The sequence below is a fragment of the Ruegeria sp. AF5 genome (assembly GCF_056541905.1).
In genome coordinates this window covers 1-57,671 of the sequence record NZ_JBQFYZ010000018.1, presented here as the reverse complement: position 1 = coordinate 57,671, position 57,671 = coordinate 1, and the positions used below count along the sequence as shown (strand labels likewise).

Below are 57,671 nucleotides of genomic sequence, written 5' to 3'. Positions count from 1 at the left end.
TTGGGACTGCCGACGAGATTGCCGAACTGGCGCTCTACCTTGCGAGTGACAGCAGCGCATTTACCACAGGTCAGCCCTTTGCCATTGATGGCGGATGGGCGATTTAATCTGAAAGGGATCACAATATGAAACTACTGCGGTTTGGCGCCTTGGGTGCAGAAAAGCCTGGGCTACTGCACGACGATGGCACAATTCGCGACCTGTCAGGCGTCATCGACGATATTTCGGGCGACGTTCTCAGCGACGAAGGTTTGGCGCGACTGCGCGCGCTGGATCCACAGGATTTGCCGATGGTTGAAGGCAACACCCGTTTAGGGGCGTGTGTCGGCCAAGTGGGCAAGTTCATTTGCATCGGCCTGAACTATGCCGACCACGCGGCAGAAAGCGGTATGGAGTTGCCGCAGGAACCTGTGATCTTTTTCAAGGCGACATCGGCCATTGTCGGGCCGAACGACACGGTGGAAATCCCGCGCGGGTCCGTCAAGACCGACTGGGAGGTCGAATTGGGCGTGGTGATCGGCAAGGAAGCGAAATACATCTCCGAGGCCGAAGCGATGGATCACGTCGCAGGCTATTGTGTGGTCAATGACCTGTCGGAACGTGATTTTCAGCTTCACCGCTCGGGGCAGTGGGTCAAGGGCAAGTCGGCAGACACATTCGGCCCCATCGGTCCATGGCTGGTGACGCGGGAAGAGGTTGCAGACCCTCAGAATCTGCCGATGTATCTTGAGGTCAACGGCCACCGTTATCAGGACGGCTCGACCCGGACGATGCACTTCGGGGTGGCAACTGTGATCTCACACCTGTCGCAATTCATGTCCCTGCAACCGGGCGATGTGATCTCGACCGGAACTCCACCGGGTGTGGGCATGGGGCAAAACCCGCAAGTCTATCTGAAACCCGGCGACACGATGGAATTGGGCATCGAAGGCCTGGGTGTTCAAAAACAGAATGTGATCGCGGGATAATCGGGCACTATCAGATGTCTGCCCGAACACAATATCAGGCGAGGTTTCCCTCGCCTGACGATTTTTGACTTAGGCTACCAGATCGAACCGGTCGTTGGTCATGACCTTTGTCCAGGCCGCCACGAAGTCCCGCACGAACTTCTGGGCATTATCGTCCTGGGCATAGACCTCGGCGTAGCCACGCAGGATCGAGTTCGAGCCGAAGACCAGATCCGCGCTGGTAGCGGTGAACCTGACCTCGCCCGAGGCGCGATCACGCAGCTCATATGTGCCGCCGTCAACCGGGTGCCAGCTGAGCGACATATCCGTCAGGTTGACGAAGAAGTCGGTGGTCAACTGACCCACGCGATCCGTGAAGACCCCATGCGCCGAGCCGCCATGATTGGCGCCCAGCACACGCAGGCCACCCACCAGAACCGTCATTTCGGCTGCGGTCAGACCCAGCAGTTGCGCGCGGTCCAGCATCATCGCCTCGGGTGATACCGCGTATTCCTTCAGCTGCCAGTTTCTGAACCCGTCCGCCAGCGGCTCCAGCACCGAGAAGCTGTCGGCATCGGTCTGCTCATCCGTTGCGTCGCCGCGACCAGCCGAGAACGGAACCGTCACGTCAAAGCCTGCGGCTTTGATCGACTGTTCCAGACCAACGTTACCCGCCAGAACGATCACGTCGGCGATCGAGGCCCCGGTTTCCGCTGCAATCGGCTCCAGCACGCCCAGCACTTTTGCCAGACGTTCGGGCTCGTTCCCTGCCCAGTCTTTCTGCGGTGCCAGACGGATACGCGCACCATTTGCTCCGCCGCGTTTGTCCGAGCCACGGAAGGTACGGGCACTGTCCCACGCGGTGGTGATCATCTCGACCGCGGTCAGACCACTGTCGGCGATCTTTGCTTTGACGGCATCGACGTCATACCCGGTCGAACCGACAGGGATCGGGTCCTGCCAGATCAGCTCTTCTGACGGGACGTCTGGGCCATAGTAGTTGACACGTGGCCCCATATCGCGGTGGGTCAGCTTGAACCACGCGCGGGCAAAAGTGTCAGCAAAGTAATCCGGGTCAGCCATGAACTTCTGACAGATCGCGTTGTAAATAGGATCGATCTTCATTGCCATGTCCGCATCGGTCATGACCGGCATACGCCGAACCGAAGGGTCGGTCGGGTCGACCGGCTTTTCCTCTTCCGGCATGTCGATGGGCTGCCACTGTTGTGCACCCGCGGGCGATTTACCCAATTCCCACTCATAGCCGAACAGGTAATCGAAAAAGCCCATATCGAATTTGGTCGGGTTTTTCGTCCACGCACCCTCGATACCAGACGTGAACGCGTTGGTTGCCTTGCCGTTTTGATCGGGGTTGTCCCATCCCAGACCCTGAGCGGAAACCGGGCAGGCTTCGGGTTCGGCGCCGATATGATCACCCGCCATCGCGCCATGCGCTTTGCCGACCGTGTGACCACCACAGGTCAACGCGGCGGTCTCTTCGTCATTCATCGCCATGCGGGCAAAGGTTTCACGGATGTGCAGCGCAGTTCTTGCTGGATCCGGGTTGCCGTTCACACCTTCTGGGTTCACATAGATCAGGCCCATATGCACCGCACCCAGCGGGTTTTCCAGCGTTCCGGGAGTTTCCAGATCGCCATAGCGGTTCTCGGACGGGGCCAGCCACTGGTTTTCCGACCCCCAATAGACGTCTTTTTCCGGGCCCCAGATATCTTCGCGGCCAAAGCCAAAGCCAAAGGTCTTCAGACCCATGGATTCGTAGGCAACCGTTCCCGACAAAACAATCAGGTCTGCCCAGGACAGCGCGTTGCCGTATTTCTTTTTCACCGGCCAGAGCAGACGGCGCGCTTTATCAAGGCTGGCATTGTCCGGCCAAGAGTTCAGCGGTGCAAAACGGATGTTGCCCGAACCTGCGCCGCCGCGACCATCCCCCAGGCGGTACGACCCGGCAGAGTGCCACGCCAGTCGGATCATCAGGCCGCCATAGTGGCCCCAATCGGCTGGCCACCAGTCCTGACTGTCGGTCAGCAACGCTTCGACGTCAGCACGAACAGCATTGAAATCCAGCCCTTTGACCGCTTCGCGGTGGTTGTAATCCGCGTCCATCGGGTTGGTGCGGGTGTCGTGCTGGCTCAGAATGTCCAGGTTCAGCGCATCCGGCCACCATTTGGTGACAGAGTTGCCTGTGCCCGTGTTCCCGCCATGCAAGACTGGGCAGCCGCCGGATTGATGATTGTGGGGATTGCCGTCCATTGTAAATCTCCTGAGTATTTACTGAGGGGTTCAGATGTCTTGACTCGTATCCCACAGTTTCGATAATTGGAAATTTGTAATTACTATCATTGTGATTAGTTTTTTCTATGAAGTCACTCACGCTTAAACACCTGCGCTACTTTGAAGCGCTTGCCACCTACCGCCATTTTGGCAAAGCCGCGGCGGCCAGCGCGATTTCGCAACCCGCGCTTTCCATACAAATCAAAGAGCTGGAGGCCATCATGGGTGGCCCCTTGGTCGAACGCGCAGCGCGCGAGACGCGCCTGACCGCGCTTGGCGAAGATGTCCTAAAACATGGCCGCGAAATCCTGACGCGGGTCGAAGATTTGGGGAATCTTGTGCAATCTTCCGCTGGTCCCTTGTCGGGTCGCATCAGAATCGGGGTCATCCCCACGGTCGCGCCTTACTTGCTGCCATCAATCATCAAGGCACTGTCGCAACGATTCCCACAGCTGACGATCGAGCCCAAAGAGACCATCACCCAAACCCTGATCGGCGAAATTTTGGACTCAAGACTGGATTTTGCCGTTGTCGCTTTGCCAGTATCGGAGCCCAGCCTTCGGGAATTTTCGTTGTTTAACGAAGACTTTCTGCTGGTTCGCCCGGCGCGGGACGCCGGGTTGCCAATGCCAAGTTCGTCACAGCTCAGAACGATGCGGCTGTTGTTGCTGGAAGAAGGGCATTGTTTCAGAGATCAGGCGCTTTCCTTCTGTTCGATCCGCAATATCGAACCGCAGCACATTATGGAGGGCAGTTCTCTGTCCACACTGGTACAGATGGTCGGGGCGGGCATCGGTGTGACGCTGATACCGGAAATGGCCGTGGGGCTGGAAACCCGGTCTGCCGACGTGTCCATCGCCCGCTTTCAGGACACCCCACCAACCCGAACCATCGGCCTGATCTGGCGAAAGACCAACCCGCTGGGCGAAAACCTTCTGAAAATCGGTGCAATTATTCGCAAAACCGCAGAAGAAAACGCGGGAGGCATGGGGCAAATGAAACCGGAACCAAACGCCTGATCATAACCCGCATTAATGCTATGCGCGGCAATTACCCGGAAAACACATCATAAGCCTTCAGCGCTTTGGCGCTGTAAGCATAAGACGGCCCGCCGCCCATATAGGTCGCCATCGCCAATGCCTCGCACATCTCGTCTCGGGTTGCACCCAGCCGGACAAGGGAACGCACGTGAAACCCTATGCAGCTGTCGCAGCGGGTCGCAATGGCGATGCCAAGGGCCATGAATTCCTTGGTTTTCTCACTTAGTGCGCCATTGGTCTTGGCGGCCTTGCCCATGATGCCAAAGCCGCGCACGGTTTCGGGCACTTCCTGCGAAAAAGTTCCGATATTGGCCTCGGTCTCGGCCATGAAAGCTTTCCAGTCCATATCAATTCTCCTTATCCGCGCTCGTCCGCGCCCATGCGACGCTCCAGCCAGCGCACACCCGCACTGATGATCAGAACCAGGATCAGGTATTCAAAGATCAACAGGGTATAGATTTCCAACGGGCGGTATTCCGTAACCACCAGCTCATTCGCGCGGCGGGTCAGTTCCTGCATCCCGATGACGCTGGCGAATGCACTCATCTTTACGATGTAGATGAACTGGTTTGCCAAGGGCGGCAGAATGCGCCGGATTGCCTGCGGCAGGATCACGTAGCGCATGGTCTGCACATAGTTCAGCCCGATGGTCTGCGCCGCTTCGCTTTGACCGCGCGCAATGGATTGAATGCCTGCACGGTAAATTTCCGCAGTGAAGGCGCTGTCGGAAATCGCCAGGGTGATGATTGCACCCCAAAAGGGATCGATCGGGACATTCATGCCCATCGACTTGAACACGATGGGCAAGCCATAAAAGACCCAGAACAGCATCGGCAGCAGGGGAATTGCGCGAATAAATTCAACGTAAACACGGTTGACCAGCCGCCAGCCACGTTTTTCGGACAATCCCGGCAGGGCCACCAGCAATCCGATGATGATCGACAGCACGGCGGCGATCAGTGAAATCTGAATCGTTGCACCCATCCCCGAGATCAGGAATTTCACATTGATCCACCCCGATGCTGTAGTCGGGTCGATCACATACCAGCCCCAGGTCTGGGAGGAAGAACAGCCTGCCAGCAGCAAAGGTACGATTAGTAGAAGTTTTTTCATCTGCCCCTCTCAGTGCTGCAGTATCTGAGACAGGAATTTGCGACAGCGGTCAGACTGAGGGTTGGTAAAGAAATGCTCCGGCTTGCCTTCTTCGACAATCTCACCGGCATCCATGAAGATCATCTTGTCGGCAACTTTGCGGGCAAATCCCATCTCGTGGGTCACAACCACCATGGTCATGCCCTCATTTGCCAGTTCAACCATAACTTCCAACACTTCTGAGATCATCTCGGGGTCCAGAGCCGACGTGGGTTCATCGAACAACAGCGCGCGCGGTTCCATGCACAAGGATCGTGCAATCGCTACGCGTTGTTGCTGGCCACCAGACAACTGCATTGGCTTTTTGTCCGCCTGATCGGGGATATGTACACGATCCAGATAATGGCGCGCTTTTTCCTCTGCGTCCTTCCGGCTCAGGCCGCGCGCTTTGATCGGACCCAAAGTCAGGTTTTCCAAAACGGTCAAATGCGGAAACAGATTGAATTGCTGGAACACCATTCCGACATCGGACCGTATGGTTGCCGTAGACTTGACGTCATCCGACAGCTCAACCCCATCTACCCGAATGATACCTTTCTGGTGTTTTTCCAACCGGTTGATACACCGAACGACCGTGGATTTGCCTGACCCCGAAGGCCCGCAAATCACCACCTTTTCGCCGCTGCTGACCGTCAGGTTGATGCCCTTGAGAACGTGAAATGTGTCATACCACTTATTCACGCCCACAAGCTCGATTGCGGCGCCTGCCATAAGCTGAACTGCCCCCGTTTTTGCCCCATAGTAATATTTTCTTGAGGTTATCTTTCCCTTTGGACTGAAATCAATGAGGATTGCAATCACAAGGTCGTAACGCCACCAACGGGAGATACCTATGAGCGTTTTTTGGAAAGCCGCGGCGGTTGCCGTGTTGGGGCTTGTATTGTCCGGTTCCGCACAGGCGCAATCTGCGCTGAACGAGGTGCTGGATTCCGGCGTTCTCAAGGTTGGGACCACAGGTGACTGGAACCCGATGACACTGCGCGACCCGGCAACCAACAGCTACAAAGGATACGACATCGACATCATGAATGCATTGGCCGCCGATCTTGGAGTTGAGGTCGAATTTGTCCCCACCGACTGGAAAACACTGGTGAATGGTGTGGTCGCGGGCAAGTACCACTTGACCGGGTCGGCATCGATTTCGCCACCGCGCATGAAAGTTGCGGGTTTTTCGGACAGCTATATTTCGGTCGAACTTTTTCCCTACACCACCAAGGACAAGGCTAACAAATTCGACGGGTATGACTCGATCAACCAGACCGGTGTGAAAGTCGCGACAACTTTGGGCACCACATTCGAAAAACGGGTCCGCGAATGGTTCCCAAACGCCGAGATCAAGGTGGTAGAGGCCCCGGCCCGCGGGTATCAGGAAGTAATCGCCGGTCGTGCTGATGTATTCATAACGTCGAACATCGAGGGCTCGACCCTTGAGGAGAAGTTTCCTGTTATCCGCGTGAAAAACGCCGGTCCCCGGTCACCTTCGCCGATTGCGATGATCCTGCCACAAGGCGATCAGATCTGGATCAACTATGTGAACAACTGGATCGAAGTGAAAAAAGCGGAAGGCTTCTTTGAAGCAAACCGCGAGAAATGGGGGCTCTGACGCCTTCAAGGACGTGCGGACTTCCTGACGCCCGGTCCTATGGCCCGGGCGTTTTCGTCTGCCATCTGGTTCTTCAGAAAAGAGGATGCAGACACGCGACCTGATGGGTTTCGTCATCCAATTCAGGCAATGTTTGCCTGCACTGGTCCGTCGCAAGCCAGCATCGTTGCGCAAAAGCGCACCCTTTCGGGATATTCATCGGTGACGGCAATTCGCCTTCCAGCTTGATCCGCTCTTTCCGGGCATCCGGGTCGGCACGGGGCGTCGTGGACAGCAACGCCTTGGAGTACGGATGTCGGGGTGCCGCGAACAGCTGCTCTTTCGGGCCTTTTTCAACCGCGCGCCCCAAATACATGACAATCACGTCATCGGCGAAATGCCGGACAACCGACAAGTCATGTGAAATGAACAGGTAGGCCAGGTTCAGCCGTTCCTGAAGATCGACCAGCAGGTTCAGGATCTGCGATTGAATCGAAACATCCAGCGCCGAGACAGGTTCATCCAGAACCAGCACCTTGGGATCCAGCATAAGCGCCCGCGCAATGGCGATCCGCTGGCGCTGCCCACCCGAGAACATATGCGGATAGCGGTCATAATGTTCCGGGCGCAGGCCCACCATCTCGATCATCTTGCGAGCGTGCTTTTCGCGATCGGCGGCTGTCATCTGTGGCCGGTTGATAATCAGCGGTTCCTGCAGGATCTGCCCGATGCGCTGACGCGGATTCAACGAGCTATAGGGGTCTTGAAAAACGATCTGCACCGTCTCTCGCATCTTGCTCCATTGCGAAGGGGTAATGTCGACCCCGTTGATCGTCAGGCTGCCCGAGGTTGGTTCTTCGATCATTGTGATCAGTCTGGCCAGCGTAGACTTGCCACAGCCTGACTCTCCGACAATGGCCAGTGTTTTTCCCGGTTGCAGGTCGAAATCCACCCCCGACAGTGCCTTTACGGTTGCGGGCTTGGACAGCAACCCGCCTTTGACCGTGTAAAACCGGGTCAGGGCGTTGGCCTGAACGATAGGTGTGGTCATACCAGCTCTCCGGCGGCAATCTTTTCAACATGGTGACAGCGCGCCTTGCCAAATGCCTCGGCATGAGGGGTCGGCGGGGTCTGGGCGCAGGTCGCATCGGCAAAGCGGCACCGTGGACTGAATAGGCAACCTTTTGGCCTGTCGAATTGCCCCGGAACAACACCTGGAATCGTCGGCAGAATCTTGGACGTCGCCCGTTCCGGCAAAGCACTTAACAGAGCCGTGGTATAGGGATGACGCGGGGTTCGGAACAAATCTCTGACAGGCTGTTCTTCAACCTTTTGCCCGGCATATTGCACCTGAACCCGCTCGGCGGTTTCCGCAACGACGCCCATGTCATGGGTGATCAGAACAAGGCCCATGTCATGCTCATCACGCAACCGGATCAGCAGATCCAGAATCTGCGCCTGAATGGTCACGTCCAGTGCCGTGGTCGGTTCATCCGCGATCAGCAGCTTGGGCTTGCAGGCAATGGCCATCGCGATCACAACCCGTTGGTTCATACCCCCTGACATCTGATGCGGAAAAGTATTCAGGCGGCTTTCAGGCGCGGGAATGCCAACCTGATCGAACAATTCGACCGCACGCTCGTGACGCTCTTTTCGGTTCAGGCCAAGGTGGATGCGCAATGCCTCTTTGATCTGGAACCCGACAGTAAAACAGGGGTTCAGCGAAGACATCGGCTCCTGAAAGATCATCGCCATGTCCTTGCCTATGATCTTGCGCCGTTCACGGGCCGAGATACCGGACAGGTCGCGGCCTTCAAAGCTCATCTCATCGGCGGTGATCGTGGCGGTCCAGGGCAGCAAGCCCATCAGTGCCAGCATCGACACAGACTTGCCCGAACCGCTTTCGCCAACGATGGCCAGCAATTCGCCTTTGTCGACCGACAGATCGACACCGTCCACGGCGCGGAAACTGCCCGAAGATGTGGCGAACTCGACAGTCAGATTACGGATCTGCAAAAGGCTCATGCGATCAGCTCCGCTTCAGTTTCGGGTCCAGCGCGTCGCGCAACCCGTCGCCCATCAGGTTGATGGCAAGTACGGTGACCAGGATTGCGAGACCGGGGAAGGTGACAACCCACCATGCGCGCAGGATGAACTCGCGCGCTTCAGCCAGCATGGTGCCCCATTCCGGCGTGGGAGGCTGCGCGCCCATGCCCAGAAACCCAAGGGCCGCCGCGTCCAGAATAGCAGTCGAAAAAGACAGGGCCGCCTGCACGATGATCGGAGCCAGGCAATTGGGCAATACCGTGATGAACATCAGCCGCGACTTGCCCGCACCGGCCACACGGGCCGAGGTCACATAGTCTTTCTGCCGTTCCGCCAGAACCGACGCGCGGGTCAGGCGCACGTAATGCGGTTGAAACACGATGGCGATAGCGATCATCGCATTGGTCAGTGATGGGCCCAGAATGGCGACCAGAACAAGGGCAAGCAGCAGAGACGGGAAAGCCAGGACGATGTCCATCACCCGCATAATCAACGTATCAACCCATTTGGGCGCAAAACCCGACAGAAGGCCGACCATTACGCCGCCCGTTACGGCAACACAGACCACAACGATCCCCACAAAGAAGGAATAGCGTGAACCCATGATCAGCCGCGACAGCATATCCCTGCCCAAAGGATCGGTGCCCAACGGGAAGGCCCAGCTTCCGCCTTCCTGCCAGGCAGGGGGTTGCAGGATATGGTCGCGGAACTGTTCGGTCGGATCATAGGGGGCCAACAAAGGGGCAAAGGCCGCACAGAACACAAAGGCGGCAAAAACCCACAACCCGATCACGGCACCGCGGTTTTCGCTGAAATAGTACCAGAACTCTCGCAGTGCGCTGGGACGATTTTCGGCCATTGGCTGGTTCGACGAAAGCTCGGTCATCATCGTCTCCGGATTTTGGGGTTGATGATGCCGTACAAAACATCGACCAGCAGGTTCACCAGCATCACGATCACCGCGATCATCAGCAAACCCCCTTGCACCACCGGGTAATCCCTGCGGAAAATACTATCGACCATCCACTTGCCGATGCCCGGCCAGCTGAAGATGGTTTCAGTAAGAATTGCCCCCGCCAGCAACGTACCAACCGACAACCCGATCACCGTGACAACCGGTATCAGCGCGTTACGTAGCGCATGCAGCCCGTTTACCCGGGTCGGCGACAACCCTTTTGCACGTGCAGTGCGGATGTAATCCTCGCCCAGAACCTCCAGCATCGCCGACCGGGTCTGACGCGCGATCACTGCCAGCGGAATAGTACCCAGCACAATCGTCGGAAGGATCAGATGACGAACGGCCGACCCGAATGCGCCTTCCTGCCCGGACAAAAGACTGTCGATCAGCATAAAGCCAGTGACACTTGGGAAGTAATAAAGCAGGTCGATCCGACCGGACACCGGTGTCCAGCCAAGATTGCCCGAAAACACGATGATCAGCAGCAGCGCCCACCAGAAGATGGGCATCGAATACCCGACCAATGCCGAAGACATCAGTGCCCTGTCAAAAAACTTCCCCCGGTTCACCGCCGCAATCACACCGGCAGGCAGACCCAATGCGATGGCGAAGATCATGGCGCAGAGCGAAAGTTCCATTGTCGCGGGGAACAGCGAAAAGAACTCCTCCCAGACCGGTTTTTTTGTGACAAAGCTTTCGCCGAGATCGCCCTGCAAAACTCCGGCAAGGTATTCCCAGTATTGCTGCAACACCGGTTTGTCGAAACCCAGCTTTTCCACCATTTCCTGGTAGCGTTCTTCAGTCATGCCGCGCTCGCCGGCCATGACGATGATCGGATCACCCGGCAGCACCCGGATAAACATGAATGAAATCAACGTCACGCCCAGAAAGGTCGGGACGAACAGGCCAATGCGGGTGAGTAAGTAACCAAACATCAGCGACCTATGATTGTAAGCTCTTTGGGGAAATGGGTCAGCGACCGGCAGCCATCCTCAGTGACAAGCACATCATCTTCGATGCGAACGCCAAAACTTTCGAGCGCATACAGACCTGGTTCATTCGTCCAGACCATACCCGGCAGAATTTTCTGGTGGTTTCCGCGCATGATATAAGGTGCCTCATGCACATCCCGACCCAACCCGTGACCCGTTTTGGTGCGAATACGATCCGCAAATGGCGAGGCCTCGAGCACGCTTATGACCGCATCGTCGATGTCATGGGCCGTTACACCCGGGCGGCAGGCTTCGAACCCGGCTTTGTTGGCGCGCAGAACGGTGTCGTAGACTTCCCTGCCCTCGTCCGACACGTCCTGAACAAAGAAGGTTCGCGTAATGTCGGCGGCGAAACCATCTATGCGGGCACCGAAATCGAACAGTAACGCGTCGCCTGCCCTGATCTGGTAGTCGCTGCGCGCTTTCCCATGCGGTCGTGCCGAATTGTCGCCAGCCGCCACGATGGGCGAAAAAGCCAGTGACTCGGCCCCTTCTGCAAACAGCGCCTGTATCAGGGCCTGCTCGACCTGTTTTTCAGTCTGACCGACACGCACATCTGCAATCACACGACCCAGAGCACGTTCCGAGATATCGATGGCCGCCTGCATCGCAGCAATGTCTTCATCGGTCTTGATTATGCGCAGGCCCGAGATTTCGCGTTCACCGTCGACGATCCGTAAGCCCGGCAAAGCACGGGTAAACGCCGCAGAGACGAAAACCCGCATCACCTGACCTTCCACCGCAAGCGAGCGGATCGGCATTTGTGCGGCCCATGCGGTAAACGCATCGTCATAACCGGTCTGATCGCGCCAATCGAAAACAGCGCCCTCGAATCCGACAAGATCCCATGAGGCCAGTTCCAGATTGGGCACAATCGCTGCAGCCTGTCCCTCAGCCGGGACAACAACCACGAAGGGCCGTTCGTGGCTCATGAATGCTTTTCCCAAAGCGCGGGTGAAATTCGGGCCAGGTACAAGAGCAACAGCGTCGACTGACATGTCCCGTGCCAGTTGACGATATTCGGACAGATCCGGCATTCAGGCCGACCTCCTCAATAAGAAAGCCGGAGCCGCCAAACAGGCGGCTCCGGTGAGTGAGTGGTGGCTTACTCGACGCTCACACCATAGAAGATGTGGCCGCCCAGCGGGTGCACTTTGTAGCCTTGCACCTTGTTGCTCATCGGCATGAATACAACCGAGTGAGCAATGGTTGCCCATGGGGCCTGCTCTTTGAACACGACCTGCGCTTCTTCATACAGCTTGGTCCGCTCAGCCTGATCGGTGCTTTGCTTGGCTTTCAGGATCAGATCCTCGAACGGCTGGTGGCACCATTGCGCACGGTTTGATGCCTCGACCCCGTCGCAGCCCAGCAGAACGGCCAGGAAGTTGTCCGGATCGCCGTTATCACCGGTCCAGCCCAGCAAAACAGCACCATCGCGGTTCAGTTCTTTCGAGCGTGACAGGTATTCGCCCCATTCGTACGAGACGATTTCGACGCCCACACCAACCTTGGCAAAATCAGCCTGGATCAGCTCGGCCATGCGGCGGGCATTGGGGTTGTAGGGGCGCTGAACCGGCATCGCCCAGATCTTCATCGACAGGTCTGTGACACCTTCGGCATCAAGCATAGCCTTGGCCGCTTCGGGATCGTATGGATCGTCCGCGATGGCGTCGTTATAACCCCACATGGTTGGCGGGATCGGGTTCTTGGCAGCCTGGCCCGAGCCCTGGAAAACCACGTCGATGATCGCCTGCTTGTCGATCGCCATGTTCAACGCTTTGCGAACCTTGGGGTTGTCGAACGGCGCCATCGTGGTGTTGTAAGCCAGATACCCGACGTTCAGCCCTTCCTGCTCCATCATGTTGATGTCTGCATCATCCTTCATCGCCTGAATGTCAGCCGGGTTCGGGTAAGGCATCACATGGCACTCGCCAGCTTTCAGCTTCTGATAGCGAACAGACGCGTCCGGCGTAATGGCAAAGATCAGGTTTTCGACCTGCGCCGGTTCTTTCCAATAATCGCCATTAGCCGCATAGCGGATCACCGCGTCTTTCTGGTAGGCCACGAACGAGAAAGGCCCGGTCCCGATGGGCGCGGTATTCAGTTTTTCAGGCGTGCCGGCAGCCAGCATAGCATCGCCGTATTCGGCTGACATGATCGATGCAAAGTCCATCGCCATATTCGCAACAAAGGGCGCCTCTGGCTTGGACAGGGTGAATTTCACCGTGTAGTCATCAATCTTTTCGATAGAAGAGACCAGATCCGGCATCCCCATGCCCTGGAAGTATTCCCACGTGCCGCCAGACACTTGGTTATAGGGGTGGTTCTCGTCCTTTTGGCGCATGAACGAGAAGATTACGTCATCGGCATTGAAGTCGCGGGTCGGGGTGAATTCGTCATTCGAATGGAATTTGACACCCTGGCGCAGCTTGAACGTGTATTCCAGGCCATCATCACTGGCCTCGACACTTTCAGCCAAGCCGGGGATCACATTGGTCGTACCGGTTTCGAATTCCAGCAACCGGTTATAAATAGGATGCGATGAGGCATCAAAGGTTGTTCCTGCGGTAAACAGAGCAGGGTCAAACCCCTCGGGCGAACCTTCGGAACAATACACAAGGGTATTCGCCTGTGCCACGGCACCCGACAGGGCGATTGCCGTGGTTGCGGCCAGAAGATTGAGTTTCATGATTTTCTCCCAGAAATGGACTTTGCAAGACAATCGCAGGGCTCTTTGTCGTCAGAGCGTTCAGTGACAATACGGGTCGTTGCGATATCCCTGACAAATGTATCCAAAATACAAAACCTGTTGTCAACCGGCTCTGTCACTGACTTTCGTGAAAGATGCCCGTTGCCAGGAAGTGTCTTGAAATCGAAAGCGCCCTGCCCCAGGAAAATCGCGAAGGGCGACACTTACATTCCACAAGGTCCGGCAGTATGGCCGCAGATATCGACTGTCGTTGCCCCAAAGTCATTCAGGTAAGAATGGATATCTATCTCTGACTGGTAGCGGATGAAGTATCCTTGCGCATATCGCGAATGCAATCGTAACCCAGCCAAAGTAACACGGTCAGTGCGACCAGAAATACGTAGGGAAGCAGCGAGATTTGCATAACCAACACACCGTAAAACATGACGGCGTACGCAGCGATTTGGACAATCACCAACAAACCCCAAGCAACCATTTCCCAAAGATTGCGCGCTTTCCCTTGACCGATGGACTTGCGCAAGTTCTGGCACTCTGCCTCGTTCACCACAGGGGACGCGGCACCCGTTGAATTGAGAATGCCGTTGGTGTCGAGCGCGCTGGATCGACATGCATCGAAACAAGGGGACGCCTCTCGACAGGTGGGCGCAGTGTGTAACATTGGTTGAGTCCTTGGACATCTGGGGTTTGGCAGCGAGCCTTCACTGTGCCTCAGGACACCTACTCCACGCACCATGCCACCTACGAGATCAGGCGCCACCGTTGCCGTATTGCAATCATATCCAGCGGAGAAACGCCGATCCTCGCTCTGGCGCAGCATAAAACCGCACAAGCAGCCGAGAGACCCGTGATCAGATGATGTCCGAGGAGCTTTTCGCGACCCTCGGGGGTTCATGGTTTTTGGCGCGGTTTTCGGAATCGTGCCGTCCGCCGAACTGGGACCCTTGCGTGCGTCCAACGCTCTATTCTACGGTGTCCTTCGATGCTGAGTGCGAATACCCTGTGCCCATACCGTGATCGTATCATCAAACAACCAATTGGCTTCTAACAGGAGTCGCGGTTCAGGTATCACTCACAAGTTCATCTGTGTACAAATTGGTAAGATTGCGCTCAATTACATGTCATATCCAGCCGCCGAGGATGCCATGCCGATTGAACACGCCCCTTTCAGCCAAGCGGAATATGACCGCAGGATCGCCAAAACCCGAAGCGCTATGGAAAAAGCGGGGTTAGAACTGCTGTTTGTCACCGACCCGTCGAACCAGGCTTGGCTGACTGGCTATGATGGTTGGTCCTTTTATGTGCATCAGGGCGTATTGCTCGGCATGGAAGGAGAGCCGATTTGGTGGGGACGCCAGATGGATGCATTGGGTGGGTTGCGCACATGCTGGATGTCCAAGGACAACATTCGCGGCTATGCAGACCACTACGTTCAATCAACCATACGCCATCCCATGCAGGATCTGGCTGGCCACATTCGCGCGCTTGGGCTGGACGCGACCCGTATCGGCGTTGAGATGGAGAACTATTACTATTCCGCAAAGGCACACGAGGTTTTGGGCAAGGAATTGCCCGAAGCAACGCTGGTGGATGCGACGGCACTGGTTAACTGGCAGCGCCTGATCAAGTCGGAAGAAGAGGTTGTTTTTATTCGCAAGGCGGCCCGGATTTCAGAAAAAGTTATCCAAACGGCCATTGATCGCGCCGCAGTGGGCGTGCGCAAGAACAACCTTGTCGCAGATATCTTTCACGCCGGGATTACCGGGGTTGAGGATGATTGGGGGGATTACCCGGCCATTGTCCCTTTGACACCCTCAGGGCTGGATGCCACTGCCGCGCACCTGACATGGAATGGCGCGCCGATGAAAGAAGGTGAGGCAACATTTTTCGAACTATCAGGCTGCTATCGGCGGTACCACGCTCCGCTTTGCCGCACGGTATTTCTTGGCACTCCGCCGCCAGAAATGCGGGACGCGGAACGCGCGCAGATCGAAGGGATAGCGGCGGGTCTGGAGGCTGCCCGGGCTGGCAATCGGACAAGCGACATTGCAACCGCTTTTCTTAAGGTTCTTGCCCGTCACGGACTCGAACGGGAGGGGCGCATGGGATACCCTATCGGCCTGAGCTATCCGCCAGATTGGGGCGAACGGACAGCGTCGATCCGCGCCGAAGACGAGACCATTCTGCAACCGGGCATGGTTTTCCATTTCATGCCTGCGCTATGGATGGACAGCTGGGGGCTTGAGACCACGGAAACCATTCTTATCACTGAAAACGGCCCCGCCGAAGCCCTGTGCAATATCGAGCGAAAGCTCTTTGTGAAAGACTAAGCCTTGAGCACCCTCGAAGACGCCAAGACCCTGCTGGGCGAACTGATCAGCTTCCCCACGGTTTCGTCAGACAGCAACCTGGACATGATCAAACACCTCGCGGACCGGTTGAGCGATTGCGGTGCAGAGGTTGAAATATGGCATGATGAAACCGGCACCAAAGCCAATCTTTTTGCCACATTGGGCCCAAAGCGCGACGGTGGTATCGTTCTGTCAGGCCATTCCGATGTAGTGCCTGTCGCCGATCAGGACTGGTCCTCGGACCCGTTCGTGATGGAGGAGCGGGACGGCAAGTGGTTTGGGCGCGGAACCTGCGATATGAAAGGGTTTATAGCGGCGGCAGTCGTCATGGCCCCGTATTACGCAAAGCTGGACCTTCAGCGCCCGGTGCATTTTGCCTTTACCTATGATGAAGAAATCGGCTGTTTTGGCGCGCAGGCTTTGGCCAAGACCCTGCGGGAGAAAGCGATCAAACCCGCTGTGGTCATCATCGGCGAGCCCACCTCGATGCGCATCATCGAAGGCCATAAGGGTTGCTATGAATATACAGCGCATTTTACCGGGTTCGAAGGCCATGGCTCGGCCCCCGAGCGCGGCGTTAACGCAGTCGAATACGCGGTGCAATACGTGTCGAAACTGCTGGCGCTGAAGGCTGATTTGCAAGGGCGAGCACCGGCAAACAGCCCGTTCGACCCGCCATGGACAACAATCAATACCGGTACGTTGGTGGGCGGGGTGGCCCATAATGTGATCCCCGGTAAGGCGCGGGTCGATTGGGAGATGCGACCAGTGCAAAAGGCGGATGCGGATTACGTCAAAGACGAACTGCACCGGTTTTGCGCGCAAACCCTGATCCCGGCAATGCAGACTGTTCATCCCGGTGCCGGTATCAAGACCGAAGTAATCGGTGAGGTCGACGGGCTGGAGCCAATGGACGAGAACGAGGCGCGTGACCTTGTGATGGAACTGACAGGGGCAAATGGCGCCGACGTTGTACCTTTCGGCACCGAGGCCGGGATATTCCAGCAGTTGGGGATGAGCGTCGTTGTCTGCGGCCCCGGATCAATCGATCAGGCGCATAAACCTGATGAATACGTCTCGGTCGACCAGATGGCCCAATGCCTTGATATGCTTGGGCGATTATCTTCGAAGCTGGAATAGATGATGACCTCGGCCCGCGCGGTATCGATATTCTGGTTGGGTGCACCGGTTCTGTTCGTGCTGTTCTGGGCGGGTGGCTACAGCTTTGCCAAGCTGGGGCTGCCCTATGTGGAACCTATGACCATGCTTGCGATCCGTTATGGTCTGGCTGTTCTGTGTCTTCTGCCGCTGCTGGCGGTGTTCCGCCCTGCCCTGCCGCGTGATCCGGCGCACTGGGCCGCGATGGCGGCAAGTGGGTTTCTTATTCAGTGTGTTTACTTCGGTCTGGCCTATCAGGCGATGAAACAGGGGTTGGGTGCCGGCACCACTGCCATCGTGATGGCCTTGCAACCCGCACTTGTCGCCGCCTTCTCTCCGTTGGTCGGAGAAGCGCGTGGACGGCCCGTGATGTGGGTCGGCCTGGCGCTGGGTTTTGCGGGGGTTGCAATCAGCGTCTTTGACAAGACCAGCGCAGTGCCTCTTTCCGCCGGGCTGCTTGCGGTTAGTGCATTGGTCGGCCTGACCGCCGCCACTTTGCTGGAAAAACGTCACGGGCGGCGCAGCGACCCAGTGTTGGGTGGTGCTGTTCAATATGTGATCGGATTTGCCGTGCTGCTTCCCATCGCAATGGCGACTGAAACGATGGAAGTCACCTGGCATCCAAACCTGATCCTTTCCCTTGCGTATCTGGTCATCGCAAATTCCCTGATCTCGATCAGCCTCTATGTCGCACTTGTTCAGCGCGGCGACGCGACCCGCGTGTCCACATTGCTTTACCTTGTCACACCTTTGGCAATTGCACTGGCCTGGATGATCCTGGGCGAGCCGGTCACCTGGCGCATCGCCTTTGGTTTCGTTCTCTGCCTCGCAGGCGTATATATCGTGCGGAAATCCAAAGATTGACGCCTATGGCAGTTTTCGATCGGACAACCGGAAATTCAAAGCCTGCGACCAGTTCTATAATGGAAACCACCTGAACCGAGATCACATCCGTCAGGAAAGCGCATTCAGATAGCGTTTGATCGTCGTCCGGCATCCGTGCTGCCAAATCCGTGGCAACCAGCGTATGAAGGCTTCTGCGAACTGGGCTTCACGACCAGTACTTCCGTACAGGTTTGCTGCCTCAAGCCACTTTTCGGGCTGTTCCCTGGCGGTAAGGGCCGCACTCTGCAAATCGCTCCAGATGGGGTCATTGGGCGCAATCTCTGATCCGTCCTCACGCAGACCGGCGCACATCCGGCACCAGAAAGCTTCAACCAGCCCCAGCCCGGTGACAGACGTACCCGAGGCCAGTGCATCGCGAAGCGACGGGAGCAAGAATCCGGGGTGTCGTGCAGACCCATCAAAGGCCACGCGCCGCGTGGTGTCGTGAATAGCCGTGTTCGAAAACCTGCGTTTGACCAGATCCAGATACTGTTCCGGTGTCATCCCGGGAACTGCAATGGCATGAGGAAGAATTTCTTCGGTCTGTACTTTCAGGAAGAATGCCGAAATTTCCCGGTCGTTCATGCAGTCCGCGATTGTGGGGATGTTCAGAACCTCGCCCACATTCGCCAGAATCTGGTGCCCGCCGTTCAGAATACGCAATTTCAGGGTTTCATATGCGTGTACGTCTTTGGTGATCGTAACGCCGACATTCTCCAACATCGGCCGCCCGGCACAGAAATCGTCTTCAATAACCCATTGGCGGAAATTCTCGTGGGACACCGGAACGCTGTCTTCAATTCCAAGGGCGCGGGTCTGGGTTCGGACATGATCAGTGGTTGCGGGAACAATGCAATCCACCATCGAATTCGGGAACGCCCCGTTCTGATCGATCCAATCCGCAAGATCAGGGTCCGTAAGGCGTGCCAGTTCAACAACGCAATTGCGCAGGATGGTTCCGTTGCCCTGAAGATTGTCACAACTTAATGCCGTAAAGGGCAGATGCCCGGCGGCACGGCGATTGCCAAGTGCTGCCACTATGGCACCAAAGACCGTGCGAGGCTGTTGCGGGTTTTGCACGTCGTGTCGAATGTCATCGTGGTCCACGTCGAAAACACCCGACTTGGCATCCAGAAAATAGCCGCCTTCAGTAACGGTAAGGGACACGATCCGAATGGCGGGATCGGACATTTTCCTGATCAGAGGTGCATTTCGGGGTTCAATGGGCAGATAGTCGATCAACGGGCCGATGACTTCGGCAGAAACACCGGACGGGTCAAGCTCGATCAAAGTTGTCAGACAGTCTTGCCCAATCAGCTTTTCGCGCATGTCCGCGTCATAGGCCCGAACGCCCGCCCCGATGATCGCCCAGTCGAGGGCCAACCCTTTTTGCATCAGCCTGTGTATGTACCATGCCTGATGCGCACGGTGAAAATTCCCAAGCCCAATATGAACAATTCCAGGGGTCAGGTCTTCACGCCGGTATCCGGGTATTTTGACATCCGCAGGAAGCGATCCGAGGCGTTCGAGGCACAGCTCTACCGGTGTTATGTCCGCCAAAGGGGTCATCAGCTCATCCAGTTTCCGCCATCGACATTGTAAGTCTGGGCCACGATGTATTCCGCTTCATCAGACGCCAAAAACACCGCTATCCCGGTTAAATCCTCGGCCCGTCCCATACGGCCGAACGGTACCGCTGATGCAACTTCACGCTTCTTCTGCCCCGGTTTTTTATTTTCGTACTTCGCAAAGAAGGCGTCGACGCCGTCCCAATGCTCTCCATCAACAACACCGGGCGAGATCGCATTCACATTTATCCCGTGAGCGATCAGATTGAGCCCCGCTGACTGCGTCAAAGATATTACGGCAGCCTTGCTGGCGCAGTAAACGGCGACCAAAGGTTCGCCACGCCGACCAGCCTGTGAGGCCAGATTTATGATCCGGCCTTTGACATTGGCGTCGATCATGTGCCGCGCAACGGTCTGCATTGTAAACAAGGTGCCCGAAACATTGATATCAAAAACGCGCTGGTAATCGGAGCGGTCGATTTCGATGATTGGCGCTGCTGAGAAAACGGCAGCATTGTTGATCAGAATGTCAATCTGGCCGAACTGATCCACTGCGCGCGCAACAGCAATGTCGATGCTGTCCTGATCAACAACATTCATTTCGACCGCCATTGCAGCGTCACCGATTTCCGAGGCTGCGGATTGCGCCCGCGCGAAATCTATGTCGGCAATGGCCACACGCGCACCTTCGGCGACGTAAGCTTTTGCGAAGGCCAGCCCGATTCCACGCGCAGCACCAGTGATAAGCGCGGTTTTTCCGTCCAGTCGCTTCATTCGATCCGCAGCCCTTGCGCGTCAAAACGATGAAGCACGTCGGCACGTGGTGACAGGTAGATGCGGTCGCCATGCCTAAATCCAACCTCTCCGTCTGCTCGCACCGTGATTGTTTCCGCCAGACCGGTTTCATGTATGTGGAAAAACGTATCTGATCCAAGATGCTCGGACACGCCCACGACACCGCTCCAGGTTCCTGCGCTCTCGGACACAGCAATATGTTCGGGGCGAATACCGATTGTATGTGCGCCTTGTTTTGCAGCCTCTTCGCCTTCGATAAAGTTCATCCTGGGCGAACCGATGAACCCGGCGACAAAAAGGTTTCGCGGCGTTCGATATAGGTCCAGCGGGCTTCCGACCTGCTCGATCACACCAGCCTGAAGCACGACGATCTTGTCGGCCATCGTCATCGCTTCGACCTGATCATGGGTCACATAGATCATGGTTGTCGCCAACCGCTCGTGCAACTCGCTGATCTCCAAACGCATGCCAACGCGCAGCGCGGCGTCCAGGTTGGACAGCGGTTCATCGAACAGAAACGCTGCGGGTTCGCGGACAATGGCACGCCCGATGGCCACACGCTGGCGCTGGCCACCAGACAGTTGGCCGGGGCGGCGATCCAGATAGTCGGTCAGGTTCAGAACCTGCGCGGCCCCTTCCACACGTTTGTCGATTTCGGCCTGATCCAGTTTCGCCATGCGCAAGGGAAAGGCGATGTTCTTGCGAACGGACATGTGCGGATATAAGGCATAAGACTGGAAAACCATCGCCAGACCGCGTTTTGCAGGTGGTACGTTTGTTGCATCGGCCCCATCAATGTCGATGGAGCCAGAGGTGATGTCCTCCAACCCTGCAATCAGGCGCAGCAAAGTGGACTTTCCGCAACCCGATGGCCCGACGAACACCGTGAACTCTCCGTCTTCGATGGTCAGATCCAATGGCGGGATAACCTGCACGTCGCCAAAGCTTTTGGTCACGGACCTGAGTTGAATACGTCCCATGAGAAGTTTTCCTTATTTCACAGCGCCAAAAGTCAGGCCGCGGACAAGTTGTTTCTGGCTAAACCAGCCAAGGATCAGGATCGGTGCAATGGCCATTGTCGAAGCCGCGCTGAGCTTGGCAAAGAACAGGCCCTCGGGGCTGGAATAGCTGGCGATAAATGCGGTCAGCGGGGCCGCGTCAACGGCTGTCAGGTTGAGGGTCCAGAATGCCTCGTTCCAGGCAAGAATGAAGTTCAGCAAAACAGTCGAAGCGATGCCCGGTACAGCCATGGGTGTCAGGATGTGCAGGATTTCCTCTTTCAGCGTTGCCCCGTCCATCCGCGCGGCTTCAAGGATTTCACCGGGAATTTCGCGAAAGTAGGTGTAGAGCATCCAGACGATGATCGGCAAGTTGATCAGCATCAACACGACAACCAGTCCACCTCGTGTATCAAGCAGCCCCAGACGGATGAACAGCAGGTAGATCGGGTAAAGGACCCCGACTGCGGGCAACATCTTGGTAGAGAGCATCCAAAGCAGAATGTCCTTTGTACGTTTCGAAGGAACAAACGCCATTGCCCATGCTGCCGGTACGGCAATGATCACACCCAACAGGGTTGACCCGCCTGCGATGATGACTGAGTTCCAAAGGAAACGCATGTAGTTCGAGCGTTCCTGCACGACAGCATAGTTCTCGAGCGTCCAGTCGAAGTTCAGGAACAGTGGCGGGCTTGCGATGGCCTGTGCTTCGGTTTTGAAGCTGGTCAGGATGGTCCAGAGGATCGGGAAAAAGATCAGCAGACCGACGGCCCAGGCCAGGGCAGTGTTCAGCGACTTGCGTTGGATTGTAACGGTGCGGGCCATGGTTTTACCTCTTCACGCGTCCAGGTTCTTGCCGACGATGCGCATCAGGAAGACCGCAACGATATTGGCGAGAATGATCGCATAGACACCTCCGGCTGATCCGAGACCGACATTCTGGCTTTCCAAAACGCGCTGGAAGATCAGGTAGGTGAGTGTACGGGTGCCGAACGCGCCACCGGTGGTGACGAAAATCTCGGCAAAGATCGAAAGCAGAAAGATTGTCTGGATCAGAATTACGATTGTGATTGCACGGCTCAGGTGCGGCAGAATGATGTGGTAGAACCGCTTGAGCGGCGGCGCACCGTCCATTTCAGCAGCTTCCAGTTGCTCACTGTCCAGCGACTGAATTGCGGTCAAAAGGATCAGTGTCGCAAATGGCAGCCATTGCCACGACACAATCATGACAATTGAGGTCATTGAAGCTTCGGACAACCACGAGACCGGTTCAGCCCCGAAAAAGCGCCACAGATGGGCCAGCAACCCGTTGACCGGGTCCATGAACATGTTTTTCCAGACCAGAGCTGACACAGTCGGCATAACGAAGAATGGCGCAATGACTAGGATGCGCACCACCCCCTGGCCCCACATCGGTTGATCTAAAAGCATCGCCAGCAGGATGCCCAGAATGACCGTAATCGCCAACACGCCGAGAACAATGACAAGCGTTGCCTGTACCGCAGGCCAGAACGAACTGGACGAAACAAATCGGATATAGTTGTCGAAACCCACCCATCCGAGATCACCGCCCCGCAGGGGAAGATACTTCTTGAAGGAAAAATACAGGGTCATCGTCAGCGGCACGAGCATCCAGCCAAGCAGCAGCACCACTGCGGGTGCCATCATCAGGCGTGCAACTGATCTGGAATGTTGAGTTGCCATTGCGCAAGACCTCTCTGTTCAGGCGTAAGACAGCCTGCGAGAAAAACACGAATTGTGGAAGTGGGAGCAGGGGACAGAAGATCTGCCCCCCGCTGGGAAGGTTGCCTCAGTACCCTGCGGCTTCCATCTCTTCTGCTGTGAAGGCCTGCGCTTTGGCAAGCGCCTCATCCACTGTTTGCTGCCCGGCATAAACGGCCGAGAATTCCTGACTTACCTGTGTGGCAATCCCTGCAAATTCCGGAATGGCCACGAATTGGACACCGGTATAGGGCGTCGGCTGCACACAGCAATTCTGCGGGTCAGCCTTCAGGATCGATTCCAGAGTCATTTTTGCGAATGGGACTGCCTTGTAGTTGTCATTCTCATAAAGCGAGGTCCGCGCGCCCGGAGGCACATTGGCCCACCCTTCGTTTTCAGCCACCAGCTCGATGTAGTCTTTCGAGGTTGCCCATTCGATGAACTGCTTGGCCGCATCTTCCCGCTGAGTTCCCGCCGGGATCGCCAGCGCCCAAGCCCAAAGCCAATTGGCGTGCTTGTCGACGCCTTCCGAATTTGGTGCAAGTGCGAAGCCAACTTTGTCAGCTACGGTTGAGTCTTCCGGATTTGTCACAAAAGACGCGGCAACGGTGGCGTCAATCCACATGCCGCACTTTCCTTGCTGGAACAAAGACAGGTTCTCGTTGAAACCGTTAGTGGCATAGCCAGCCGGGCCGGATTCACTCATCATGTCGACGAAGAACGTCAGCGCCTCTTTCCACTCAGGCTGATCGAACTGGGGCTTCCAGTTTTCATCAAACCAGCGCGCACCGAAGGAATTGCCGGTTACAGTGATAAAGGCACCACCTTCACCCCAGCCCGCCTTACCGCGCAGGCAGATGCCGTTGATGTCGTTGTCGCGATCAGTCATGGCAGCCGCAGCTTCACGGATGAATTGCCATGTTGGTGCTTCTGGCATTTCCAGACCGGCCTTTTCCATCAGGTCGGTGCGGTACATGATCATCGAGCTTTCGCCATAAAAAGGCGCAGCATAAAGCGTGCCATCATGGCTCAACCCGCCTGCCATCGCAGGCAGCAGATCACCAACATCATATTCATCGGACAAACCGTCCAGCGGTACCAGCCAGCCGTTCGCACCCCAGATCGGGGTTTCGTACATGCCGATGGTCATGATGTCGAACTGACCGCCTTTGGTGGTGATGTCGGTCGTGACGCGCTGACGCAAAACGTTTTCTTCCAACGTCACCCATTCGACATCAATGCCTGTCGCATTGGTGAAGTTGTCTGTGTAGCCCTGCATCCGGATCATGTCACCATTGTTGACGGTCGCGATCGTGATGGTTTCCGCTTGGGCTGCTGCCGTAACGACGAAAGTCAACGCAGTCGCCGCACGAAGTGCGTTCTTCAAATACATCCCTGTCCTCCCTGAGCTTGGATGCTGTACAGAGACCCTAGTTTATAAATTGTCGCGGCGTCAATATAAACTTTACGCGCGTTAAATTTAGTTCATGCAGATTCCCTCAAGACAAGCCGTGCCGGAAACAGAGTTTCCGTCCGATCGTCAAATTTTCCCCCGCTTTCAATGAGTTCAAACAAGGTATCCACACTGCGCCCAGCCACGTTGTCATAATCATGCGCAGCTGTTGTCAGCGATGGACAAGTAAATCTTGCAAAGGGGTGGTCGTCATTTGATGCGACGCGGAGTGAGCAATCTTCCTTTCGCCCAACCCGAATCCCCTGCTCATAACAGGCTGCCAGAAATCCGATCGCAAGACGGTCATTGCTGCACAAAACCGAGTTCGTCCTGAGAGCGCCTTTCTCCAACACTCTCAAAGCACCTTGATGCCCAATCTCTTCAAACGCCCAGCCTTCGCCATCAATTTTAATGACATCGGGCTCGAACCCCAGACGTTCCATAACCTCTATATATGCCTTGCGTCGCTTGTTGGCGTTTGGGTTTGCTGGCGTGCGCATTTCAAAGAAAGACGGAGGTTCACCCGTCCGGGTCATGTATTCCACGGTTTGGGACACAAAACTGAAATTGTCCGATCCAATAAATGCGGCGCCCAACCCTTCAAGGTTGCTGTCAAACAGAACAGTAGGCACCTCGGCGCAAAACTTCTCGATGTAAGCGCGGTCCGAGGCACGCCCTAATGGGGCAAACAGCACTCCCGCCGGTTTCAGAGAGCGCAAACTATCGAGAATTTCATTCTCCAGCTTCTGTTCACCATGCGAGCTGAAAAGAGATGGACGATACCCGGCAGCAATACAGCTCTGCTCAAGGTATCTGGCCATCTCGGCAAAAAATGGATCGGCTAGATAGGGAACAACGATGCCGATATTCTTGGTCAGCTTTCGGTTCTGGTTCACCGCATAGATGTTGGGGCGGTAATCGAACTTTTCCAAAGCTTCTTCGATACGCGCCCGCGTAGAGGAACGAACGCTTTCCGGGTCGTGGAAATATTTGGAAACCGTTGGCCGAGAAATCCCGCTGAGGGCCGCAAACTCCTCCATATTTCTTATTTTTGCCATACCTACCCGCTTACGGAATTCTTTTGCTTTGACCTTACATTTTCTTTACGCGCGGCAATAAATCAATAGGCTGCCGTATCCGCGCGAACGGTAAGACGCGTGACGCCAACGCCGAACAGCCGAAAACCTCCTGATCAAGTCGCGGCGTTTTGGACTTGAGCCCAATATATCGACCCCCAGCGCAACCACCTTGGTCGTCAGGTCTGTTCAGGCTCATTTTGCTTCCCGGCAGTACCTTCTGCGACGTCCTTGTAGTCGTCATGAATGCCGTAAGAAGCGAAACCGGATAGCGTTTCAGAAATCTGTTCATCGGTCAGGATTACCGGACCGAGGGCCAAGGAAAGGTAATATTGCCGGGCAATGGTTTCCAGCTCAACCGCGCGCCACATGGCCTTGTCCAGGTCCTCACCCATGGCAATGGACCCATGATTGCCAAGCAAACAGGCGGTTCGGTCTTGCAGCGCTTCGATCGCCAGCTCCGACAGCTCGGGCGTTCCAAAGCGCGCATAGGGTGCGCAGCGAACATTAGTACCACCGAAGGCCGCGACCATGTAATGCGCTGCCGGGATCTCTTTGTGTGCAATCGCCAGCGCCGTGCAATAGGTCGGATGTGCATGGACAACAGCGCCCATATCGGGGCGGGTCTTGAGAATGTCGAAGTGGAACCGCCATTCGGACGAAGGTTTGAGCGGGCCATCCCAACTCCCATAGTCTCCATCAAATGGCATTGAGACGATCATCTCGGGGGTCAGCTTGTCATATGGCGTCGCCGAAGGTGTGATCAGCATCCGGTTCTCGTATCGGGCCGAGATATTGCCGGATGTTCCCTGGCTAAGACCACTGGAATTCAGAAAAAGGCATTTCTCGATAATCGCCTCACGGATTCTGCGTTCCTTGTCATCCATCTTGTGCTCCTGTCCTCGCGCCACCCCGGCAGAATGGACCAGCCTTAGTTATCAGAGGTCGCACCATCAGGCGACAAGCCCAACCTTGCAATTGCATTGTCCACAGCCAACCCGAAAACCTGCGCCTGAGGTGACAGGACCTGGTCTGGCCGACGCATCAGCCCAACGGGTCCGCGCGTTATCGACGTATCAAACGGCAACGCCACAAGGTGGCCATCGCTGGTTTCATTGGCAACCACCCCCGCCGAGATGATCCAGATCGCGTCGGTCTGCCGGGTATACACTCGCCCGAAAGCACCCGAGACAGTTTCCAGACGATCTTCGATTTCACCAATCCCATGCGCGATCATGAGGCGATCCACCAAGGGCCGAATTGCCGATCCTTCAGGCGGATAAAGCACTTGCCACTCGGTAATCCGCCTGAGATCGGGGGCTTTCAGCAGCGGGTGATCCGCGCGCACGACAAAGACGACCTTCTCCTCGTAAAGCTGGGTAAAGGAAATGCCCTGCATAGTTTCAGTGCGACCCAAACGCCCGATAACAAGCTCCAGGTCGCCCAGACGAAGACGCTCCATCAAATGGCCATGTGGGCCGTCGAAAACGCTCAGTCGGGCATTGCCCGCAAGTTCGGAAAACTCGGCGGCAACGGCTGGCATCAAACGGGCCGCAACCGAAGGCAGCACCCCGACCCGAAGGCTGGCCCTGCCCCGCGCCTCGATCTGTTCCACACCAGAAAAACCTTGCTGCAAAGCGGCCAGCGACATTTCGGCGAAATGCAGAAACACTTCACCCTGCCGCGTCAGAGAAACACCGGACCGGTTACGGGACAACAGCACAGTGCCCAGAATATCCTCAAGCTCCTTAAGTGTCTTGGATATCGCCGGTTGCGTGAGAAACAGCTTCTCTGCCGCAACTTTCAGGCTTTTCTCGCGACATATCTCAATAAAACATTGAATATGCCTAACTTTGATGCGGCGATCTATCATTACTTTCCAATTCCGGCAACTAAGTCCAAGCAGAACTCATTTTACATATCGAGATATGGCGTTCAATTATTAGATACGCGAAATCAGGAGAGCCAACATGCGCGTTCAGGTCGCGATCATCGGCGGTGGACCCTCAGGTCTTTTGCTCAGCCAGTTGTTGCACCGCAAGGGCATAGACACCATCGTATTAGAGCGCAAAACCAGGGAATATGTTCTGGGCCGCATTCGCGCTGGTATTCTGGAAACCGGTTTTGTGGAACTGATGCGCGAAGCCGGTGTGGCAGAGCGGATGGACAAGGAATGCTTTGTCCATGACGGCACAGTGATCTCGTATGGCGATATCGAATTCGGCATCAACTTTAAAAAGCTGACAGGCAGTCATGTGGTTGTTTACGGACAAACTGAAGTAACCCGTGACCTGTATGATGCGCGCGAGGCAATGGGCGGTAAGATCGTTTTCAACGCCGATGATGTTCAGATTCACGGGGCTGACAGCGATGCACCCTATGTGACGTATCAAGCGGATGGGACCGGACACCGGATTGATTGCGATTTTGTCGCCGGTTGCGACGGATTTCATGGGGTGTCGCGTCAAACCATCCCGCTGACCGTGCGCCGGGAATATGAAAAGGTCTATCCGTTTGGCTGGCTGGGCGTTTTGTCCGAAACACCCCCGGTCCATAACGAACTGATATATGCCGGATCGGAACGCGGTTTTGCGCTTTGTTCCATGCGCAATGAGAACCTCAGCCGATACTACATTCAATGCTCGCTGTCTGACAGTGCCGATGACTGGACTGATCAAGCCTTCTGGCAGGAGCTGAAACGCAGGATCCCCGCGCAATATGCTGAGACACTGATTACCGGGCCATCGGTCGAAAAATCAATTGCGGCGCTGCGGTCTTTCGTGACCGAACCAATGCGCTGGGGCCGTTTGTTCCTGTGTGGGGATGCCGCGCATATCGTGCCCCCCACAGGGGCCAAGGGGCTTAACACGGCGGCAAGCGACATCCACTATCTGCACAACGCACTGCTGCAATTCTATGAAGACCGCGACAGCGAAGGCATCGACCGCTATTCCGAAAAAGCGCTGGCCCGGATCTGGAAGGCCGAGCGGTTCAGCTGGTCCACGACCAATCTGTTGCACCGTTTTCCGGAACAGAACGGCTTTGACCTGAAAATGCAGAAGGCTGACATTGATTTCCTGTGCGAAAACAAAGAGGCCCAATCGGTGTTTGCACAAAACTACGTCGGGCTGCCCTACTGATGCAGATTGCGGCGCTGGATAACATTCACCTGCATTGGCGTGAGGATGGCGATCCAGATGGCACGCCTGTGGTGTTTGCCAACTCGCTGGGAACTGACCTGCGCCTTTGGGACAAGGTTTTGCCGTTGCTGCCCAAGGGGCTGCGCCTGATCCGGTTCGATCTGCGTGGTCACGGCCTGTCGGAATGCCCTCAGGCGCTTTACAGCATGGCTGGGCTGGCGGATGACGCCGAGGCTTTGCTTGACCATATCGGGGTTCGCGACACGGTGTTTGTCGGCCTGTCTATTGGCGGCATGATCGGTCAGGCGCTGGCTTCGCGCAGACCGGACCAGATCCGCGCCCTTGTTCTGTCTAACACCGCCACGAAAATGGGGACGGCGCAGATGTGGCGTGACCGGATGGGCGCGATCCGGTCATCCGGCATCGAGCCTGTCGCAGACGCAATTCTGGACCGTTGGTTTGCGGCGGGTTTCAGGGCAACCGATAACGTGCTGCTTTGGCGCAACATGCTGGTACGTACCCCTGTTTCTGGGTACCTGGGATGCTGCAACGCGATTGCAGATGCGGATCTTGAACCCATGACCCGGGTGCTGCGATTGCCGGTTCTGGCCATTGCCGGATCAGATGACCGCGCCTGCCCGTCCGAACTGGTCCGGCAGACCTGTGCTATGATCCCGGGTGCGCGCTATGCCGAAATACCCAACACCGGGCACCTGCCATGTGTGGAAGCCCCCGCTACCTATGCTGAACACTTGTCCGCCTTCCTGATGGAGAACCGCAATGAGTGACAAATACGAGTCCGGTATGCGAGTGCGGCGCAGAATTCTGGGCGATGCCCATGTGGATCGCGCCGAAGACGCCAAGTCTGATTTGGACGGTCCATTTCAGACGCTTATCACCGAAGGCGCGTGGGGCACCGTCTGGGCCTCGGACGGGATCAGCGACCGTGAGAGATCCATGCTGACGCTGGCTTTGCTGGCTGCGTTGGGCAATTTCGAAGAAATCCCGATGCACATCCGCGCCACAGCCCGTACCGGCGCCAGCAAGCAGGATGTACTTGAAGCGTTTCAGCACGTCGCAATTTACGCGGGCGTGCCACGCGCCAATCAGGCCCTCAAACTGGCAAAACAGACCTATGATGAAATGGAACAGGACTTAATGGGAAACGCGTAGGAACCCCAGTCAGACAAAAAGGAAGTGTGATCCGACAATGTTGAAACAAGGTGAATTCTACCAGCGTGACCGCGAGTGGCACCCACCTGCGCTGACACCCGACTACAAGACCAGCGTGACCCGTTCACCGCAATATTCACTGATCTCGCTGCAAAATTCGATCAGTGAGGTCACCGGCCCGGTTTTTGGCCACAACGATGTTGACCCTCTGGATAACGACCTGATCTCGAACTATGCGCAACCCGGCGAAAGCCCGATTGGCGAGCGCATCATTCTGCACGGCAGGGTGCTGGATGAAAACGGACGTCCGGTGCCAAACACGCTGGTGGAAATCTGGCAGGCGAATGCGGGTGGGCGCTATCGACACAAGAAAGATACCTATCTGGCACCGATCGATCCCAATTTCGGTGGTTGCGGCCGCACCCTGACAGATGAAAACGGTTATTATTTCTTCCGCACCGTGAAACCCGGTGCCTACCCCTGGCGCAATTGGGTGAACAGCTGGCGTCCCGCCCATATCCACATGTCGATATTCGGAACAGGTTTTGCACAGCGCCTGATCACACAATGCTATTTCGAAGGTGACCCGTTGATCGACAGGTGCCCGATCGTGAAAACTATTCCTGATGCCGATGCGATCAGCCGCCTGATTTCGCGGCTCGATATGAATTCAACGATCCCTCTGGATACCATCGCCTATAAATTTGACGTGGTCTTGCGCGGTCGGCGCTCGACCCTGTTTGAAAACCGTCTGGAGGGGAACTGAAGATGCAACAGCTGAATTATCTGAAGGAAACCCCCTCGCAAACAGCCGGGCCTTACGTCCATATCGGTCTGGCGCCCGGGGCTGCCGGATTTGAAATCTACAGGCAGGAATTGGGCTGGGACATAGCCGGACCAAATGCCGAGGGTGAGCGTATCAGGGTCGAAGGACTGGTCGTGGACGGGGCAGGATCTCCCATCAAGGATGTTCTGCTTGAGGCTTGGCAAGCAAATGCCAAGGGCGTCTATGCCCATCCTGAGGGCGGCGGCGATGTCGAAGACGGCTTTCGCGGCTGGGGACGCGTCATCACCAACTTTGAAACCGGCGAATGGGCGTTCGACACAGTCAAACCCGGTCCGACACCGGGACGAAACGTGGGCCAGCAGGCCCCTCATATCAACCTTTGGATTGTTGCCCGGGGCATCAATGTCGGCCTGAATACGCGTATCTATTTCGAGGACGAGGAAGAGGCCAATAGCAAGGACCCGGTCCTTAATCTCATCGAATGGGAACGCCGCCGCGCAACGCTGCTGGCCAAACGCACCAATCGGGACGGTCAAGTTGTCTATCGCTTCGATATCGAGATACAAGGCGAAGATGAGACCGTCTTTTTTGATATCTGATTACTTGGTGCTGCCTTGCCAAGGCGGCACTTAATTCAGGAAGTCACCATGACCAAACCCTGCATCATTTGCGTGGCCATCGCTGGTTCCCTGCCCACCAAAAAGAACAACCCCGCGGTGCCGATCTCGGTTGCGGAACAGGTCGAAAGCACGCAAGAGGCGTTCGAGGCCGGGGCCAGCATTGTCCACGCCCATGTTCGCAACGATGATCAGACACCCAGCAGCGACCCCGAGAAATTCGCCCTCCTCAAAGAGGGTTTGCAAAAACACTGCCCCGGAATGATTATCCAGTTCTCTACCGGTGGGCGGTCAGGCGCCGGTCAGGCAAGGGGCGGAATGCTGCCCCTGTCACCTGACATGGCTTCGCTGTCTGTTGGGTCGAACAACTTTCCCACCCGGGTTTATGAAAATCCACCCGACCTGGTGGACTGGCTATCAGCCGAGATGCAAAAATACAAAGTTACACCCGAGATCGAGGCGTTTGACCTGTCCCACATCCTGCAAGCGATCAGATTGCACAAGGAAGGCAAGCTGTATGGCAAGCTGTATGTTCAATTTGTCATGGGTGTCAAAAACGCGATGCCGGTCGACAGGGCCGTGTTCGACTTCTACGTAAAATCCATGCAGGATCGCGCACCGGATGCCGAATGGTGTGCCGCCGGGATCGGTCCAAACCAGATTGTGGTAAATGAATGGGCCATTGCTGCGGGCGGACACACGCGGACAGGTTTGGAAGACAATGTCCGGCTGGATCGGAATACACTAGCGCCTTCGAACGCTGCGCTGGTCAATCGCGTGACCGAGCTATGCGCAAAGCACGAACGTCCGGTCGCCACCTGGCAACAGGCCCGCGAGATTTTGGCTCTTTGAGCGCAGGGAGGAATGATGCCATGACGATTGATATCCGCTCGCTTCATTTCAAAGGCCACACATAAGATGGAACAGCTTTCCACTCATCCCTGGCTCAGCGGGCTGTTTGAGGACCCACAGACCTCAGAGTTGCTGGGTGCAGAGGCTCAGCTGAGACACATGCTGGCCGTCGAGGCCGCATATTCAGAGGCTTTGGCGGCGGTCGGCACCGTACCACCAGAGGTGGCGGAAACCGCGGCAAAACTTATCCGACAACACCGTCCCGACATGCAGGCGCTGCGCGACGGGACGGCATTGGATGGCGTGGTGGTGCCCGCGCTGGTGCGGTCGCTCAAAGCGGCATTGCCTGATCATTGCCACGTGGCGCTGCATAAGGGGATGACGTCGCAGGATGTTGTCGACACCGCTCTGGTCATGTCAATCAAGGACATTCTGGAGGTGTTTTCGGCCCGCCTTTCAAACCTGATAGATGCGCTTGTGGCGCTGGAACAGGCATATGGCGAATGCGTGATGATGGGGCGAACCCGAATGCAGGCGGCATTGCAGATTACAGTTGCCACGCGCCTACAAAACTGGCGGTTGCCCTTGGCCGATCACCAGAAACGCCTGACCGAATTGCAGCCCAAATTGCTTGTGCTGCAACTTGGCGGCGCCGTTGGCGACCGCGTTGGGATGCTCGGATCCGGACAGACAATCGCAGATCATATGGCCGACAGGCTTGGCCTGGCCAGCTGCGATGCAAACTGGCATACCCGCCGAGACAATCTTGCAGAATTTGCCTCATGGCTTTCATTGATAACCGGATCGCTGGGGAAGATTGGTCAGGACGTGTCGCTCATGGCCCAGCAAGGGGTGGACGAGGTTTCGCTGACAGGTGGCGGCGGATCATCGGCGATGCCTCACAAGTGCAACCCGGTCCGCGCGGAACTGCTGGTCGCACTTGCTCGTTTCAACGCAACCCAACTGTCGGGCATGCATCAGGCGCTGGTGCACGAGCAGGAACGTTCCGGCGTTGCCTGGACGCTGGAATGGATGATCCTGCCCCAGATGATCCTGGCAACGGGGCAGGCCCTGATCAGCTGTGGTACGTTAATGCATCAGATCGAACGGATAGGCATGGTTGAGTGACTGCACTGGCCTCTGAGCCCGACGTTATTCAGGCGCGACACTGACTTGGCGTCGCAGGTTCTGTCACTTGTTTCCCATCGTGTTTCCTCCGTTTTCCCAATCACAACGACGGGCCACTTCAGTAGCGAAGGATCAGTGACGGTGCGGGCAACCTATAGTCATCGAAGAAACGAGAACAGGCAGCGTGCCTGATCAAGGTGATGGCCGAGGATCGCCCTGACGATCTGTCGCTGGCCTATTTCACAGCCAAGGAAGTCAGCCTACGCTGGACGGAACATATCGGAATTTCGTTGACGCGGATATCAGGACAGTTGCCATTTTGGAGTGCCGGAGTATGTCAGATGTCGCCGACAATATTGATGCGGCCCACGCGTTATACAAGCGACGCAATCCCGTCACTCCACACAGCTTTTTGGTAAACAATAGGAAAAAACGTCCGTTCCCAAAGGCCAATCACTCATCAAAAGCTTGAAACTGATCTGCGGCGATTACTGTCTTTGCCCGACCTATGACGCCTTCAAATTTTGGCGCAGGCTTCCGCTCGGTTATCAGGAAGTCACTCGCCGAAAGAGCCGGAAGACGCAAGGCCGGTTTGGGTTCGGATGCCTGGAACTTGGTCGAGTCCACTGCCATGAAACATCGTTCGCTGATCGCCTTCATTGCGACCGCAATATCGACTTCGCATTGTTCGAACACCAAAAAACCCTGTTTCGGATGCACACGTGACGCCGACAGGATTGAGTACTCCACCGACATATTTGCAATAACGTCAAAGGCCGCGCGGTCGAACGCTGCCCCGTCATGATTTCGAAGCTGTGTGCCCGCCATAAAGACCCTGTTGCCGTTCCCCATGGCCAAAGTTGTTGCGATGAACGCTGAATTCGTCACCACGGTAAGATCTCTGCGCGCCTTGAGGGCTTGGGCCACAAAACCCGACGTAGATCCCGTATCGATAGCAATGGACGCGTTATCTGGCACAAGGTTCAATATTGACTTAGCAATGGCGACTTTCGCTGCGCGGTTGGTTGTCATACGCGCGATGAATGGGGGATCCAGAACCTTTTGGGTGCTGATCAACGCGCCGTGAACCTTGTCGATTTGCCCCGCATCCACCAACGGCTTTACAATTCGACGGATTGTCTGATCGGAAACGTTAAGCCTCTGCGCCAGGTCCATGACCGAGATTCGGCCATGCATGTTAACCGCGTTCAGGATGTCCTTTTCGTATTTTGACATTCAGTCACTCGGATGTTGGACTTTAACAGGATAAATTGTAGTTACCCCCTTAAATCAACAGATTTCAACACTCTTGTTTATTTTTTGTTGATTTATATTGGCCGATACGGTGATCTGGCACCCAATTTGTCGACAGGGGCGAGGCCATGACAACCCATTCTGCAAAACACCTTATTATTGGCGGCGGCATCATCGGATGCTCAATCGCTTATCATCTGGCCCAGGCAGGTGAGACGGATGTCGTCCTTCTGGAAAAGGCATCTCTGACAGAGGGGGCAACATGGCATGCCGCCGGGCTGGTTGGGCAATTGCGATCTTCCCGCAATACAACCCGGATGCTGAAACGTTCGGTCGCGCTCTATGACCGGCTGGCCGACGAGACCGGTATGGAATTCGACTGGAAGAAAGTCGGCAGCTTGCGGCTGGCGGCAACCAACGAACGGTTGCTGGAGGCAAAACGCTTGGCGACGATGGCACGCAGTTTTGACCTGGAGATGGAAATCATCTCACCCGCCGAAGCGAAGGCCCTGTTTCCCTATATCGATGCCGACGGGTTAGAGGGGGCCGCCTATATTCCGTCGGACGGCCACGTTGACCCCGCTGGCCTGTGTCTGGCGATTGCAGCCGGTGCGCGTAACCACGGCGCACAGATCAGGCAGGGGGTGAAGGTTGAGGATTTCGAAATCCGCAATGGTCGCATAACCAAAGTGATGACAACCAACGGCGACTATGAGGCGGAAACCGTTGTGCTGGCCTCGGGCATGTGGAGCCGTGAACTGGCGGCAAAACTGGGCGTCGTGGTGCCAGCCTGCGCTGTCGAGCACCAATATGTCGTAACAGAACCGTTGCCAGAGCCGGAATTGGTCAAGGGCCTGCCCACACTGCGCGACCCCGAGCGTCTGGTCTATTACAAGCCCGATGCTGGCGGGCGTCTGGTCATCGGAGGTTACGAAGACGACACATTGCCATTTGGAGAACGGGGTATTCCCGGAGAGTTTGTGCGCCAGTTGCTGCCTGACAATCTTGACCGTTTCGCGCCGCTGGCTGAACTTGCCGGTGTCGTCACCCCTGTCGTGAACCAGGTCGGAATCCGGCAAATCATCAATGGACCGATCCCCTATTCCGCCGATGGTGATTTTGTCATGGGCTGGGCCCCTGAGATCAAGAACCTGATGCTTTCGACCGGGTTCCTCTACGGCATTGCGGCTGGCGGGGGCGCGGGGGAAATGATCGCCGAATGGATTCTGAACGGGCGCCCAAGCCTGGATCTTTGGCCATTGGACGTGCGGCGGTTCAGCCCACATCATGCGACCAAGGCCTTTATGTATCCCCGAGCCGTCGAACATTATGCACATCACTACAAAATGCGCTATCCGGGCCAGGAGGCCGAGACCGCACGTAATTTGCGCTTGTCTCCACTATATAACCGATTGAATGAACACGGGGCGGTTTATGGATCGAAGAACGGGTGGGAACGGCCTTTGTGGTTTGCCCCAGCTGGGGTCGCCCCAGTGGATCAGCTCGATTTCCTCAATCCCGGTTGGCATGTCTTCGCAGCCGAAGAACACCGCGCTGCCCGCGAAAGTGTCGTTCTGATCGACCAGTCGAGCTTTTCCAAGTTCGAGCTGATCGGCTCTGGCGCGTTGGGTGTGTTGCAACACCTGGCGGTCTCAAACATGGACAAGCCGGATGGCAGCGTAATCTATACCCAACTTTGTAACGACAAAGGCGGCGTCGAGGCGGATGTCACCATCACCCGCCTGGGGCGCGACCATTTCTATATCGTGACCGGCGCTGGATTCGGGGTTCACGATTCCGACTGGATCCGACGTCATCTGCCGGAAGACGGATCAGCACATTTAATCGAGGTTACCTCTTCCCGCGCGGTGATCAACATGTGCGGGCCAAAAGCGCGCGACGTCCTGCAGACGGTAACCGAAGAGGATATCTCAAACGCTGCGTTTCCCTTTGCAACAGCGCGCGACATTACAGTCGGAGCAGCAAGAGTGCGTGCAGTGCGCATAGGCTATACCGGCGAGTTGGGCTGGGAACTGCACATCCCAACCGAATTTGCACTTCATGTCTATGATCAGCTTTGGAAGGCCGGGCACGCCCATGGCATCCGCGATATCGGCTACCGGGCCATTGACTCGCTGCGCCTGGAAAAGGGGTATCTTTACTGGAGCACCGACATCACCCCGGACTATACACCTGTAGAAGCGGGCCTGGGCTCTCGCGTCCACCTGAAATCGAAGGAAAGTTTCCTAGGGCGCGATGTGCTGGAGGACCAGAAATCCAATGGCACGGCACAGATACTCTGTACCTTCGTGACCGAAGAAAAACTGCCGATGACCGGGGGAGAAACCATCCTGCACAATGGCGTAACCGTTTCGCGCGCCAGCAGCGGTGGTTATGGGTACCACGTCGGGAAAACGATCATCTACGGCTATCTTCCGGTGGCGATGACGGACCAGACGGAATTCGAACTCGAACTGTTCGGTGACCGCAAACAAATCTGCCGGGTGGACGGGCCTCTGTTCGACCCGGCCAATGAACGGCTAAAAGCCTGAGGGGGAGGGCAGAAAATGACTGACGGAAACACTGACCGTGTCCTGAGTGAACTTCGCAACCTGAAAGGCTTTGAGGACACCTCAGCACAAAACAGCGAAATCAAGCGGCTGGGTGGGTTGACCAACCTGGTCTACAGAGTGGAAACCTGCGGACACACCATGATCGTTCGCATCCCCGGAGACGGAACCGCGGATTATATCGATCGTGGCGTTGAGATTCACAATGCCAGGGTCGCAGCCGAAGCTGGTATCGGTCCCGCTGTGCTTTGGGCGGATGCAGATACCGGTGTGATGATCAGTGACTGCATTGACGATATCGTCACCATGACACCCGAGCTTTTCGCAACGCGCACCGGAGCGGCTGCGCGTGCCGGCCATGCCCTGCGGCAACTACACGAGTCACCCCGCCCTTTCGAGTTCCGGTTCGAACTCTTTTCGATGATCGATGAATATCTGAAAGTCCTGGCAACAAAGGATATTTCCCTGCCCGAAGGCTATACTGAAATCGTCGCCGAAGCGGCGCCGATCAAACAGCTGCTGCAAGACAAGCCGGGCGCGCTGGTTCCCAGCCATTGCGATCCGCTTTGCGAGAACTTTCTCGACAACGGTGACCGTATGTGGATCGTGGATTTCGAATATTCCGGGATGAATGATGCTCTTTGGGACCTCGGCGATTTATCAGTCGAAGCCGGGCTGACCGAGAAGCAGGAAATCGAGATGCTGACGTCCTATTTTGGCGCGGCACCAACAGCGGCTCAATTCGGGCGAATGGTGATCTACAAGGCGATGTGCGATCTTCTGTGGACACTCTGGGGCTTGATCCAACATGCCGATGATAACCCGGCCGAAGATTTCTGGGCCTATGCTACGGGTCGCTTCGACAGGTGCAAGGCACTGATGTTCAATCCTGCTTTCGCAGCCCATGTTCAGGCAGTTGCGAACGAATAGTGCAGATGGATAAGTTGCAATCTCTTGATGAATGACTGGCATGTGGAAATGAAAAATGGTTCGGACAAATGGGATTCGAACTGGTTTCACGGTAGGCTCTTTGAGGGGCCGCAACGTCCCCAAAACGGCGGTTAAAATGCTGTGCTGTTCTACCTGAGGCACAGTTTCCTGTCGTGATCGAACAGATATCATAGCTGAATGCGGTCCGAGAGTTGATCTGGCGACCTCAACACACGGGTTGCGATTATTCACCGTTGGTCTTCGCACGGGGCACATTTGAAGGAACGCTAAGTGCAGAATTCCTGGCGCTTGGGCGAAACGTATGTCAACACAACAGGTACTCGGGCGTTTCTACGCCCATTCTTGAATGAAGGCGTCAAAATCACTGATTTCCTTCTGTGCGCGCGGTGAAGTAAGTCGACTGCAACAAGGTCCCCTGTCAGATCTGAGTCTGTCATAGCGGCGGGCTGATTTGGCTAGGTTCCTCACACGTGTTCGCCAAGACAACGCCTCTCATTCAGAAACTTGTAGCGACACGAAGGACCGAACCAAATTTGCTTTTCAGGGTCAAAAACGCTTTTAGTAGAAACTTAGCCAATGATAACCGTACCGGTTATGAAGTTCGCCTAGGTAAGCGAATCGCTGTCCCCTTCGGACACTGGTACAGGATTTGCTGAAACAAGGCCTTTGAGAGCTGTCGAGCTCTACCACTAGAGAAGAAATGATGGATCAGAAAAATCACCCGTCTCAACTGGGGAAAGCAATTCGACGCCGCCGGAAAGCGCTTGGCAAAACACTTGTCGAAGTTGCGGATGAAGCTGATTTGACGACAGGGTTCATATCGCAGGTTGAACGCGGCATCAGCGCCCCGTCCCTGTCTTCGCTTATGGCAATTGCTGCATCTTTGAAGACCAGCATTGAACAGCTAGTCAGCGTTCCCGAGGAGTACACCGAATACGTTCGCAAAGATCGACGTCAAACCTATGCTTTGGGAGTCAACGGGCGGTTCTATGAAAAGTTGGGTCCGGGGTTTTCGGGCGCGCTTTTGTATCCTTGTATTGTTCATCGCCCTGCGGGTCACATGTCCGAGAAAATGTGTCACGAAGGCGAGACCTTTTGTTATCTGATTTCGGGTCAGTTGGAATATCATCTGGGTGACGAAGTCCACATCATGTCGAGCGGTGACACGATACATCACGACGCGTCCAAGCCGCATTATTCGATCGTTCTAGGAGATACCGAAGCGGTTGAATTGTGGGTGGATACGACGCCGATCAAAAATACGTCCAAGTAATCGCACCGGCTGAACAGCTCACCGAAAGTTCTCCGAATTCTATCGCGGGGCCGCACTTGAAAGTGCTGCCCCGAACGTTGTGGCGCGCCCTGAAATTCTCAATCAATGCTCCTGTGAGCGCAATACACAATTTACACATTACTAAAAAAAGTTTTAGCAGCAATGAAATTAATGTATAACACCTTCACGCGATGGAGAATCGCTTTGGGAGGAACTCATCAATGAAACGTAATTTGATGGCAGCGACTGCCGTCGTGGCCACTGCAATGGCCCTACCTTTGTTTGCACAAGAGCGTGGTGGCATTCTGAATTTCGCCAGATATGACGGATCAAACCTGATTGACCCTATTTATGCAGATCGAAACCCTGACATCTGGATGGTTGGCAGCCTTTTCGACACGCTTTTGCGCCCCAGTGAAGATGGGAACTCTGTCATCCCAGGACTGGCCGAAGAATACAGTATCTCCGACGATGGACAGTCTGTATCGCTTACCTTGCGCAGCGGCGTCTCGTTTTCGGATGGAACACCTTTGACCGGAGAAGACGTTGTCTTTTCGCTGGATCGCGCCCGCAATCCCGATCTGAGCCCATGGGCTGGGCTTCTCGGATCCATCGACAGTGTAAGCGCGGAAGGAAACGTCATCTCGATCAGCCTGAAAGCGGCTGACCCGACAATCCTCTCTATGCTTGCCACTTTCACAACCGGCATTGTCTCCAAAGCCGTCTTTGAGGCGGCCGAAGGTTCAACAGACCAGGAAAAGTCCGCCGCAATCTTTGCAGCCAAAGGCCCCGGTGTCGGGTCCGGCCCCTTCTATCTGTGTGGATTTGAGCAGGGAACTTCCATGGAGTTCTGTGCCAACAAGAATTATTGGCGCAAAGGATCCGACGGCAAAGCGCTGCCCTACCTGGACGGCGTGCATTTCGAGATCATTCCCGATGACGCAACCCGGATTCTGAAGCTTCAGGCCGGTGAGGTGGATGCCGCCGAGTTCATTCCCTTTTCACGTGTGCCGGAGCTTGAAGCTGACCAAGCGATCAACATGAACCTCTATCCGTCCACACGGATCATATATTCGCCGATCAACACGCGTGAAACCCGTGCTGACGGATCGCCTAACCCGTTGTCAGACGCTCGGGTTCGGCAGGCACTCAACTATGCCACCAACAAAGAGGCACTGATCGGGCTTGTGCTGCAAGGCGCCGGCAAGCCAATGACGTCGCCTTTGATGGCGGCGGCGACCCAACTTTCCGCAAATCTTGATCCGTTGTATGCCTACGACCTTGACAAGGCGAAAGCCCTGATCGCCGAGGCCGGCGTAGCGCCAGGAACCGAAATCACCTTTACGACTTTGGCTGGCTCTGCGGATGACAGCACAATATTTGCGGCTCTTCAGCAAATGTGGGCTCCGTTGGGGATAAACCTGTCAGTCGAACAGGTGGATGGACCGACACGTGGCGCCAAGAACCGCTCGGGTGAGTTTGACATCCACACCTATGGCTGGGTGAACGACGTAAACGACCCCAGCCAGGTCGTGGGCTGGTTGGGTCATACACCTACGGCCAATGCGGTCGGTACTGGTTGGGAAAATGCGGAATTTAACGCTCTGTTTGAAGCTTCGGCAACCGAAATCGACGCCGAAAAAAGAGCGGCCCAGTATGCTGAAATGCAGGAAATATATGCAGATGCTGCTCCCTTGCTTTTCATGTATGAGACGCCTTTTGCGGTGGCCGTTTCGACCAGCGTGGACGGTTACGTTCAGACACCACTGGGAAATAACGTCTTCGATCAGGCGACCGTCAGCCGCTGATCGCTTATATGCCGCCGGCAGTACCTGCCGGCGGTTCTTTTGACGGAGGCCTTGATGGCAACCCTTCAATACACGTTCAAACGCTTGCTGTTGATGATCCCGACATTCATCCTCGTGATGATCATTATCTTTGTTCTGGTTCGTCTCTTGCCGGGGGACCCGGCCATCGCCATCGCAGGAGATCGGGCATCGGATGCGGATCTTGATGCTATCCGCGAACGGTTGGGACTGAACGAGCCGCTTTTGGTACAGTTCTGGCTGTTTCTGACAAATACGCTGCAAGGCGATTTGGGCCGGTCAATCCTGATGCGCGCACCGGTAACTGAAGTCATCATCAACCGACTTCCGACCACGGCTTTTCTGACGATCTATGCTGTCCTCATGTCTTTGTTGATTGCAGGACCACTGGCGTTTGTTGCAGCTCTGAACCGCGGACGGTGGCCCGACGCAGTGATCCGCACGGTTTTCCAGGTGGGGTTGTCGATGCCTGTGTTTTACATCGGTCTGATTCTGCTAACCTTTCTTGCCGCACAGCTCAGGTGGTTTCCAGTCGGCGGCTACGGCGACACCTTTGGCGACAGGCTATATCATCTGTTCCTGCCTGCCGTAGCGGTGGCGTTATATACGTCGGCGATCATCATGCGAAATCTGCGTGCTGCAATCATCGAGGTTCTGGATGCTGAATACGTTCAGTTTGCCCGAGCCAAGGGTTTGCCTGACAGGCTGATTTTGGGACGCCATGTGCTGCGTAACGCGCTGATTTCGACCGTTACACTTTTGGGTCTGTCCATCGGCAACCTCATGAGCGGAACACTGGTTACCGAAACAGTTTTTGCCGTGCCTGGTGTCGGACGCTTGATGCTTGAGGCGATTTTCGCGCGCGACTACCCGCTTATCCAGGGATTGACGTTGACCTTTGCCGTTCTGGTCTCGGTCGTATTCCTGCTTACGGACCTGTTTCAAAGCTCGTTGGACCCGAGGATGCGATTGACATGACCAACACTGCCACTTCTCCTGTTGGGGCGGGTGAGCCGCCAAGGACGCGCATGCCAGCGGCGCTACGAAAACCGGGTTTCATAATAGGCCTTTGCATCATTGGAATGTCGACTTTGCTTGCGATCATGCCAAATGCTTTCGCCCCCTATGATCCCAATTTCATTGATTATAACGCGGTTCGCCAGCCACCAAGCTGGGCCCATCCCTTCGGCACCGACCTGCTGGGGCGCGACAGTCTGAGCCGCGTTATTTCAGCCTATTCGGTAAACATGCAGATGGCTGTCCTTGCCACAGTCTTTGCCCTGATCATTGGCGTCGTGATTGGCGCGCTTGTCGGCTACTACCGCGGAATTGCCGATATGATCTTCGGGCGTGTTGTAGACGCGATCATCACGTTCCCATTTCTGGTTCTTGTTATCGCGGTCGTCGCCGTGCTTGGGCCGGGTTTGGTCAATATGTACATTGCGATAACGGTTGTTGGTTGGGTCTACTATGCCCGGTTAATGCGGGCCGAGGTCATCGCGCAGATGGGAAACGACTATGCTGCTGCTGGCATCGTCATGGGATACTCTGACAGGCGCATTATCTTTCGCCACCTTCTGCCGAACGCGATCACGCCGGTTATCGTTTACTGGATGACGGACATGGCACTGGCAATTCTGCTGGGTTCGTCGCTGGGTTATCTGGGTCTTGGCGCACAGCCACCGCAGGCGGAATGGGGTGTCCTGATCGCGGAAGGACGCAATTTTATCACAACGGCCTGGTGGTTGAGCCTGATGCCCGGCATCGCGATCGTTATCACAGGTCTTGGATTTTCCCTTGTTGGCGATGGGTTAGCAGACCTGCTCAGGCCACGTGGGTAAGGAGTTGACAATGACAGGCAATCAGCAACCTATCCTCGAAGTCAAAAACCTGAGTACAACCTTCTGGAAGGAAGGGACCCCTCTGCCAGCTGTGCGAGACGTAAGTTTTTCCGTTCGACGTGGCGAAGTGCTGGGATTGGTCGGTGAAAGCGGTTCTGGCAAGAGTGTCACTTTGCGTTCGGTTCTGGGACTGTCGCGGCGCTATGGTGAAGTCACAGGAGTCGTGAATTGGCAGGGGCAAAACCTTGTTTCGCTTTCCGAACGAAAACTGAGGCGCATTCGCGGTGGCGAAATTGCGATGATCTTTCAAGAGCCGATGACATCGCTTAACCCGTTGTTGACGGTTGGCATGCAGCTGACCGAGACGTTGAAAGCGCATACCGACCTCAGTCGCGCAGCGCGCCGTGATCGGGCGGTTGAGATGCTGGATCATGTAGGGATTCCATCTGCTGCGTCACGTTTGGACGAATACCCACATCAGTTTTCTGGTGGTATGCGGCAGCGCGTTATGATCGCGATTGCTCTGGCAGCAAATCCGAAACTGTTGCTTGCCGATGAACCAACCACCGCATTGGACGTAACAATTCAGGCACAGATTCTTGATCTGATCCTGTCCTTGGCCGATGAGCTTCAAATGGGCGTGGTTCTTGTCACGCATGATTTAGGTGTGGTCGCTCAGACCTGTGAATCCTTGGCGGTCATGTATGCCGGGCGGGTGGTTGAACAGGGGGCTGTGCGTCAGGTTTTGAATGCACCACGCCACCCTTATACCGTAGGGCTGATGCGGTCTGTCCCTCAGAATGTGCCGCCGCGTACACCACTCTATTCGGTGCCGGGCACGCCTCCGAGTCTTGAGAAGTTGCCGGTCGGATGCGCCTTTGCCCCAAGGTGTCAGAGCACCATCGACGCGTGCCTGAACGCGCGTCCGCCTTTGTCGGCGATATCCGAAGGCCGTCATGTGGCGTGCTTCAATCATGTGCCCGCAGCTCAGGGAGACGTCGCATGACAGATACGGTCATGGAGATAAATGATGTGGGTCTTCAATTTCATTTGTCACGGTCGGTTCTTGACCTGATCAGCCAGCGACCCGGGCGGGTTGTCAACGCGCTGAACGGTGTTAGCCTCGAGCTCAAGCGAGGAGAAACACTGGGAGTTGTCGGTGAGTCCGGCTGCGGTAAGTCCACACTTGCACGTTGCATAGTTAGGCTCCACCAGCCTCAGACCGGCAGTATCCGTTTCACTGGAAAAGATATCTTTGACCCGAAATATCGTAACGAGCGCGATTATAATCGTCGCGTTCAGATGATGTTTCAGGATCCTTATTCGTCCCTGAACCCCCGCATGACGACTGGTCAGATTCTGTCCGAGGCTCTTAGTGTTCACAAGATGCGCCCCGAGAGTGAAATCCCCTCGCGTGTTATGGAACTGTTGGATCTGGTATGCCTGCCACAGGACGCCGCAAACAAATTACCGCACGAGTTTTCGGGGGGCCAGAGGCAACGAATTGCGATCGCTCGCGCACTGGCAGTCGAGCCGGAAGTTTTGATTGCCGACGAACTGGTTTCCGCGCTGGACGTTTCAGTACAGGCACAAGTGGTCAATCTTCTGCTTGAATTGCAGGACAAACTGAACCTCACAATTCTGTTCGTCGCACACGACTTGCGACTTGTACGTCACGTCTCGAACCGGGTGGCTGTGATTTATCTGGGCCGGATTGTGGAGATCGGCGACAGTGAAACCTTGTTCTCCGATCCCTCACATCCTTACTCCCAAGCTCTGCTCAGCGCCGCGCCTTCGCTTGATCCGGATGACAAGGGGAACGTCATTCGACTGGAAGGTGAATTGCCATCACCTATGAACGTACCGCCCGGATGCCCGTTCCACGTGCGCTGCCGCTTTGCCACAAGCCTGTGTCAGCGCGACGTTCCCGCACTCAGACAATTTGGGGGTTTTGGAGAAGTCGCCTGCCACCACGCGGAAGAGATCAAAGCAAATGCTGGATAGGTTTCACTTATGTCCGAGCGAGAGAATTTCGCTGTTCCGTGACCAACTGATTGTGCAGGACCTGGATGCCTTTGTACTACCGCGATTTGATGCTCATCAAGGTGAATACGTCGCACCGCATGACGAACGTCTGGCGTATCTGACCGGGTTCACCGGATCTGCCGGACTTGCTTTTGTAACACCCGAGATCGTCGCTCTTTTTGTCGATGGTCGATACAGCTTGCAGGCTGCGCAAGAGTGCAAAGGCGCGTTGTTCTCTCATCACCACCTTCATGGCGAGACGCCCGAAAAGTGGCTGAGAAAAGAAATGCGTATTGGTTGGCGGCTCGGATTTGACCCGATGCACATACCCCCGTCGTGGTTTGACCGGTTTGACGCAGCTTGCAAGGAAGTAGGCGCAACGATGGTGCCGCAACAAGTCAATCCAGTCGACGCGGTTTGGACAGATCAACCAGCACCACCCTGCGGTCGTGTGACAGTTTTACCGTCGCAAATTGCCGGGAAAAACTGTGCTGAAAAATGCACTAGTCTGGCAAACTATCTGGTTGAGCGACAGGCCGACTTTGTCGTCGAAACACAACCTGACAATATCGCCTGGTTACTGAACATCCGCGGGGCGGATGTTAACTATAATCCGGTAGTTAATTCCTTTCTTCTCGCACATCGCGATGGGGCGCTGGTTTGGTTTGTCGATCCGAAAAAGCTGGATGATTTCGTAGAGGGGGCACTGCCTTCTAATCTTCAGATAGTTCCTCAGGCTGAGTTTTTACCCACGCTCAAGGCCAGCTTTCAGCCAGGTCAGTTTGTTTTGGCTGATCCGGATTTCTCACCTGTCGCGGTAAGGCAAACCATTGAAGAAGCCGGCGCGAAGCTTGGTTCTGAACGCAGTGTGATTACCCTGACTAAGGCATTGAAAAACACGATAGAACTGGAGGGTCTTCGAACCTGCCATTTCATCGACGGAATTGCGTGGGCAGAATTTGGGGCCTGGCTTGCAAACACCGTTCCCGTTCGCGCCGAAAGTAGTGACCCCCTGACCGAGCGTGAAGCAGAGCAAAAACTGAGGGCGCTGCGTTGCGCACAACAAGGTTTCCTTGATGACAGTTTTCACGCGATCTCAGCAGCAGGCGTGAACGCGGCGATGTGCCACTATAGCGCAACCGCGGATCGGAATGATCCTATCCGACCGGATCAAACCTATCTTATGGACAGCGGCGGACAATACGAGACTGGCACAACCGACACCACCCGGTGCTACGCTTTTGGATCACGACCGGAAGGGTATGATGAGGCATACACGGCAGTCTTCAAGGCCTTCTATGCCTTGGCCACCTTACGGTTCCCACCTGGTACCCAAGGACACCATATCGACGGGATCTGTCGTCGCCCGTTGTGGGACCTCGGGCTGGACTATGACCATGGGACCGGTCACGGCATCGGCCATCGACTGTCAGTGCACGAACACCCGCAGAGAATAGGAAAACCCTATAACCCGATTGATCTGGAACCGGGCATGGTCATGTCGATTGAACCGGGGTTTTACAAAGCCGCCAGCTTCGGCATCCGCATAGAAAATGTCTTTGAGGTCGTCACAGAAGACAACGGTTTCCTCGCCTTCCGCAATATGACTTTTGTGCCAATTCAGACTGACATGCTGATTGTTGAAAACCTGACTCAGGCCGAACGGCACTGGTTAAATCAATATCATCGTCAAATCAGACAGATGCTTTCACCGCGATTGAGTGAGCCTGCAAAGGGGTGGCTGACAAAAGTGACGACTGCAATCTGAAACACGAAACGAACTATTGGCCGGGCTGTATACTGCTGTGCGGCGAAACGAATGGCAACGTTTCCAACTGTCAGAATACCAAACCAATGACGGTTCGCGTGTGGCGTAAGAATAATAAGATCTGCCGAGATCGCCGAAACGGGTGGTTTTGGTCACAATAAGGGTTGGTAAGGATGCCAGATTTATCAGAATATAGCCGGTTGGCCCGTGAAATCTCTGTCGATGCCGTGGCATTGGTGCCGGGTCCGAATTTCGACCGAGCCATGGGCAAGTCTTTCATGACCAACGAACGCCCCATCGTGGTTGTGATCCCCGCATCAGGAGAACCCGCTGCCGTTGTTCCAAATCTGGAACTTGGCTCGTGGGATCAATTAAGGTTCGAAGGAGCGGTATTCGATTGGCGGGATGAGGCGGGTTACAAAGGGGCTTTCACCGCTTTGGCGAACCACCTGAGCATCGCGTCCCTTGCAGTTGAAGGGCAGGTCATGCGTGTTTTTGTCTCTGACGCGCTGACCGAAGCTATGCCTGGGTTACAAATAACTGATGCGGAACACCAAATCTCGAACCTGCGACTGATCAAGTCCAGCAAGGATGTGGCCTCCATGCAAGCTGCGATCACCATCTCGGAACGTGCGCTTGAGCGGGTTATCGGAACGGTACACGCAGGTCAGACCGAGAAACAGATCGAACAGGATTTGATCCAGGCAATGTTTGCCGAAGGCGCCGATTCACTGGCCTTTACACCGATTGTGGTCGCTGCCGACAACTCGGCCCGACCACATGGGAAAGCGCGTATGGATTATCGGATTCAAACCGGCGATGCGCTGCTCTTTGACTTTGGCGCGCGCAAGGATGGATTTGTCGCGGATATCACGCGAACCTTTTTCGTTGGCGAAGTCTCAGATGAGGGCAAGGCTGTCTACGAAACTGTATTGCGAGCAAATCAGATGGGTCTGAACGTGTGTCGCCCCGGTGTGACGGCCCATGATATCGATGATGCTGTCATCGGCGTTCTTGAAGCATCCCCTTTCGCCAATCGCATCCGCACCAAGACAGGCCACGGATTGGGTCGGGATGTGCACGAGGCTCCATATATCATGCGCGGAAACAACCAGGTAATGCGCGCAGGCATGGTCTGGACCAACGAACCGGGTCTGTATGACCTAGGCAATTTCGGTGTCCGTATTGAAGATGACGTCTTGGTCACAGAAGACGGATGCCTATCACTGACCAGTTTCCCGAAAGAGCTCATTGTCCTGGGGGCGGGACGTCGATAACCGGGCTGTCCCAGCCACACGGTTGGGGTCAGTGAATGGCAGCCAACATGATGCGGGTTGGATATGTCGCAAAGCACTGATTGTGAGGCATTGTCTTGGCAATCGCAGGGCACGGGTTCCCCTTCTACCATGTCTTATCAAGTACAGGAAGTTGGGCTATTGTACCTAGCATTGCGCCTACACATGACGCGTCTAAAGCGCTGGCAACCGGTTTCATATGGATGTTGCGAATTACAGGCAAAAAGACGCGTTGACCACAAACCTGAAAGGTGACCCATGTCTTTCTCAAGCCGTTCTTCAATTTCGCGACGCCGCTTCCTTGCCACGACAACCGCTGGTGCGGCGGCAATTACCCTGCACCCGTTTTCGGTGGCGGCGGCCAATAGTCAGGCGCATCTGCGCATCATGGAAACCACCGATATCCATGTCCATGTGTTTCCTTATGATTATTATGCGGACAAACCCCGCGACACGGTGGGCCTGTCCCGCACAGCTTCGATCATCAACGAAGTCCGATCTGAGGCGACAAACTCGATCTTGGTGGACAACGGCGATTTTCTGCAAGGCAATCCGATGGGCGACTACATCGCTTACGAGCGCGGCATGAAGGACGGCGACAGCCATCCCATCATCACGGCCTTCAATACGGTCGGGTATGATGCCGCGACGCTGGGCAATCACGAGTTCAACTACGGTCTGGAGTTCTTGGACAAGGCTTTGGCCGGTGCCGAGTTCCCTGTTGTTCTGGCAAACGTCGCCAAGGAAAAAGGTGCAAACCCGCGTGACGACAAGACCCTTGTTCAGGCCTATGCCATTCTCGACCGTGAAATCGAGATGGGCGACGGCACCAAACATCCGATCAGGATCGGTGTCATCGGTTTTACCCCGCCACAAATCGTGAACTGGGACCGCAGGCACCTGGAGGGCAATGTTCAGGCCCGCGATATCGTCGAGACGGCTCAGGCCTATGTGCCCGAGATGAAGGAACAGGGATGTGACCTGATCATCGCCCTGTCGCATTCGGGGATCGGGGGGGCCGATCATGAGGACGGCATGGAAAACGCATCGGTGGTTCTGGCAGGGGTCGACGGGATCGACGCGCTGGTCACCGGCCACAATCACCTGGTTTTCCCGTCACCGACATTTGCTGACCGCCCCGGGATCGACGTGGAAAAAGGCACGCTGATGGGCAAACCTGCCGTCATGGGCGGTTTCTGGGGGTCGCATCTTGGCCTGCTGGACCTGCTTTTGGAACGGGACGGCAATGAATGGCGCGTCGTTACCACAACTTCCGAGGCGCGACCGATTTCCAAACGTAACGAAGATCGATCAATCACCGCTCTGGTCGAAGATGATCAGAAGGTTCTGGAATCGGTTGCGAAAGCTCATGACGAAACGCTGGCCTATGTTCGGCGCGCGGTCGGCAAGACCTCGGCCCCGCTGCACAGCTATTTTGCGTTGGTCGCGGATGATCCGTCTGTGCAGATCGTCTCAATCGCGCAGAAATGGTATGTCGAAGACATGCTGAAAGGCACCGAGCATGAAGGGCTGCCAATCCTGTCTGCGGCAGCACCGTTCAAGGCTGGTGGCCGAGGGGGTCCGGAGTATTACACCGATGTCCCGGTCGGGGACGTTGCCATCAAGAACGTGGCCGATCTGTACCTCTATCCAAACACGGTCCGCGCTGTTCGCGTGAACGGGGCGCAGGTGCGTGGCTGGCTGGAACGCTCGGCCGGTATGTTCAATCAGGTCGAAGCTGGGTCCAAGGATGCGATCCTTCTGAACCCCGAGTTCCCATCGTACAATTTCGACGTGATGGACGGTGTGACCTATCAGATCGACCTGTCGCAACCGTCGCGCTTTGGACCAAAGGGCGAAGAGGTGAACCCCGACGCAGCACGGATCGTGAACCTTGCCTTCAATGGCGCGCCTGTTACGGATGACATGGAGTTCATCATTGCCACCAACAATTACCGTGCATCCGGTGGTGGCGCGTTCCCGGGCGCAATGGGCGACACGATCGTGTTCGAAGCACCGGACACCAACCGCGACGTCATTGTGCGCTACATTGTCGAACAGGGCACAATCGATCCCAAAGCGGATGCCAATTGGTCGTTTTCGCCGCTGGCGGACACCACGGTGTTGTTCGAGACGGGTCCAAAAGCCCGCGACTATATGGGCGACGTCAAAGGTGTGGCAATCGAGGACGCCGGGGAAGGCGCCGACGGTTTCGCAGCCTTCCGCATTAAGCTCTGATCCAAAAGAAATGTCGCAACGATAACCTGACCCGCCACCTTGGTAACTCGGTGGCGGGTTTGCGCTGAACACCCGTACAGCTCGAAGGCACTGCCCCTGCAGAGTCAGATGCTACATTTTCAATTCGCGTTCCCGACAAGCGTCGTGGCGGCAGGTCATAGAACTTAGCGAACCGTTTGATCGCCAACTGAACTTCTGCGCTCCCAGTTCTGTCAAAGAAGCTGAATGGGTGAAGGCAGGGGCAAGTTGGTGAAATCTGTATTCAAGGATCTCGCGGCAAAGGGAGATTGAATATCCTATGGCAGGTAAAAAGTAGTCGCCTGCTGAACGGCATCTTGTTTCTCAGTTTTTTGCAAAGACCACGGACTGCGATCTGTAGAGCACAGCAACAAAAGGTCTTTCAGCTTCTGAACTACATTCGATACCATGAAAGACTCCGCTCTGTTGATTTTGAGTTCCTGTAATCCCGTCAGTTTGTTCAGTCTCATTTGTACCAGAGGCCGAATTGAAGATTTTGCCTTTCCCGTTACTTTCGTCAGCGTTTTAAGCCTGAGTGCAGTTGGATATTACAACGCCATGGGCCAAATCCAAATTCTATTGTACGCCGTGCGCCATCGGACTCGTTGTCTTACGTCGCACTTTGGGGTCTTCGTCGCTGTCTCGGCCAGCCTCTTTTTACGAACTGGCGAGTTTTGACTGATCCGACGTGTCAACTCTCGGCCTTGATAGCAGCGATCACAATGTCGATTGCGTGGTCCAGATCCGATTGCGAGATGGTCAGCGGCGGCGACAGTGTCAGAACGCATCCCTGACTGATCTTATAGCTCAATCCGGCCTCCAGACAGGCGTAGTAAATCCGTTCGGCACGCGCATTGCCCGGTATCTTTTCAACGCGATCATCAACGATTTCGACCCCGAACATCAAACCCCTTCCCCGGATGTCTCCGACGGTGGGTACGTTCTGAAGTTCGTCCATCAGACGACCAATTGCGTGCTCACCCAGCATGGCCGACCGATGAACCAACCCCTCATCTTCGATGATCTGAAGTGTTGTCAAAGCGGCCCGCGCGGTGACCGGGTTCTTTTCGTGTGTGTAATGACCAATGGCAAAATCCCCGCAAACATCCAATTGTTTGCGAGTAACACATGCGGCAATGGGCAGGATACCACCGCCAAGCGCTTTTCCAAGCGTCACAATGTCGGGAATGATCTCGTCATGTTCAAAGGCGAACATCCTGCCGGTTTTGCCAAGGCCGGTCGGGATTTCATCCATGATCAAAAGCGCGCCGTGACGATTGCACGCCTCGCGCACGGATTTCCAAAACCCCGGCGGTGGCACATAGGGCACCGCACGCATGGGTTCGGCTATGACCGCCGCCACATCTCCTTCACGCTCCAGAACATATTCGACCATTTTCGCGCAGGCCAACCCGCAGGTTTCCGGTCCCGCGTGATTGTATGGGCACCGGTAGCAGGCGAAAGGCGCGACATGTTCAGTCCCCGACAAGAGGGGGCCCGCGATATGACTGCGGAACGTCGCCTCGCCACCGACGCTTGCGGCGCCGAAGCCCGCACCGTGGAAGGCATCCCAGAAGCTGATTGTTTTGAACCGACCGGTCGCGGCACGCGCGATTTTGAGGGCAACCTCGTTGGCGTCAGAGCCGCCAGTGGTAAAGAGCATCTTCCCCAGATCGCCAGGCACGATATCTGCCAGTTTTTCTGCCAAATCCACTGCCGGGTCATTGGTAAAGCGGCGGGGTGCAAAAGGAAGATCATCAAGCTGCGCTTTGATGGCGGCTATCAGACGCGGGTGCCCATAGCCTATGTGGTGCACCGAGTTGCCATGGAAATCCATGTACCGGCGACCCTCCATATCCTCGATCCAGATCCCCTCGGCCTTTGCAATAGTGCTGACGCAGGGTGATGACAGAGATTGATGCAGAAACACATCCGCATCGCGTTTGAGCAGAGGTGCCGACTTCGGTCCCATGGACTTTCGCAACCATGCCTTGCGCGCTTCGGATGTGTTTGATTCCCCTTCCGTGTGGACAATCTGTGGCATGTCCGCTCCTCATTTCTGTCATCAAAAGATGCGGGCCCCAAAAGGCCCGCCAGTATCAGGGAGGATATGAGGCGCCCTTCCCGTCTGTGGGGAAAGGGCGCAAGGTTTAGTTGGGCCAGGGCAGCGAATAGGTTTTGACGTTGGTGAAAAACTTCATCGCCTCGATAACACCCTCCTTCACGCCGTTTCCGCTGTCCTTGATGCCGCCAAAGGGTGACATTTCAATGCGGTAACCCGGCTGTTCCCAGATGTTGCAGGTGCCGACATTCAACCCGTTGATAAAGGCGATGGCCCTGTTCAGGTCATTGGTGCAGACCCCAGAAGACAGGCCGAACTCGGTCGAATTCGAGATCGCCATCACCTCTTCGTCGTTGTCTGGTACGCGCACGATCGGCACGATAGGACCGAAAGTTTCTTCCATCACCAGCTCGCTGTCATGGGGAACCTTGTCGACAACGATAGGCGGCAGCAATGCGCCCTGACGGCCCGGGTGATACAAGATTTCTGCACCCTCTTTCTCAGCCTGCAGAACGCGGTTCTCGAATATCTCCGCGGCTTTGTCGTGGATCACACACCCCAGCTCGGTTTCGGGGTCTTGCGGATCGCCGAATTTGATCTTCTTGGCCTTCTCCAGAACCAGCGGCACAAATTTGTCGGCCACACTTTCCTGCACGAGGATGCGCTTGACTGCCGTACACCGCTGACCGGAGTTTCCGGTCGCCCCCGCCACTGCGATTGTTGCAGCTTTGTCCAAATCCGCATCGCTGAGGTCATTCAGAACGATCAGAGGATCGTTACCCCCAAGTTCCAGCGCCTGCCGCTTGTAGACGCCTTTCTCAGCGATCAACTTGCCCACCGGCACACCCCCGGTGAAGGTAATGATGTCGATATGTTCATTGGTGATCATCTCATCGCCAATGTCAGCCGGCCAGCCGGTCACCACCTGGAACATCTCGTGCGGCAGGCCTGCTTCATAAAGTATGTCGGCCAATGTCAGCGCAGTCAGCGGCGTCAGTTCGGTAGGTTTGCAAACCATGCAATTGTTGGTCGCAATCGATGGCGCGATTTTGTGGCTGACCATATTCAAAGGGTGATTGAACGGAGTGATCGCACTGATTGATTTCACCGGCTCTCGGGTGGTGAAAATCTTGCGGGCTTTGCCATTGTGGGTCAGATCGCAGGAAAAGATCTCGCCATCGTCCTTTAGTGCCTCAGCCGCCGCAAACTGATAAACATCCTGTGCGCGTTTGGTTTCGTAGATCGCATGCTGGTGGCAGATGCCCAGCTCCAACGTCAGCCATTTTGCAAGGTAATCGCGTTTCTCGCCGATCAGCTCGCCTGCGCGCTGCAAAATCTGGCTGCGCTCGTACCGGGTCAGTTTAGGTTTGTAATTCGCCGCGATTTCGAAAGCCCTGCGTGCGTGTTCTGCGGTGCCAGCGGGAACATGGCCCACGACCTCGTTGGTGTACGGGTAAAGAACAGGAATGGTTTTCTCGGTAAAGACGATCTCGCCACCGATCCGCATTCCTTCGTTACGAACTTCGATTTTCGACATGGTCTGGTCTTTCATGGCTTACTGTGCCGCCGCTGTAGTTGCGTAGAAAAAGGCATCAAAGTTGCGCAGCACGGGTTGGTTTGGCAGGTCGATGACACGGTTCACGATGAAGGGAACTTCTTGTTCCGTCAAACCACCATGGCTGCGCAGGGGCTCTTTGAGCGCTGCCAGATCGTGGCGATGCTCGGACGTTCCGATGCAAATGTTTTCGCCAGAAACCATCACAATGTCGCCAATCCGATCACCGGGCAATTCGAACCGTTCAATGGCCTGAGCCTTGGTCAGCACATGGGTGATACCGTCGGTCGCCTTGAGTTTGGCAATGATGTCACTCTGATCCGCGCCATCCGGCAGATAAGCGGTCGCGAACGAACCCAGTGCACCATGATGCACGACATAGGGGTCAGTGATCGGAAGGATGACCCGTGCCGCGTCCTTGCCCAGCCATTCGTCCATCAGGTCCTGCACATAGACGACCGAAGGGGATCCATCTGCCAGGTGCTTAGGCTTCATGCCGTGATCAGCCGTCACCACGATGGCGGCCCCCAATGCGTCCAACTCGCCCAGATAGCGGTCGAACATGGCGTAGAAATCAAGTGCGCCCTTTTGATCGGGTGCAAACTTGTGCTGGATATAGTCGGTAGTCGACAAATACATGACGTCGGGCTTGAACTCTTTCAGCAGCTTGACGCCAGCAGCAAAAACGAATTCCGACAGCTCGGCCGAGTAAACCTCGGGCACATCCATGCCCAGCCACTTGCTGGCGTTGTCGATGCCATGTTCCTCAAGCGTTGTTTCGCCCGAACGCTCAGAAGAGAATGCAACCGCCCTGCCCTCGTCAAACTTCAGCCCGGCACCAAGCAGCGCGCGAAGCTTGTCCTTGGCGGTTACCATCGCCACGCGGAAACCTGCATCATAGAACTGTGAGAAGATGGTCGGCGCGCGCAGGAAGCGGACATCGTTCATCATAACCTCTTCACCGGTGTCGGGATCAATAAGGTAGTTGCCGCAGATTCCATGCACGATCGGCGGACGCCCGGTGGCAATCGAAAGATTGTTGGGGTTGGTGAACGACGGAATAACAGAATGCGCCAGACGGTCTGTACCTTCCTCCCGCATCCGTTTGAGGTTGGGCATCAGCCCTTTCGCAATCGCCACGTCGAGGTATTCAGGTTCACATCCATCAAGGCAGATGGCAATTGCGGGCACCTTCGGCGTTGGGTAGACGCGCTCATTTGCTTCGACAGGGGTTTGAATGGTCATCTGTGTTTTCCTTGATTTTTATGCGGCCAACTTGGCGCGTTCTTCCAGTGCCCGGAGAGGAGGCGCAGCGCTTGTCACGCCCATTTCTTCCAGAGATTCTTTTGCAGCGATCACAACTTTACGCATGACATCTTCGTCCATCTGGCCGATGCAACCGACGCGGAAACTGTCGACGACAGTCAGCTTGCCCGGGTAGATAATGAACCCTTTTTCTTTCATCCGGTTATAGAACTGATCAAAAACGAAATTCTCATCAGCCGGGCAGAAGAAGGTAACGATGATCGGGCTCAACCAACGATTATCCAGCAGTGTTTCGAAACCCAGTTCCCGCATGCCCGCGACCATGACGTCCCGGTTGCGGGTATAGCGGGCGCCTCGACCTGCAACACCGCCTTCGGCAGTGTGCGCCCGAAGTGCCTCGATGAAGGCCGCAACCACATGCGTCGGCGGGGTAAACCGCCACTGTCCCGTTTTGTTCATATGCGCCCACTGCGCATACACATCCAGAGACAGCGAATGACTGTTGCCTTTTGCGGCTTCCAGCTCGGTCTTGCGCGCCACGATGAACCCGAAACCCGGAACGCCCTCGATGCATTTGTTCGCCGAAGACACCATGGCCTCGTAACGAATTTCAGTTGGTTTGAGCTCAATCGCTCCAAAGGCGGACATCGAGTCAATCAAGAGCTTGCGCCCGGCGGCATATGTGACCTCCGAAATCTCTTCGACCGGGTTCAGAATGCCCGAGCTGGTTTCGCAGTGAATGGCGACGACATGCGTGATGTCCGGGTCATCCGCGAGAATGCGCGCAACCTCATCACCCCTCGGCGGCAGGTAATCGCCTTTGTCCAACACAACATGATCACGACCCAGGTACTGCAACGTTTGTGCTGAACGCTGCCCGTAGGCACCATTTGCCAATACCAACGCCTTTCCGTCTCGCGGAATAAAGGATGCCAGCATCGCCTCGACGGAAAACGATCCGCTGCCTTGCATCGGTACGCAATCGAACGCGTCGGCACCCTCGCCAAGCAGGTTCAGCAGGCTTGACCGCACCTCCCGCGTCATGGCGCGGAAATCATCGTCCCAGCTACCCCAGTCACGTAACATTGCCTCTTTGACCGCGTAGGACGTTGTCAAAGGACCGGGCGTCAAAAGGTAGGGTTCACCAAGGCGCGGTTGCTCTAATTTTGGTTTGGATGGCGTCATTACCAGGCTCCAGAACAGCGTTTTCAGGAACACAATTGCAGCAACGCTTGCTATATGTGAAATTGCAATTATCAATCTAATCATAGGCGCAGCCTATGCATACATCTTCAGGGAACTGTAATGCGACACAGCCAGTTGAAAGCCTTTCATTACGTGGCCAAACATGGGGGATTTTCCCGTGCGGCAGAGGCTTTGTATCTGACCCAGCCAGCGATTTCCGAGCAGGTCCGAAAACTGGAACAGGATCACGACCTGTTGTTGTTCCAGCGTGAGCGAAAACGCGTGAACCTGACGCCCGAAGGCGAACAGCTTTACCGATTCACCAAACAGTATTTCGAGATCGAAGATCAGATTGAGGATTACCTCTCTGAAACCAAAGCCGCGATCGATGGAGAATTAAGGATCATTGCCGATTCAGCGCATCACATGACATCTTTTCTGGCGCCGTTCCAAAAGAAATACCCTAAAATCACGATCACTGTGCGATCCGGCAACACCGAAGAAATCCTGGAAGAGCTTCGGTCTTACAATGCAGAGATCGGTGTTGTTGGCAGCCTGTCTCCCGGCAAGGACATGGACGTATTGAATTTGGGGTCCACTGAAATCGTGGCCTTTGCTGGCCAGGGCGTGCTTTTGGCATCAAAACCCACCCTGACCCTGAAGGAGCTGGCCGAGTTGCCCCTGATTTTCAGAGAGCACGGGTCAAAAACACGCGAGAAACTGGAAGAAGCAGCCGAGAAACAAGGTATCAGGTTAAACCCGGCGATTGTAGCTGAAGGCCGAGAAGCCGTTCGCGAACTTGTTGCCTCGGGTGCAGGTATCGGTTTTGTATCTCAGGCGGAATATGGGCACGATGATCGACTGCGGCAAATCAAATTGAAGGGTGTGAAATTGCAAATGGGTGAAAGCATGATCTCACTTTCCCAGCGTCGCGATGTCAAGATCATACGGGCGTTTATGGACTTTGCGGAGCGGGTTCTTGGGGAGAAGGAAACCGCCGGAGATATGTGACCGGCGGGTTCTTGAGTTTTTTTTGTGGATTACCTGCTGCGCCAGGCCTGTGTGCGGGCCAGGATGCCTTTTGATGCCATCAAATGAAAGATCCGGGCGGCTGCGTTGGTGTAG

51 protein-coding genes (1 of these 51 running past the window's edge) are annotated in these 57,671 nt (G+C 55.6%); 26 read left to right on the top strand and 25 right to left on the bottom strand.

Annotated elements, in window-relative coordinates:
• Both ACR0DS_RS17845 and ACR0DS_RS17840 read left to right on the top strand, forming a co-directional pair.
• Positions 1-107, top strand: the final stretch of a protein-coding gene (locus ACR0DS_RS17845; protein ID WP_480484656.1) for an SDR family oxidoreductase. 649 nt of this gene lie to the left of the window's left edge; 107 of the gene's 756 nt are visible here — the last part of the coding sequence; its start codon lies beyond the left edge, outside the window; the stop codon is at positions 105-107.
• Positions 108-125: 18 nt separating this feature from the next.
• A complete protein-coding gene (locus ACR0DS_RS17840) occupies positions 126-968 on the top strand; it encodes a fumarylacetoacetate hydrolase family protein (protein ID WP_480560418.1) in 843 nt (280 codons plus the stop codon).
• 69 nt (positions 969-1,037) lie between these two features.
• Here the strand turns inward: ACR0DS_RS17840 and katG are convergent, their stop codons facing one another.
• On the bottom strand, positions 1,038-3,218 hold the full coding sequence (gene katG, locus ACR0DS_RS17835; protein ID WP_480484654.1) for a catalase/peroxidase HPI: 2,181 nt from the start codon (positions 3,216-3,218) through the stop codon (positions 1,038-1,040).
• 107 nt (positions 3,219-3,325) lie between these two features.
• Between katG and ACR0DS_RS17830 the strand changes: the two genes are divergently transcribed.
• Positions 3,326-4,258 carry a hydrogen peroxide-inducible genes activator gene (locus tag ACR0DS_RS17830; protein WP_480484653.1) on the top strand — a complete coding sequence of 311 codons (933 nt, stop codon included), beginning with the start codon at positions 3,326-3,328 and terminating at the stop codon, positions 4,256-4,258.
• A gap of 31 nt (positions 4,259-4,289) precedes the next feature.
• Here the strand turns inward: ACR0DS_RS17830 and ACR0DS_RS17825 are convergent, their stop codons facing one another.
• Genes ACR0DS_RS17825 through ACR0DS_RS17815 form a run of 3 tightly spaced genes read right to left on the bottom strand, consistent with a single transcriptional unit; the run spans position 4,290 to position 6,142 of the window.
• The gene (locus ACR0DS_RS17825) at positions 4,290-4,625 is read right to left on the bottom strand and encodes a carboxymuconolactone decarboxylase family protein (RefSeq protein WP_480484652.1); all 336 of its coding nucleotides are present in this window, start codon (positions 4,623-4,625) and stop codon (positions 4,290-4,292) included.
• 11 nt (positions 4,626-4,636) lie between these two features.
• Positions 4,637-5,392 carry an amino acid ABC transporter permease gene (locus tag ACR0DS_RS17820; RefSeq protein ID WP_480560420.1) on the bottom strand — a complete coding sequence of 252 codons (756 nt, stop codon included), beginning with the start codon at positions 5,390-5,392 and terminating at the stop codon, positions 4,637-4,639.
• A 9-nt stretch (positions 5,393-5,401) separates the two neighbouring features.
• A complete protein-coding gene (locus ACR0DS_RS17815; protein ID WP_480560422.1) occupies positions 5,402-6,142 on the bottom strand; it encodes an amino acid ABC transporter ATP-binding protein in 741 nt (246 codons plus the stop codon).
• Positions 6,143-6,263: 121 nt separating this feature from the next.
• Between ACR0DS_RS17815 and ACR0DS_RS17810 the strand changes: the two genes are divergently transcribed.
• Positions 6,264-7,034, top strand: coding sequence for a transporter substrate-binding domain-containing protein (locus ACR0DS_RS17810; RefSeq protein WP_480560424.1), 771 nt, complete (start codon positions 6,264-6,266; stop codon positions 7,032-7,034).
• Positions 7,035-7,107: 73 nt separating this feature from the next.
• Here the strand turns inward: ACR0DS_RS17810 and ACR0DS_RS17805 are convergent, their stop codons facing one another.
• The 7 genes from ACR0DS_RS17805 to ACR0DS_RS17775 all read right to left on the bottom strand — a co-directional run bounded on the left by ACR0DS_RS17805 (position 7,108) and on the right by ACR0DS_RS17775 (position 14,377).
• Positions 7,108-8,064, bottom strand: coding sequence for a dipeptide ABC transporter ATP-binding protein (locus ACR0DS_RS17805; protein WP_480560426.1), 957 nt, complete (start codon positions 8,062-8,064; stop codon positions 7,108-7,110).
• On the bottom strand, positions 8,061-9,038 hold the full coding sequence (locus ACR0DS_RS17800; protein WP_480484647.1) for an ABC transporter ATP-binding protein: 978 nt from the start codon (positions 9,036-9,038) through the stop codon (positions 8,061-8,063). Before ACR0DS_RS17800 ends, ACR0DS_RS17805 begins: the two co-directional genes overlap by 4 nt.
• Before the next feature lie 4 nt (positions 9,039-9,042).
• On the bottom strand, positions 9,043-9,945 hold the full coding sequence (locus ACR0DS_RS17795; protein WP_480488831.1) for an ABC transporter permease subunit: 903 nt from the start codon (positions 9,943-9,945) through the stop codon (positions 9,043-9,045).
• Complete coding sequence (locus ACR0DS_RS17790) at positions 9,945-10,952, bottom strand: ABC transporter permease subunit (protein ID WP_480477613.1); 1,008 nt, start codon at positions 10,950-10,952, stop codon at positions 9,945-9,947. Before ACR0DS_RS17790 ends, ACR0DS_RS17795 begins: the two co-directional genes overlap by 1 nt.
• Positions 10,952-12,046, bottom strand: a complete 1,095-nt coding sequence (locus ACR0DS_RS17785; RefSeq protein WP_480560428.1) for a M24 family metallopeptidase — start codon at positions 12,044-12,046, stop codon at positions 10,952-10,954. Before ACR0DS_RS17785 ends, ACR0DS_RS17790 begins: the two co-directional genes overlap by 1 nt.
• Before the next feature lie 68 nt (positions 12,047-12,114).
• Positions 12,115-13,698, bottom strand: a complete 1,584-nt coding sequence (locus ACR0DS_RS17780) for an ABC transporter substrate-binding protein (protein WP_480560430.1) — start codon at positions 13,696-13,698, stop codon at positions 12,115-12,117.
• 304 nt (positions 13,699-14,002) lie between these two features.
• Positions 14,003-14,377: a hypothetical protein gene (locus ACR0DS_RS17775; RefSeq protein ID WP_480560432.1), complete on the bottom strand. Its 375-nt coding sequence runs from the start codon at positions 14,375-14,377 to the stop codon at positions 14,003-14,005.
• 457 nt (positions 14,378-14,834) lie between these two features.
• On the opposite strand from ACR0DS_RS17775, the gene ACR0DS_RS17770 reads away from it, so the two are divergent.
• From ACR0DS_RS17770 to ACR0DS_RS17760, 3 genes are read left to right on the top strand one after another with little or no spacing between them, the layout of a single operon-like run.
• Entirely contained in the window at positions 14,835-16,046 is a 1,212-nt protein-coding gene (locus ACR0DS_RS17770; protein ID WP_480560434.1) for a M24 family metallopeptidase, read from the top strand.
• 3 nt (positions 16,047-16,049) lie between these two features.
• Positions 16,050-17,207 carry an acetylornithine deacetylase gene (gene argE, locus ACR0DS_RS17765; protein WP_480488823.1) on the top strand — a complete coding sequence of 386 codons (1,158 nt, stop codon included), beginning with the start codon at positions 16,050-16,052 and terminating at the stop codon, positions 17,205-17,207.
• Positions 17,208-18,089 carry a DMT family transporter gene (locus ACR0DS_RS17760; protein ID WP_480616877.1) on the top strand — a complete coding sequence of 294 codons (882 nt, stop codon included), beginning with the start codon at positions 17,208-17,210 and terminating at the stop codon, positions 18,087-18,089. It abuts the gene before it with no gap.
• 90 nt (positions 18,090-18,179) lie between these two features.
• Here the strand turns inward: ACR0DS_RS17760 and ACR0DS_RS17755 are convergent, their stop codons facing one another.
• The 9 genes from ACR0DS_RS17755 to pcaQ all read right to left on the bottom strand — a co-directional run bounded on the left by ACR0DS_RS17755 (position 18,180) and on the right by pcaQ (position 27,595).
• A complete protein-coding gene (locus ACR0DS_RS17755; protein WP_480560438.1) occupies positions 18,180-19,679 on the bottom strand; it encodes a mannitol dehydrogenase family protein in 1,500 nt (499 codons plus the stop codon).
• Positions 19,679-20,452, bottom strand: coding sequence for an L-iditol 2-dehydrogenase (locus ACR0DS_RS17750; protein ID WP_480484639.1), 774 nt, complete (start codon positions 20,450-20,452; stop codon positions 19,679-19,681). Before ACR0DS_RS17750 ends, ACR0DS_RS17755 begins: the two co-directional genes overlap by 1 nt.
• Positions 20,449-21,453, bottom strand: coding sequence for an ABC transporter ATP-binding protein (locus ACR0DS_RS17745; RefSeq protein WP_480560440.1), 1,005 nt, complete (start codon positions 21,451-21,453; stop codon positions 20,449-20,451). Before ACR0DS_RS17745 ends, ACR0DS_RS17750 begins: the two co-directional genes overlap by 4 nt.
• A 12-nt stretch (positions 21,454-21,465) precedes the next feature.
• Entirely contained in the window at positions 21,466-22,296 is an 831-nt protein-coding gene (locus tag ACR0DS_RS17740; protein ID WP_209506825.1) for a carbohydrate ABC transporter permease, read from the bottom strand.
• 12 nt (positions 22,297-22,308) lie between these two features.
• The gene (locus tag ACR0DS_RS17735; protein WP_480560442.1) at positions 22,309-23,175 is read right to left on the bottom strand and encodes a carbohydrate ABC transporter permease; all 867 of its coding nucleotides are present in this window, start codon (positions 23,173-23,175) and stop codon (positions 22,309-22,311) included.
• Positions 23,176-23,281: 106 nt separating this feature from the next.
• Entirely contained in the window at positions 23,282-24,586 is a 1,305-nt protein-coding gene (locus tag ACR0DS_RS17730) for an ABC transporter substrate-binding protein (protein WP_480477635.1), read from the bottom strand.
• Between the two features lie 92 nt (positions 24,587-24,678).
• Entirely contained in the window at positions 24,679-25,704 is a 1,026-nt protein-coding gene (locus ACR0DS_RS17725) for a LacI family DNA-binding transcriptional regulator (RefSeq protein ID WP_480560444.1), read from the bottom strand.
• Between the two features lie 197 nt (positions 25,705-25,901).
• On the bottom strand, positions 25,902-26,609 hold the full coding sequence (locus tag ACR0DS_RS17720) for a class II aldolase/adducin family protein (RefSeq protein ID WP_480560446.1): 708 nt from the start codon (positions 26,607-26,609) through the stop codon (positions 25,902-25,904).
• Between the two features lie 44 nt (positions 26,610-26,653).
• On the bottom strand, positions 26,654-27,595 hold the full coding sequence (pcaQ, locus tag ACR0DS_RS17715; RefSeq protein ID WP_480560448.1) for a pca operon transcription factor PcaQ: 942 nt from the start codon (positions 27,593-27,595) through the stop codon (positions 26,654-26,656).
• 97 nt (positions 27,596-27,692) lie between these two features.
• On the opposite strand from pcaQ, the gene pobA reads away from it, so the two are divergent.
• The 7 genes from pobA to ACR0DS_RS17680 all read left to right on the top strand — a co-directional run bounded on the left by pobA (position 27,693) and on the right by ACR0DS_RS17680 (position 33,419).
• The gene (pobA, locus tag ACR0DS_RS17710) at positions 27,693-28,862 is read left to right on the top strand and encodes a 4-hydroxybenzoate 3-monooxygenase (protein WP_480547488.1); all 1,170 of its coding nucleotides are present in this window, start codon (positions 27,693-27,695) and stop codon (positions 28,860-28,862) included.
• The gene (gene pcaD / locus ACR0DS_RS17705) at positions 28,862-29,650 is read left to right on the top strand and encodes a 3-oxoadipate enol-lactonase (protein WP_480560450.1); all 789 of its coding nucleotides are present in this window, start codon (positions 28,862-28,864) and stop codon (positions 29,648-29,650) included. Before pobA ends, pcaD begins: the two co-directional genes overlap by 1 nt.
• Complete coding sequence (gene pcaC / locus ACR0DS_RS17700) at positions 29,643-30,035, top strand: 4-carboxymuconolactone decarboxylase (RefSeq protein WP_480560452.1); 393 nt, start codon at positions 29,643-29,645, stop codon at positions 30,033-30,035. Before pcaD ends, pcaC begins: the two co-directional genes overlap by 8 nt.
• A gap of 37 nt (positions 30,036-30,072) precedes the next feature.
• A complete protein-coding gene (gene pcaH / locus ACR0DS_RS17695; protein ID WP_480560454.1) occupies positions 30,073-30,801 on the top strand; it encodes a protocatechuate 3,4-dioxygenase subunit beta in 729 nt (242 codons plus the stop codon).
• A 2-nt stretch (positions 30,802-30,803) separates the two neighbouring features.
• Positions 30,804-31,421 carry a protocatechuate 3,4-dioxygenase subunit alpha gene (gene pcaG, locus ACR0DS_RS17690; RefSeq protein WP_480560456.1) on the top strand — a complete coding sequence of 206 codons (618 nt, stop codon included), beginning with the start codon at positions 30,804-30,806 and terminating at the stop codon, positions 31,419-31,421.
• A 48-nt stretch (positions 31,422-31,469) separates the two neighbouring features.
• Entirely contained in the window at positions 31,470-32,291 is an 822-nt protein-coding gene (locus tag ACR0DS_RS17685; RefSeq protein ID WP_480560458.1) for a 3-oxoadipate:acetyl-CoA acetyltransferase, read from the top strand.
• A gap of 66 nt (positions 32,292-32,357) precedes the next feature.
• Entirely contained in the window at positions 32,358-33,419 is a 1,062-nt protein-coding gene (locus ACR0DS_RS17680; RefSeq protein WP_480560460.1) for a 3-carboxy-cis,cis-muconate cycloisomerase, read from the top strand.
• 453 nt (positions 33,420-33,872) lie between these two features.
• On the opposite strand, the gene ACR0DS_RS17675 is transcribed toward ACR0DS_RS17680, so the two are convergent.
• On the bottom strand, positions 33,873-34,655 hold the full coding sequence (locus ACR0DS_RS17675) for a DeoR/GlpR family DNA-binding transcription regulator (RefSeq protein WP_480560462.1): 783 nt from the start codon (positions 34,653-34,655) through the stop codon (positions 33,873-33,875).
• Positions 34,656-34,801: 146 nt separating this feature from the next.
• Between ACR0DS_RS17675 and ACR0DS_RS17670 the strand changes: the two genes are divergently transcribed.
• From ACR0DS_RS17670 to ACR0DS_RS17620, 11 genes are all read left to right on the top strand, one after another.
• Positions 34,802-37,225: a GcvT family protein gene (locus tag ACR0DS_RS17670; protein ID WP_480560464.1), complete on the top strand. Its 2,424-nt coding sequence runs from the start codon at positions 34,802-34,804 to the stop codon at positions 37,223-37,225.
• Between the two features lie 15 nt (positions 37,226-37,240).
• Positions 37,241-38,173, top strand: coding sequence for a phosphotransferase (locus ACR0DS_RS17665; protein ID WP_480488789.1), 933 nt, complete (start codon positions 37,241-37,243; stop codon positions 38,171-38,173).
• 724 nt (positions 38,174-38,897) lie between these two features.
• Positions 38,898-39,467, top strand: coding sequence for a helix-turn-helix domain-containing protein (locus ACR0DS_RS17660; protein ID WP_480477671.1), 570 nt, complete (start codon positions 38,898-38,900; stop codon positions 39,465-39,467).
• A 221-nt stretch (positions 39,468-39,688) separates the two neighbouring features.
• Positions 39,689-41,275, top strand: coding sequence for an ABC transporter substrate-binding protein (locus tag ACR0DS_RS17655; protein ID WP_480560466.1), 1,587 nt, complete (start codon positions 39,689-39,691; stop codon positions 41,273-41,275).
• Between the two features lie 54 nt (positions 41,276-41,329).
• Entirely contained in the window at positions 41,330-42,271 is a 942-nt protein-coding gene (locus tag ACR0DS_RS17650) for an ABC transporter permease (RefSeq protein WP_480560468.1), read from the top strand.
• A 125-nt stretch (positions 42,272-42,396) separates the two neighbouring features.
• Entirely contained in the window at positions 42,397-43,134 is a 738-nt protein-coding gene (locus tag ACR0DS_RS17645; RefSeq protein WP_480529146.1) for an ABC transporter permease, read from the top strand.
• Between the two features lie 10 nt (positions 43,135-43,144).
• A complete protein-coding gene (locus tag ACR0DS_RS17640; RefSeq protein WP_480484619.1) occupies positions 43,145-44,140 on the top strand; it encodes an ABC transporter ATP-binding protein in 996 nt (331 codons plus the stop codon).
• Positions 44,137-45,138, top strand: a complete 1,002-nt coding sequence (locus tag ACR0DS_RS17635; RefSeq protein WP_480484618.1) for an ABC transporter ATP-binding protein — start codon at positions 44,137-44,139, stop codon at positions 45,136-45,138. The genes ACR0DS_RS17640 and ACR0DS_RS17635 overlap by 4 nt, the downstream gene beginning before the upstream one ends.
• Positions 45,128-46,927, top strand: a complete 1,800-nt coding sequence (locus ACR0DS_RS17630) for an aminopeptidase P family protein (RefSeq protein ID WP_480484617.1) — start codon at positions 45,128-45,130, stop codon at positions 46,925-46,927. The genes ACR0DS_RS17635 and ACR0DS_RS17630 overlap by 11 nt, the downstream gene beginning before the upstream one ends.
• Before the next feature lie 173 nt (positions 46,928-47,100).
• The gene (locus tag ACR0DS_RS17625; protein ID WP_480484616.1) at positions 47,101-48,204 is read left to right on the top strand and encodes a M24 family metallopeptidase; all 1,104 of its coding nucleotides are present in this window, start codon (positions 47,101-47,103) and stop codon (positions 48,202-48,204) included.
• A 276-nt stretch (positions 48,205-48,480) separates the two neighbouring features.
• Positions 48,481-50,460: a bifunctional 2',3'-cyclic-nucleotide 2'-phosphodiesterase/3'-nucleotidase gene (locus ACR0DS_RS17620; protein ID WP_480488779.1), complete on the top strand. Its 1,980-nt coding sequence runs from the start codon at positions 48,481-48,483 to the stop codon at positions 50,458-50,460.
• 709 nt (positions 50,461-51,169) lie between these two features.
• Here the strand turns inward: ACR0DS_RS17620 and pbfA are convergent.
• The 4 genes from pbfA to ACR0DS_RS17600 all read right to left on the bottom strand — a co-directional run bounded on the left by pbfA (position 51,170) and on the right by ACR0DS_RS17600 (position 56,546).
• Entirely contained in the window at positions 51,170-52,522 is a 1,353-nt protein-coding gene (gene pbfA / locus ACR0DS_RS17615) for a (R)-1-hydroxy-2-aminoethylphosphonate ammonia-lyase (protein WP_480560470.1), read from the bottom strand.
• A gap of 106 nt (positions 52,523-52,628) precedes the next feature.
• Entirely contained in the window at positions 52,629-54,092 is a 1,464-nt protein-coding gene (phnY, locus tag ACR0DS_RS17610) for a phosphonoacetaldehyde dehydrogenase (RefSeq protein ID WP_480560472.1), read from the bottom strand.
• Positions 54,093-54,095: 3 nt separating this feature from the next.
• The gene (phnA, locus tag ACR0DS_RS17605; protein ID WP_267365552.1) at positions 54,096-55,340 is read right to left on the bottom strand and encodes a phosphonoacetate hydrolase; all 1,245 of its coding nucleotides are present in this window, start codon (positions 55,338-55,340) and stop codon (positions 54,096-54,098) included.
• An 18-nt stretch (positions 55,341-55,358) separates the two neighbouring features.
• Positions 55,359-56,546, bottom strand: coding sequence for a 2-aminoethylphosphonate--pyruvate transaminase (locus ACR0DS_RS17600; protein WP_480484612.1), 1,188 nt, complete (start codon positions 56,544-56,546; stop codon positions 55,359-55,361).
• Positions 56,547-56,666: 120 nt separating this feature from the next.
• Here ACR0DS_RS17600 and ACR0DS_RS17595 point away from each other — a divergent pair, with 120 nt between their 5' ends.
• Positions 56,667-57,557 carry a LysR substrate-binding domain-containing protein gene (locus ACR0DS_RS17595; RefSeq protein ID WP_480520907.1) on the top strand — a complete coding sequence of 297 codons (891 nt, stop codon included), beginning with the start codon at positions 56,667-56,669 and terminating at the stop codon, positions 57,555-57,557.
• The last annotated feature ends 114 nt before the right edge of the window (positions 57,558-57,671 follow it).

What these genes read in the sequence shown, in the direction of transcription:
- ACR0DS_RS17840 (WP_480560418.1), top strand. Translation starts at nt 126, where the DNA reads ATGAAACTACTGCGGTTTGGCGCCTTGGGTGCAGAAAAGCCTGGGCTA.
- katG (WP_480484654.1), bottom strand. Translation starts at nt 3,218, where the DNA reads ATGGACGGCAATCCCCACAATCATCAATCCGGCGGCTGCCCAGTCTTG.
- ACR0DS_RS17830 (WP_480484653.1), top strand. Translation starts at nt 3,326, where the DNA reads ATGAAGTCACTCACGCTTAAACACCTGCGCTACTTTGAAGCGCTTGCC.
- ACR0DS_RS17825 (WP_480484652.1), bottom strand. Translation starts at nt 4,625, where the DNA reads ATGGACTGGAAAGCTTTCATGGCCGAGACCGAGGCCAATATCGGAACT.
- ACR0DS_RS17820 (WP_480560420.1), bottom strand. Translation starts at nt 5,392, where the DNA reads ATGAAAAAACTTCTACTAATCGTACCTTTGCTGCTGGCAGGCTGTTCT.
- ACR0DS_RS17815 (WP_480560422.1), bottom strand. Translation starts at nt 6,142, where the DNA reads ATGGCAGGCGCCGCAATCGAGCTTGTGGGCGTGAATAAGTGGTATGAC.
- ACR0DS_RS17810 (WP_480560424.1), top strand. Translation starts at nt 6,264, where the DNA reads ATGAGCGTTTTTTGGAAAGCCGCGGCGGTTGCCGTGTTGGGGCTTGTA.
- ACR0DS_RS17805 (WP_480560426.1), bottom strand. Translation starts at nt 8,064, where the DNA reads ATGACCACACCTATCGTTCAGGCCAACGCCCTGACCCGGTTTTACACG.
- ACR0DS_RS17800 (WP_480484647.1), bottom strand. Translation starts at nt 9,038, where the DNA reads ATGAGCCTTTTGCAGATCCGTAATCTGACTGTCGAGTTCGCCACATCT.
- ACR0DS_RS17795 (WP_480488831.1), bottom strand. Translation starts at nt 9,945, where the DNA reads ATGACCGAGCTTTCGTCGAACCAGCCAATGGCCGAAAATCGTCCCAGC.
- ACR0DS_RS17790 (WP_480477613.1), bottom strand. Translation starts at nt 10,952, where the DNA reads ATGTTTGGTTACTTACTCACCCGCATTGGCCTGTTCGTCCCGACCTTT.
- ACR0DS_RS17785 (WP_480560428.1), bottom strand. Translation starts at nt 12,046, where the DNA reads ATGCCGGATCTGTCCGAATATCGTCAACTGGCACGGGACATGTCAGTC.
- ACR0DS_RS17780 (WP_480560430.1), bottom strand. Translation starts at nt 13,698, where the DNA reads ATGAAACTCAATCTTCTGGCCGCAACCACGGCAATCGCCCTGTCGGGT.
- ACR0DS_RS17775 (WP_480560432.1), bottom strand. Translation starts at nt 14,377, where the DNA reads ATGTTACACACTGCGCCCACCTGTCGAGAGGCGTCCCCTTGTTTCGAT.
- ACR0DS_RS17770 (WP_480560434.1), top strand. Translation starts at nt 14,835, where the DNA reads ATGTCATATCCAGCCGCCGAGGATGCCATGCCGATTGAACACGCCCCT.
- ACR0DS_RS17760 (WP_480616877.1), top strand. Translation starts at nt 17,208, where the DNA reads ATGATGACCTCGGCCCGCGCGGTATCGATATTCTGGTTGGGTGCACCG.
- ACR0DS_RS17755 (WP_480560438.1), bottom strand. Translation starts at nt 19,679, where the DNA reads ATGACCCCTTTGGCGGACATAACACCGGTAGAGCTGTGCCTCGAACGC.
- ACR0DS_RS17750 (WP_480484639.1), bottom strand. Translation starts at nt 20,452, where the DNA reads ATGAAGCGACTGGACGGAAAAACCGCGCTTATCACTGGTGCTGCGCGT.
- ACR0DS_RS17745 (WP_480560440.1), bottom strand. Translation starts at nt 21,453, where the DNA reads ATGGGACGTATTCAACTCAGGTCCGTGACCAAAAGCTTTGGCGACGTG.
- ACR0DS_RS17740 (WP_209506825.1), bottom strand. Translation starts at nt 22,296, where the DNA reads ATGGCCCGCACCGTTACAATCCAACGCAAGTCGCTGAACACTGCCCTG.
- ACR0DS_RS17735 (WP_480560442.1), bottom strand. Translation starts at nt 23,175, where the DNA reads ATGGCAACTCAACATTCCAGATCAGTTGCACGCCTGATGATGGCACCC.
- ACR0DS_RS17730 (WP_480477635.1), bottom strand. Translation starts at nt 24,586, where the DNA reads ATGTATTTGAAGAACGCACTTCGTGCGGCGACTGCGTTGACTTTCGTC.
- ACR0DS_RS17725 (WP_480560444.1), bottom strand. Translation starts at nt 25,704, where the DNA reads ATGGCAAAAATAAGAAATATGGAGGAGTTTGCGGCCCTCAGCGGGATT.
- ACR0DS_RS17720 (WP_480560446.1), bottom strand. Translation starts at nt 26,609, where the DNA reads ATGGATGACAAGGAACGCAGAATCCGTGAGGCGATTATCGAGAAATGC.
- pcaQ (WP_480560448.1), bottom strand. Translation starts at nt 27,595, where the DNA reads ATGATAGATCGCCGCATCAAAGTTAGGCATATTCAATGTTTTATTGAG.
- pobA (WP_480547488.1), top strand. Translation starts at nt 27,693, where the DNA reads ATGCGCGTTCAGGTCGCGATCATCGGCGGTGGACCCTCAGGTCTTTTG.
- pcaD (WP_480560450.1), top strand. Translation starts at nt 28,862, where the DNA reads ATGCAGATTGCGGCGCTGGATAACATTCACCTGCATTGGCGTGAGGAT.
- pcaC (WP_480560452.1), top strand. Translation starts at nt 29,643, where the DNA reads ATGAGTGACAAATACGAGTCCGGTATGCGAGTGCGGCGCAGAATTCTG.
- pcaH (WP_480560454.1), top strand. Translation starts at nt 30,073, where the DNA reads ATGTTGAAACAAGGTGAATTCTACCAGCGTGACCGCGAGTGGCACCCA.
- pcaG (WP_480560456.1), top strand. Translation starts at nt 30,804, where the DNA reads ATGCAACAGCTGAATTATCTGAAGGAAACCCCCTCGCAAACAGCCGGG.
- ACR0DS_RS17685 (WP_480560458.1), top strand. Translation starts at nt 31,470, where the DNA reads ATGACCAAACCCTGCATCATTTGCGTGGCCATCGCTGGTTCCCTGCCC.
- ACR0DS_RS17680 (WP_480560460.1), top strand. Translation starts at nt 32,358, where the DNA reads ATGGAACAGCTTTCCACTCATCCCTGGCTCAGCGGGCTGTTTGAGGAC.
- ACR0DS_RS17675 (WP_480560462.1), bottom strand. Translation starts at nt 34,655, where the DNA reads ATGTCAAAATACGAAAAGGACATCCTGAACGCGGTTAACATGCATGGC.
- ACR0DS_RS17670 (WP_480560464.1), top strand. Translation starts at nt 34,802, where the DNA reads ATGACAACCCATTCTGCAAAACACCTTATTATTGGCGGCGGCATCATC.
- ACR0DS_RS17665 (WP_480488789.1), top strand. Translation starts at nt 37,241, where the DNA reads ATGACTGACGGAAACACTGACCGTGTCCTGAGTGAACTTCGCAACCTG.
- ACR0DS_RS17660 (WP_480477671.1), top strand. Translation starts at nt 38,898, where the DNA reads ATGGATCAGAAAAATCACCCGTCTCAACTGGGGAAAGCAATTCGACGC.
- ACR0DS_RS17655 (WP_480560466.1), top strand. Translation starts at nt 39,689, where the DNA reads ATGAAACGTAATTTGATGGCAGCGACTGCCGTCGTGGCCACTGCAATG.
- ACR0DS_RS17650 (WP_480560468.1), top strand. Translation starts at nt 41,330, where the DNA reads ATGGCAACCCTTCAATACACGTTCAAACGCTTGCTGTTGATGATCCCG.
- ACR0DS_RS17645 (WP_480529146.1), top strand. Translation starts at nt 42,397, where the DNA reads ATGCCAAATGCTTTCGCCCCCTATGATCCCAATTTCATTGATTATAAC.
- ACR0DS_RS17640 (WP_480484619.1), top strand. Translation starts at nt 43,145, where the DNA reads ATGACAGGCAATCAGCAACCTATCCTCGAAGTCAAAAACCTGAGTACA.
- ACR0DS_RS17635 (WP_480484618.1), top strand. Translation starts at nt 44,137, where the DNA reads ATGACAGATACGGTCATGGAGATAAATGATGTGGGTCTTCAATTTCAT.
- ACR0DS_RS17630 (WP_480484617.1), top strand. Translation starts at nt 45,128, where the DNA reads ATGCTGGATAGGTTTCACTTATGTCCGAGCGAGAGAATTTCGCTGTTC.
- ACR0DS_RS17625 (WP_480484616.1), top strand. Translation starts at nt 47,101, where the DNA reads ATGCCAGATTTATCAGAATATAGCCGGTTGGCCCGTGAAATCTCTGTC.
- ACR0DS_RS17620 (WP_480488779.1), top strand. Translation starts at nt 48,481, where the DNA reads ATGTCTTTCTCAAGCCGTTCTTCAATTTCGCGACGCCGCTTCCTTGCC.
- pbfA (WP_480560470.1), bottom strand. Translation starts at nt 52,522, where the DNA reads ATGCCACAGATTGTCCACACGGAAGGGGAATCAAACACATCCGAAGCG.
- phnY (WP_480560472.1), bottom strand. Translation starts at nt 54,092, where the DNA reads ATGAAAGACCAGACCATGTCGAAAATCGAAGTTCGTAACGAAGGAATG.
- phnA (WP_267365552.1), bottom strand. Translation starts at nt 55,340, where the DNA reads ATGACCATTCAAACCCCTGTCGAAGCAAATGAGCGCGTCTACCCAACG.
- ACR0DS_RS17600 (WP_480484612.1), bottom strand. Translation starts at nt 56,546, where the DNA reads ATGACGCCATCCAAACCAAAATTAGAGCAACCGCGCCTTGGTGAACCC.
- ACR0DS_RS17595 (WP_480520907.1), top strand. Translation starts at nt 56,667, where the DNA reads ATGCGACACAGCCAGTTGAAAGCCTTTCATTACGTGGCCAAACATGGG.